This is a genomic window from Paracoccus sp. (in: a-proteobacteria), from assembly GCF_030536915.1.
GTDB lineage: Bacteria > Pseudomonadota > Alphaproteobacteria > Rhodobacterales > Rhodobacteraceae > Paracoccus.
Genome location: NZ_JAUNPC010000005.1, coordinates 1 through 54,823 on the forward strand (window position 1 = coordinate 1; position 54,823 = coordinate 54,823).

General features: G+C 69.0%; 55 protein-coding genes, 3 tRNA genes, 2 pseudogenes and 1 riboswitch (1 of these 61 cut by a window edge). Of the genes and pseudogenes, 31 read left to right on the forward strand and 29 right to left on the reverse strand.

The features are described from left to right. From Q4F04_RS01780 to Q4F04_RS01845, 14 genes are all read left to right on the forward strand, one after another. On the forward strand, positions 1–806 hold an 806-nt coding region (locus Q4F04_RS01780; RefSeq protein WP_303368124.1), incomplete at its 5' end, for a molybdopterin cofactor-binding domain-containing protein. Then, positions 803–1,528: a xanthine dehydrogenase accessory protein XdhC gene (xdhC, locus tag Q4F04_RS01785; RefSeq protein WP_303368125.1), complete on the forward strand. Its 726-nt coding sequence runs from the start codon at positions 803–805 to the stop codon at positions 1,526–1,528. The genes Q4F04_RS01780 and xdhC, both read left to right, overlap by 4 nt. A gap of 14 nt (positions 1,529–1,542) precedes the next feature. Continuing rightward, positions 1,543–2,901: a guanine deaminase gene (gene guaD, locus Q4F04_RS01790; RefSeq protein WP_303368126.1), complete on the forward strand. Its 1,359-nt coding sequence runs from the start codon at positions 1,543–1,545 to the stop codon at positions 2,899–2,901. Positions 2,902–2,956: 55 nt separating this feature from the next. Beyond that, a complete protein-coding gene (locus tag Q4F04_RS01795) occupies positions 2,957–4,390 on the forward strand; it encodes a Glu/Leu/Phe/Val dehydrogenase (protein WP_303368127.1) in 1,434 nt (477 codons plus the stop codon). Positions 4,391–4,663: 273 nt separating this feature from the next. Next, positions 4,664–4,768, forward strand: a riboswitch (TPP riboswitch). Positions 4,769–4,815: 47 nt separating this feature from the next. Further along, positions 4,816–5,610 carry a bifunctional hydroxymethylpyrimidine kinase/phosphomethylpyrimidine kinase gene (gene thiD, locus Q4F04_RS01800; RefSeq protein WP_303368128.1) on the forward strand — a complete coding sequence of 265 codons (795 nt, stop codon included), beginning with the start codon at positions 4,816–4,818 and terminating at the stop codon, positions 5,608–5,610. Then, complete coding sequence (gene thiO / locus Q4F04_RS01805) at positions 5,607–6,596, forward strand: glycine oxidase ThiO (protein WP_303368129.1); 990 nt, start codon at positions 5,607–5,609, stop codon at positions 6,594–6,596. The genes thiD and thiO overlap by 4 nt, the downstream gene beginning before the upstream one ends. After that, positions 6,574–6,771 carry a sulfur carrier protein ThiS gene (gene thiS, locus Q4F04_RS01810; protein ID WP_303368130.1) on the forward strand — a complete coding sequence of 66 codons (198 nt, stop codon included), beginning with the start codon at positions 6,574–6,576 and terminating at the stop codon, positions 6,769–6,771. The genes thiO and thiS overlap by 23 nt, the downstream gene beginning before the upstream one ends. A 1-nt stretch (position 6,772) precedes the next feature. Then, the gene (locus Q4F04_RS01815) at positions 6,773–7,537 is read left to right on the forward strand and encodes a thiazole synthase (protein WP_303368131.1); all 765 of its coding nucleotides are present in this window, start codon (positions 6,773–6,775) and stop codon (positions 7,535–7,537) included. Then, positions 7,534–8,136: a thiamine phosphate synthase gene (locus tag Q4F04_RS01820; RefSeq protein ID WP_303368132.1), complete on the forward strand. Its 603-nt coding sequence runs from the start codon at positions 7,534–7,536 to the stop codon at positions 8,134–8,136. The genes Q4F04_RS01815 and Q4F04_RS01820 overlap by 4 nt, the downstream gene beginning before the upstream one ends. Positions 8,137–8,327: 191 nt before the next feature. After that, positions 8,328–9,257, forward strand: coding sequence for a HesA/MoeB/ThiF family protein (locus Q4F04_RS01825; protein WP_303368133.1), 930 nt, complete (start codon positions 8,328–8,330; stop codon positions 9,255–9,257). Then, the gene (locus tag Q4F04_RS01830; RefSeq protein ID WP_303368134.1) at positions 9,257–10,195 is read left to right on the forward strand and encodes an ABC transporter substrate-binding protein; all 939 of its coding nucleotides are present in this window, start codon (positions 9,257–9,259) and stop codon (positions 10,193–10,195) included. Before Q4F04_RS01825 ends, Q4F04_RS01830 begins: the two co-directional genes overlap by 1 nt. After that, entirely contained in the window at positions 10,192–10,863 is a 672-nt protein-coding gene (gene tenA / locus Q4F04_RS01835) for a thiaminase II (RefSeq protein WP_303368135.1), read from the forward strand. The genes Q4F04_RS01830 and tenA overlap by 4 nt, the downstream gene beginning before the upstream one ends. Further along, positions 10,860–11,543: an ABC transporter ATP-binding protein gene (locus Q4F04_RS01840; RefSeq protein ID WP_303368136.1), complete on the forward strand. Its 684-nt coding sequence runs from the start codon at positions 10,860–10,862 to the stop codon at positions 11,541–11,543. Before tenA ends, Q4F04_RS01840 begins: the two co-directional genes overlap by 4 nt. Beyond that, positions 11,540–12,268, forward strand: a complete 729-nt coding sequence (locus Q4F04_RS01845; protein WP_303368137.1) for an ABC transporter permease — start codon at positions 11,540–11,542, stop codon at positions 12,266–12,268. Before Q4F04_RS01840 ends, Q4F04_RS01845 begins: the two co-directional genes overlap by 4 nt. A gap of 193 nt (positions 12,269–12,461) precedes the next feature. Here Q4F04_RS01845 and Q4F04_RS01850 read toward each other — a convergent pair whose 3' ends face one another. Next, positions 12,462–13,229 carry a cobalamin biosynthesis protein CbiX gene (locus Q4F04_RS01850; protein ID WP_303368138.1) on the reverse strand — a complete coding sequence of 256 codons (768 nt, stop codon included), beginning with the start codon at positions 13,227–13,229 and terminating at the stop codon, positions 12,462–12,464. Next, positions 13,226–13,798, reverse strand: a complete 573-nt coding sequence (locus Q4F04_RS01855) for a DUF4202 domain-containing protein (protein WP_303368139.1) — start codon at positions 13,796–13,798, stop codon at positions 13,226–13,228. Before Q4F04_RS01855 ends, Q4F04_RS01850 begins: the two co-directional genes overlap by 4 nt. A 100-nt stretch (positions 13,799–13,898) precedes the next feature. Here Q4F04_RS01855 and Q4F04_RS01860 point away from each other — a divergent pair, with 100 nt between their 5' ends. After that, positions 13,899–14,504, forward strand: coding sequence for a gamma-glutamyl kinase (locus Q4F04_RS01860; protein ID WP_303368140.1), 606 nt, complete (start codon positions 13,899–13,901; stop codon positions 14,502–14,504). Here Q4F04_RS01860 and Q4F04_RS01865 read toward each other — a convergent pair. Continuing rightward, positions 14,465–14,944 carry a type II toxin-antitoxin system RatA family toxin gene (locus Q4F04_RS01865; protein ID WP_303368141.1) on the reverse strand — a complete coding sequence of 160 codons (480 nt, stop codon included), beginning with the start codon at positions 14,942–14,944 and terminating at the stop codon, positions 14,465–14,467. The genes Q4F04_RS01860 and Q4F04_RS01865 overlap by 40 nt on opposite strands. Before the next feature lie 50 nt (positions 14,945–14,994). Between Q4F04_RS01865 and Q4F04_RS01870 the strand changes: the two genes are divergently transcribed. After that, complete coding sequence (locus tag Q4F04_RS01870; RefSeq protein WP_303368142.1) at positions 14,995–15,189, forward strand: hypothetical protein; 195 nt, start codon at positions 14,995–14,997, stop codon at positions 15,187–15,189. Between the two features lie 347 nt (positions 15,190–15,536). On the opposite strand, the gene Q4F04_RS01875 is transcribed toward Q4F04_RS01870, so the two are convergent. The 3 genes from Q4F04_RS01875 to Q4F04_RS01885 form a co-directional block, all read right to left on the reverse strand. After that, a complete protein-coding gene (locus Q4F04_RS01875) occupies positions 15,537–15,956 on the reverse strand; it encodes a hypothetical protein (protein WP_303368143.1) in 420 nt (139 codons plus the stop codon). Positions 15,957–16,044: 88 nt separating this feature from the next. Further along, positions 16,045–16,119, reverse strand: a tRNA-Asn gene (locus Q4F04_RS01880). 72 nt (positions 16,120–16,191) lie between these two features. Then, positions 16,192–17,052 carry an MBL fold metallo-hydrolase gene (locus Q4F04_RS01885; protein ID WP_303368144.1) on the reverse strand — a complete coding sequence of 287 codons (861 nt, stop codon included), beginning with the start codon at positions 17,050–17,052 and terminating at the stop codon, positions 16,192–16,194. 46 nt (positions 17,053–17,098) lie between these two features. On the opposite strand from Q4F04_RS01885, the gene Q4F04_RS01890 reads away from it, so the two are divergent. From Q4F04_RS01890 to Q4F04_RS01905, 4 genes are all read left to right on the forward strand, one after another. Continuing rightward, positions 17,099–18,436 (forward strand): ATP-binding protein, encoded by a 1,338-nt coding sequence (locus tag Q4F04_RS01890; protein WP_303368189.1) that lies wholly within the window; start codon positions 17,099–17,101, stop codon positions 18,434–18,436. A 171-nt stretch (positions 18,437–18,607) separates the two neighbouring features. Continuing rightward, on the forward strand, positions 18,608–21,025 hold the full coding sequence (gene lon / locus Q4F04_RS01895) for an endopeptidase La (RefSeq protein WP_303368145.1): 2,418 nt from the start codon (positions 18,608–18,610) through the stop codon (positions 21,023–21,025). Positions 21,026–21,602: 577 nt separating this feature from the next. Further along, positions 21,603–21,677 (forward strand) — tRNA-Val (locus Q4F04_RS01900). Between the two features lie 212 nt (positions 21,678–21,889). Further along, positions 21,890–21,964, forward strand: a tRNA-Val gene (locus Q4F04_RS01905). Positions 21,965–22,021: 57 nt separating this feature from the next. Here Q4F04_RS01905 and Q4F04_RS15985 read toward each other — a convergent pair. Continuing rightward, positions 22,022–22,630: pseudogene (locus Q4F04_RS15985) on the reverse strand (benzoate/H(+) symporter BenE family transporter); the annotation flags it as partial. Here Q4F04_RS15985 and Q4F04_RS01910 point away from each other — a divergent pair. The 5 genes and pseudogenes from Q4F04_RS01910 to Q4F04_RS01930 all read left to right on the forward strand — a co-directional run. After that, a pseudogene (locus tag Q4F04_RS01910) lies at positions 22,614–22,765 on the forward strand (IS481 family transposase); the annotation flags it as partial. The pseudogenes Q4F04_RS15985 and Q4F04_RS01910 overlap by 17 nt on opposite strands. Before the next feature lie 260 nt (positions 22,766–23,025). Continuing rightward, a complete protein-coding gene (locus Q4F04_RS01915) occupies positions 23,026–25,404 on the forward strand; it encodes an AI-2E family transporter (RefSeq protein ID WP_303368146.1) in 2,379 nt (792 codons plus the stop codon). Between the two features lie 167 nt (positions 25,405–25,571). Then, positions 25,572–26,279: a type 1 glutamine amidotransferase domain-containing protein gene (locus Q4F04_RS01920; protein WP_303368147.1), complete on the forward strand. Its 708-nt coding sequence runs from the start codon at positions 25,572–25,574 to the stop codon at positions 26,277–26,279. A 401-nt stretch (positions 26,280–26,680) separates the two neighbouring features. Further along, positions 26,681–27,436 carry a sulfite exporter TauE/SafE family protein gene (locus Q4F04_RS01925; protein ID WP_303368148.1) on the forward strand — a complete coding sequence of 252 codons (756 nt, stop codon included), beginning with the start codon at positions 26,681–26,683 and terminating at the stop codon, positions 27,434–27,436. Between the two features lie 2 nt (positions 27,437–27,438). Then, on the forward strand, positions 27,439–27,786 hold the full coding sequence (locus tag Q4F04_RS01930) for a RidA family protein (RefSeq protein WP_303368149.1): 348 nt from the start codon (positions 27,439–27,441) through the stop codon (positions 27,784–27,786). Here the strand turns inward: Q4F04_RS01930 and lpxB are convergent. From lpxB to pyrH, 14 genes are all read right to left on the reverse strand, one after another. Continuing rightward, complete coding sequence (lpxB, locus tag Q4F04_RS01935; RefSeq protein WP_303368150.1) at positions 27,770–28,924, reverse strand: lipid-A-disaccharide synthase; 1,155 nt, start codon at positions 28,922–28,924, stop codon at positions 27,770–27,772. The two genes, Q4F04_RS01930 and lpxB, sit on opposite strands and share 17 nt — an antisense overlap. A 61-nt stretch (positions 28,925–28,985) precedes the next feature. After that, on the reverse strand, positions 28,986–29,786 hold the full coding sequence (locus Q4F04_RS01940) for an LpxI family protein (RefSeq protein ID WP_303368151.1): 801 nt from the start codon (positions 29,784–29,786) through the stop codon (positions 28,986–28,988). After that, on the reverse strand, positions 29,783–30,568 hold the full coding sequence (gene lpxA / locus Q4F04_RS01945; protein ID WP_303368152.1) for an acyl-ACP--UDP-N-acetylglucosamine O-acyltransferase: 786 nt from the start codon (positions 30,566–30,568) through the stop codon (positions 29,783–29,785). The genes Q4F04_RS01940 and lpxA overlap by 4 nt, the downstream gene beginning before the upstream one ends. Continuing rightward, complete coding sequence (fabZ, locus tag Q4F04_RS01950) at positions 30,561–31,037, reverse strand: 3-hydroxyacyl-ACP dehydratase FabZ (RefSeq protein ID WP_303368153.1); 477 nt, start codon at positions 31,035–31,037, stop codon at positions 30,561–30,563. Before fabZ ends, lpxA begins: the two co-directional genes overlap by 8 nt. A gap of 27 nt (positions 31,038–31,064) precedes the next feature. Next, a complete protein-coding gene (locus Q4F04_RS01955; RefSeq protein ID WP_303368154.1) occupies positions 31,065–31,736 on the reverse strand; it encodes a nicotinate-nucleotide adenylyltransferase in 672 nt (223 codons plus the stop codon). A 2-nt stretch (positions 31,737–31,738) separates the two neighbouring features. Beyond that, positions 31,739–32,656, reverse strand: coding sequence for an OmpH family outer membrane protein (locus tag Q4F04_RS01960; RefSeq protein ID WP_303368155.1), 918 nt, complete (start codon positions 32,654–32,656; stop codon positions 31,739–31,741). Further along, positions 32,656–35,046 carry an outer membrane protein assembly factor BamA gene (gene bamA, locus Q4F04_RS01965; RefSeq protein ID WP_303368156.1) on the reverse strand — a complete coding sequence of 797 codons (2,391 nt, stop codon included), beginning with the start codon at positions 35,044–35,046 and terminating at the stop codon, positions 32,656–32,658. The genes Q4F04_RS01960 and bamA overlap by 1 nt, the downstream gene beginning before the upstream one ends. A 100-nt stretch (positions 35,047–35,146) precedes the next feature. Then, a complete protein-coding gene (rseP, locus tag Q4F04_RS01970; protein ID WP_303368157.1) occupies positions 35,147–36,481 on the reverse strand; it encodes an RIP metalloprotease RseP in 1,335 nt (444 codons plus the stop codon). After that, complete coding sequence (gene dxr, locus Q4F04_RS01975) at positions 36,478–37,650, reverse strand: 1-deoxy-D-xylulose-5-phosphate reductoisomerase (RefSeq protein ID WP_303368158.1); 1,173 nt, start codon at positions 37,648–37,650, stop codon at positions 36,478–36,480. The genes rseP and dxr overlap by 4 nt, the downstream gene beginning before the upstream one ends. A 1-nt stretch (position 37,651) precedes the next feature. Further along, positions 37,652–38,467 (reverse strand): phosphatidate cytidylyltransferase, encoded by an 816-nt coding sequence (locus Q4F04_RS01980; RefSeq protein ID WP_303368159.1) that lies wholly within the window; start codon positions 38,465–38,467, stop codon positions 37,652–37,654. Then, on the reverse strand, positions 38,464–39,201 hold the full coding sequence (gene uppS, locus Q4F04_RS01985) for a polyprenyl diphosphate synthase (protein WP_303368160.1): 738 nt from the start codon (positions 39,199–39,201) through the stop codon (positions 38,464–38,466). Before uppS ends, Q4F04_RS01980 begins: the two co-directional genes overlap by 4 nt. Before the next feature lie 4 nt (positions 39,202–39,205). Next, a complete protein-coding gene (frr, locus tag Q4F04_RS01990) occupies positions 39,206–39,769 on the reverse strand; it encodes a ribosome recycling factor (RefSeq protein ID WP_303368161.1) in 564 nt (187 codons plus the stop codon). 87 nt (positions 39,770–39,856) lie between these two features. Further along, positions 39,857–40,756 carry an MBL fold metallo-hydrolase gene (locus Q4F04_RS01995; RefSeq protein WP_303368162.1) on the reverse strand — a complete coding sequence of 300 codons (900 nt, stop codon included), beginning with the start codon at positions 40,754–40,756 and terminating at the stop codon, positions 39,857–39,859. Positions 40,757–40,808: 52 nt separating this feature from the next. After that, positions 40,809–41,498 (reverse strand): UMP kinase, encoded by a 690-nt coding sequence (gene pyrH / locus Q4F04_RS02000; RefSeq protein WP_303368190.1) that lies wholly within the window; start codon positions 41,496–41,498, stop codon positions 40,809–40,811. A 121-nt stretch (positions 41,499–41,619) separates the two neighbouring features. Between pyrH and miaA the strand changes: the two genes are divergently transcribed. Continuing rightward, a complete protein-coding gene (gene miaA / locus Q4F04_RS02005; RefSeq protein ID WP_303368163.1) occupies positions 41,620–42,540 on the forward strand; it encodes a tRNA (adenosine(37)-N6)-dimethylallyltransferase MiaA in 921 nt (306 codons plus the stop codon). Positions 42,541–42,617: 77 nt separating this feature from the next. Then, entirely contained in the window at positions 42,618–43,550 is a 933-nt protein-coding gene (locus Q4F04_RS02010; RefSeq protein WP_303368164.1) for a helix-turn-helix domain-containing protein, read from the forward strand. 289 nt (positions 43,551–43,839) lie between these two features. Here Q4F04_RS02010 and Q4F04_RS02015 read toward each other — a convergent pair whose 3' ends face one another. The 3 genes from Q4F04_RS02015 to Q4F04_RS02025 form a co-directional block, all read right to left on the reverse strand. Beyond that, positions 43,840–44,646 (reverse strand): RlmE family RNA methyltransferase, encoded by an 807-nt coding sequence (locus Q4F04_RS02015; protein ID WP_303368165.1) that lies wholly within the window; start codon positions 44,644–44,646, stop codon positions 43,840–43,842. Continuing rightward, positions 44,646–45,770 (reverse strand): Ppx/GppA phosphatase family protein, encoded by a 1,125-nt coding sequence (locus Q4F04_RS02020; protein WP_303368166.1) that lies wholly within the window; start codon positions 45,768–45,770, stop codon positions 44,646–44,648. The genes Q4F04_RS02015 and Q4F04_RS02020 overlap by 1 nt, the downstream gene beginning before the upstream one ends. Before the next feature lie 155 nt (positions 45,771–45,925). Next, entirely contained in the window at positions 45,926–47,095 is a 1,170-nt protein-coding gene (locus tag Q4F04_RS02025; RefSeq protein WP_303368167.1) for a Hint domain-containing protein, read from the reverse strand. Positions 47,096–47,400: 305 nt separating this feature from the next. Between Q4F04_RS02025 and Q4F04_RS02030 the strand changes: the two genes are divergently transcribed. Genes Q4F04_RS02030 through Q4F04_RS02045 form a run of 4 tightly spaced genes read left to right on the forward strand, consistent with a single transcriptional unit; the run spans position 47,401 to position 49,915 of the window. Then, on the forward strand, positions 47,401–47,571 hold the full coding sequence (locus Q4F04_RS02030; RefSeq protein WP_303368168.1) for a hypothetical protein: 171 nt from the start codon (positions 47,401–47,403) through the stop codon (positions 47,569–47,571). Between the two features lie 5 nt (positions 47,572–47,576). Continuing rightward, on the forward strand, positions 47,577–48,758 hold the full coding sequence (locus Q4F04_RS02035; RefSeq protein WP_303368169.1) for a VWA domain-containing protein: 1,182 nt from the start codon (positions 47,577–47,579) through the stop codon (positions 48,756–48,758). 39 nt (positions 48,759–48,797) lie between these two features. After that, a complete protein-coding gene (locus Q4F04_RS02040) occupies positions 48,798–49,484 on the forward strand; it encodes a M48 family metalloprotease (protein ID WP_303368170.1) in 687 nt (228 codons plus the stop codon). A 38-nt stretch (positions 49,485–49,522) separates the two neighbouring features. Next, entirely contained in the window at positions 49,523–49,915 is a 393-nt protein-coding gene (locus tag Q4F04_RS02045) for a group III truncated hemoglobin (protein ID WP_303368171.1), read from the forward strand. Here the strand turns inward: Q4F04_RS02045 and Q4F04_RS02050 are convergent. From Q4F04_RS02050 to Q4F04_RS02070, 5 genes are all read right to left on the reverse strand, one after another. Beyond that, a complete protein-coding gene (locus Q4F04_RS02050; RefSeq protein ID WP_303368172.1) occupies positions 49,912–51,273 on the reverse strand; it encodes a cytochrome P450 in 1,362 nt (453 codons plus the stop codon). The genes Q4F04_RS02045 and Q4F04_RS02050 overlap by 4 nt on opposite strands. A gap of 61 nt (positions 51,274–51,334) precedes the next feature. Next, entirely contained in the window at positions 51,335–52,540 is a 1,206-nt protein-coding gene (locus Q4F04_RS02055) for a hypothetical protein (protein ID WP_303368173.1), read from the reverse strand. 346 nt (positions 52,541–52,886) lie between these two features. Next, positions 52,887–53,897 (reverse strand): YeiH family protein, encoded by a 1,011-nt coding sequence (locus Q4F04_RS02060; protein ID WP_303368174.1) that lies wholly within the window; start codon positions 53,895–53,897, stop codon positions 52,887–52,889. A 93-nt stretch (positions 53,898–53,990) separates the two neighbouring features. Then, positions 53,991–54,425, reverse strand: a complete 435-nt coding sequence (locus Q4F04_RS02065) for a cytochrome c (protein ID WP_303368175.1) — start codon at positions 54,423–54,425, stop codon at positions 53,991–53,993. Positions 54,426–54,597: 172 nt separating this feature from the next. Then, on the reverse strand, positions 54,598–54,823 hold the end of the coding sequence (locus tag Q4F04_RS02070; RefSeq protein WP_303368176.1) for an SDR family oxidoreductase. Its footprint extends 626 nt past the window's final position; 226 of the gene's 852 nt are visible here — the last part of the coding sequence; its start codon lies off the right edge, out of view; its stop codon occupies positions 54,598–54,600.

Sequence of the window (54,823 nt, forward strand, 5' to 3'; positions counted from 1 at the left end):
AGAAGGTGCCGAACACCTCGGCCACCGCGGCCTCCTCGGGCACCGACCTCAACGGCATGGCCGCGCTCGACGCCTGCAACCAGATCAAGGCGCGGCTCATCGCCTTCCTCTGCACGGCGAGGGACGCCACGCCGGAGGAGATCGCCTTCATCCCCGATCATGTCGTGGTGCGCGGCGAGGCCATCCCGTTCTCGAAGGTGGTCGAGATGGCCTATCTCTCGCGCGTCCAGCTCTGGGCCGCGGGCTTCTACGCCACGCCCAAGATCCACTGGAACCGGGCCGAAGGGCGCGGGCGGCCCTTCTATTACTACGCCTATGGCGCGGCCTGTTCCGAGGTCTCGGTGGACACGCTGACAGGGGAATACGTGATCGAGCGGACGGACGTGCTGCATGACGTGGGCAGGTCCATCAACCCGGCGCTGGACAAGGGCCAGGTGGAAGGCGCCTTCGTGCAGGGCACCGGCTGGCTGACCAGCGAGGAACTGTGGTGGGACAAGGAGGGGCGGCTGCGGACCCACGCGCCCTCGACCTACAAGATCCCGCTGGCGTCCGACCGGCCCAAGATCTTCAACGTGAAGCTGGCCGAGTGGTCGGAAAACAAGGAGCGCACGATCAAGCGGTCCAAGGCCGTGGGCGAGCCGCCCTTCATGCTGGGCATCTCGGTCTTCGAGGCGATCGGCCATGCGGTCGCCTCGGTCGCGGATTATCGCGAATGCCCGAGGCTCGACGCCCCCGCCACGCCGGAACGGGTGCTGATGGCCGTCGAACGGCTGCGGGGCGGGCCGCTGGCCCTGACCGGCGGATGATCCGCGTCCGCATCACCCGCGCCCGAGGCTCCACCCCCCGCGAGGAAGGGGCCGAGATGATGGTGGGCGCCGACGCCGTCACCGGCACCATCGGCGGCGGGCAACTGGAATACCTTGCCATCGACCGGGCGCGGCAGATGCTGGCGCGGGGCGAGTTGCGTGCGGTCATGGACGTGCCCCTCGGCCCCGAGATCGGCCAGTGCTGCGGCGGGCGGGTGGAACTGACGCTGGACCGTGAGCCCGCCAGCCCAGCGCCACTCAAGCCCTCGGTGCTGATCTTCGGCGCAGGCCATGTCGGGCGCGCGCTCGCCCGCGCAATGCTGCCGCTGCCGGTAAAGCTGCGCTTGATCGACCAGCGCCCGGCCGAATTGGCGCTGGCGGATGTGCCGGGCGAACTCACCCCCCTGCCCGAGGCCGAGGTGCGCCGTGCGCCTTCCGGTTCAGCCTATGTGATCCTGACCCACGACCATGCGCTGGATTTCCTGATCGCCGCCGAGGCGCTGGCGCGGGGCGACGCCGCTTATGTCGGCATGATCGGCAGCGCCACCAAGCGGGCGACTTTCGCCCGCTTCGCCCGTCAGCGGGGCATCGACCCCGCGCCGCTGACCTGCCCCATCGGCGGCACCGTCCGCGACAAGCGCCCCGAGGTCATCGCGGCCTTCACGGCGACCGAGATCATGGCTACCCTGCTGGCCCGCCACCCGGCCCACGCAACCGCCTGAAACGAAAGCCTCCCATGACCAAGACCCTCCTGCGCGGCCGCGTGCTGAGCTTCCATGCCGACCCCGCCGAGACCGACGACAGCCATCGCTTCTGGGAAAACGGCGCGATCCTGGTCGAAGACGGCCGCATCCTCGCCGTGGGCGATTACGCCGACACCAAGAATCCCGGGGCGCAGGAAATAGACCACCGCCCCCACATCATCACCGCGGGCTTCGTCGATCCGCATATCCATTTCCCTCAGGTGCAGGTCGTGGCCGCCTGGGCCGCGCAACTGCTCGACTGGCTGAACGACCACACCTTCCCCATCGAGGCGCAATACCGCGACCCCGCCCATGCCGCCCGCATGGCCGAGGCTTTCCTAGACCAGCTGATCCTGAACGGCACCACCACCGCCAGCGCCTTCTGTTCCGTCCACCGCGAGAGCGCCGAGGCGCTGTTCGCGGCGGCCGAGACGCGGGGCATGGCGATGCTGGCGGGCAAGGTCATGATGGACCGCAACGCGCCCGAGGCGGTGCTGGACACGGCGCAGGCCTCTTATGACGACAGCCGCGCGCTGATCGAGAAATGGCACGGACGTGGGCGGCTGGAATATATCATCACGCCCCGCTTCGCGATCACCTCGACGCCCGAACAGCTGCGGGCAGCCGGGACGCTGGCCGCCGAGAACCCCGGCCTCGCGATCCAGACGCACCTCAACGAGAACCGCGCCGAGATCGAGCTGACCATGCAGCTTTATCCCGAGGCGAAGGATTACCTCGACATCTACGACCGCTTCGGCCTGCTGGGGCCGCGCAGCCTGATGGGCCATGCGATCCATATGTCCGACCGCGAAATCGCGCAGATGGCCGAGACGGGGACGCGGGCGGTCCACTGCCCGACCTCGAACCTGTTTCTCGGCTCGGGGCTGTTCGACGACCGGGGGATGCGGGACGCAGGGATCGTCACCGGGGTCGCCACCGACATCGGCGGCGGCACCAGCTGGTCGATGCTCGCGACGCTGTCCGAGGCCTACAAGATCGCCCAGATGCGCGGCCAGCGGATGCACCCTTTCGCGGCCTTCCACTGGGCCACGCGTGGAAATGCCATCGCCTTGGGGATGGAGGACCGGGTCGGCAGCGTCCAGCCGGGCCGATATGCCGACCTGGTGGTGCTGGACCCCCGCGCCACGGAAGCCATGCGGCTGCGGCACGACAAGGTGGATTCGCTGATGCAGGAACTGTTCATCCTTCAGGTCATGGGCGACGACCGCGCGGTGGTGGAAACCTATGTCGCCGGCCGCCCGTTGAAGGGTGCGTTTGCGCCACCGGCGAACTGTCCAGCCGCACCGGCGGAACGTCATTGTTCGTGGACGGACGGCGCTTCGGCTGCCTAAGCTTCGGGCAGCCCAGACCCGGCGCCCGCAGGCGCCCCCAAGAAGGACGCCCGCCATGAATGCTCCCTTCACGCAGCCATCGTTCCGCGACTCGGTCGACCGGATGTTCACCCAGGCTGCGAGCCTCATGGACCTCGCGCCGGGGCTGGAGGAGAAGATCCGCGTCTGCAATTCCACCTACGTCGTCCGCTTCGGCGTCCGGCTGCGGGGGCAGATCCATACCTTCACCGGCTACCGTTCGGTTCATTCCGAACACCACGAGCCGGTCAAGGGCGGCATCCGCTATGCGCTGGGCGTCAACCAGGACGAGGTCGAGGCGCTGGCCGCGCTGATGACCTACAAATGCTCGCTGGTGGAACTGCCCTTCGGCGGGTCCAAGGGCGGGCTGACGCTGGACCCCCGCGCCTGGGAGGAGGACGAGCTTGAGAAGATCACCCGCCGCTTCACCTACGAGCTGTCGCGGCGCAGCCTGATCTCGCCCAGCCAGAACGTGCCGGCGCCCGACATGGGCACGGGCGAGCGCGAGATGGCCTGGATGGCCGATGCCTACAAGCGCCTGCACCCCGAGGACATCAACGCCCGCGCCTGCGTCACCGGCAAGCCGCTGCGGCTGGGCGGCATCGCGGGCCGGGTCGAGGCCACGGGCCGCGGCGTGCAATACGCCCTGCGCGAGGTCTTCCGCACGCCCGAGGTGCTGGCCCGCGCGGGCCTGACCGGCTCGCTGGAAGGCCAGCGTGTCGTCGTGCAGGGCCTGGGCAACGTGGGCTTCCACGCGGCGCAGTTCCTGTCCACCGAGGACGGCGCGAAGATCATCGCCGTGGCCGAACGCGACGGGGCGGTGATGAACCCGGACGGTTTGAACATCGCCGACCTGCAGTCGCACCTGCACGCGACCGGCGGGGTCAGGGGCTTCCCCGGCGCGAGCTTCGAGGCGGACTCGGCGGGTGCGCTGGAACTCGACTGCGACATCCTGATCCCGGCCGCGATGGAGGGCGTGATTCACGCGGGCAATGCCGGTCGCATCCATGCGCGGCTGGTGGTCGAGGCGGCGAACGGTCCCATCACCGCCGAGGGCGACGAGATCCTGCGCCGGCGCGGCACCGTCATCCTGCCCGACCTTTACGCCAACGCGGGCGGCGTCACGGTCAGCTATTTCGAATGGGTCAAGAACCTGCAGCAGATCAGCTTCGGCCGGCTGGAGCGGCGGCAGGAGGAAGCCCGCCACGCCCTGCTGGTCGATGAACTGGAACGCCTGTCAGCCGACACCGGGTCGGGCTGGACACTGTCCGAGGGCTTCAAGCAGAAATACCTGCGCGGCGCGGATGAACTGGAACTGGTGCGCTCGGGACTGGACGACACCATGCGCAGCGCCTTCCAGCAGATGGCGACGGTGCAGGCCGAGGACGGCCGCGTGCCCGACCTGCGGACCGCCGCCTATATCGTCGCGATCCGCCGCATCGCCACCAGCTATGGCGCCTTGGGGCTGTAGGTCGCGCCGGATCGCCACCGCAGCAGGGGGGCCGCCTACCCCCCGTCACCGTTTCGGCGATTCCCCCCCGAGGATATTTGGAACCCTCCGAAGCCCCGATCTTTCGGCGCCCCGCGAAGGGTCCGCGCGGTCGTGAACATCCTCTGGGAGTGAAGAGGGGGCGGGGGTCCATCCCGGGGGTGAAAACCGCCGCTTGCTGCAGTCCCGCCAGAACCCCGGCGCAAGTTGCGCGTGACCCGCTTGCCCCCTGCGATGGGGCTGCTATGATTGATCCAACGCTCGTTGGGGCGCCCCGCGCGGGGCTGAGATGTGCAAGGCACAGCACCCATCGAACCTGATCCGGGTCATGCCGGCGAAGGGAACGGGCCATGCCGTGCAACTGCGGCTGCCATGTCCCCCTTTGCCGGCCATCGTTGGGGGAAGACATGGCGATCGCGCTGACCATCGCGGGGTCCGACAGCGGCGGCGGGGCCGGCATCCAGGCCGATCTCAAGACATTCTCGGCGCTGGGCGTCTATGGCGCCAGCGTCCTGACCGCGATCACCGCGCAGAACACCCACGCCGTGACCCGCGTGGAAAGCGTCTCTCCGCAGATGATCCGCGCCCAGATCGAGGCGGTCTTCGACGACCTGAACGTCAGCGCGGTGAAGATCGGGATGCTGGGGACCGCCGCCGCCACAAGGGCCGTGGCCGAGGCGCTGGAAGGGCACAGGGTGCCGCTGGTCCTTGACCCGGTGATGATCGCCAAGTCGGGCGACCGGCTGATCGAGGATGACGCCATCGCCGCCCTGCGCGATCTGCTGATGCCGCGCGCCACGGTCCTGACCCCCAACCTGCCGGAAGCCGCGCGGCTGCTGGGCCGCACCGTGGCCGGGGACATGACCGAGGCCGAGGCACAGGGCCGGGCGCTGGCCGCGCTGGGCAGCCAATGGGTGCTGATGAAGGGAGGTCATGCCGAGGGCGAGACCTGCACCGACCTGCTTGTCGGTCCCGAGACCCGCAGCTTTTCCGCGCCGCGCATCCGCACGAAGAACAGCCACGGCACCGGCTGCTCGCTGTCCTCGGCCATCGCGGCGGGGCTGGCGCTGGGCCGGCCGGTGCCCGAGGCCGTGGAACGCGCCCATCGCTGGCTGCAGGGGGCAATCGCCGCCGCGGACAGCCTGCGGGTGGGCAGCGGTCACGGCCCGGTGCATCACTTCCATGAATGGTGGACGGCGTGAGCGGGCGCTTCACCATCCTCGGCGCGGGGGTCATGGGGCTGGCAGTGGCCACGGAACTTGCCGCTCGCGGCCACGAAGTCGCGCTGGTGGACCCCGGGGCTGGCCCGGGCGGGCACGGCTGTTCCTGGTGGGCGGGGGGCATGCTCGCGCCCTTCTGCGAGTTCGAGAGCGCCGAGGAACCCGTACTGCGCCACGGCCAGACCGCCATCGACTGGTGGGAAAGCCATGCCGGTGGCGTCACCCGCAACGGCACGCTGGTCGTGGCGCTGGGACGCGACCGGGCGGAACTCGACCGCTTTGCCCGCCGGACCGAGGGCCATGAGATTATCGCCGGCAACCGTATAGGCGAACTGGAACCGGACCTGAGCGACCGCTTCGACCGCGCCCTGTTCTTCGCGGCCGAGGCGCATCTGGACCCCCGCGCCGCGATGGCCGCGCTGCAATCGGGGCTGGCGGCGCGGGGGATCGACGTCCTGGCCGAGCCGCCCGGGGATGCGGGCGAGGTCATCGACTGCCGCGGCCTTGCCGCCCGCGACATCCTGCCCGACCTGCGCGGGGTCCGGGGCGAGATGCTGGTGCTGCGCTGCCCCGAGGTGAAACTGTCGCGGCCCGTCCGGCTTTTGCATCCCCGCGTTCCCATCTATCTTGTTCCCCGCGGCGACGGAGTCTTCATGCTGGGGGCGACGATGATCGAAAGCGACCGGCGGGGCGTCGTGACCGCGCGCTCGGTGCTGGAACTGCTCAGCGCGGCCTATGCGCTGAACCCGGCCTTCGGCGAGGCCGAGATCCTCGAACTGGGCGCGGATGCGCGCCCGGCCTTCCCCGACAACCTTCCGCGGATCGGCCGCGTGGATGGCCGGCTTTGCGCCAACGGCCTTTACCGCCACGGCTATCTGCTGGCGCCCGCCGTCGCCCGGCAGCTTGCCGACCATATCGACACGGATGCGAAACCGGAGTTCTGGCATGAAACTGACGATCAACGGTGAGATGAAAGAGATCAAGGCGGCCACCGTGGCGGATGCGCTGGCGGCACTCGACCTTGGCCATGCGCGGGTCGCGACGGCGCTGAACGGGCAGTTCGTCCCGCAGGAGGCGCGGCCGGACACGGAACTCTCGCCGGGCGACACGCTTGAAATCCTGTCCCCCATGCAGGGAGGCTGAAATGCCGGTTTTCTACGGCAAGTCCATATCCTCGCCGATGATGCTGGGGACTGCGCAATATCCCAGCCCGGCGATCCTTGCCGCGGCCTTCAGCGCCTCGGGCGCGGGCGTCGCCACCGTCTCGCTGCGGCGGGAATCGGGCGGCGGGCAGGCTTTCCTGCGGCTGATCGAGGAACTGGGCGTGGCGCTTCTGCCCAACACGGCCGGCTGCCACACGGTCAAGGAAGCCGTGACCACCGCCCAGATGGCGCGCGAGCTGCTGCGGACCAACTGGATCAAGCTGGAGGTCATCGGCCATGACGACCTGCTGGCCCCCGATGTCTTTGCGCTGGTCGAGGCGGCGCGGGAACTGTCGCGGCAGGGCTTCAAGGTCTTTCCCTACTGCACCGAGGACCTGTCGGTCTGCGACCAGTTGCTGCGGGCCGGGTGCGAGGTGCTGATGCCTTGGGGCGCGCCCATCGGTTCGGGGCTGGGGCTGAACAACCCGCTGGGGCTTCGGGCCTTGCGGGCGGCCTTCCCGGATGTGCCGCTGGTGATCGACGCGGGCATCGGGCGGCCCAGCCACGCCGCGGCGGCGATGGAACTGGGCTTTGACGCAGTTCTGCTGAACACCGCCGTCGCCAAGGCGGGCGATCCGGTGACGATGGCCCGCGCGATGGCGCAGGCGCTGGATGCGGGACGCGCGGCCTTCCTTGCCGACCCGATCGACGAACGCGAGATGGCGACGCCATCGACGCCCCTGATCGGCAAGGCCTTCCTGCAATGACGCAAAGGCTGCCGCGCTTTTATCCGATCTTCGATTCCGCCGACTGGGTGGCGCGGGCGCTGGCGGTGGGCACCCGCATGGTCCAGCTTCGCGTCAAGGATGCCCCCGAGGACGCGCTGCGGACCGAGATCGCGGCGGCGCGCGGCCATGCCCGCGCGGCGGGTGCGATCCTTGTCGTCAACGACCACTGGCGGCTTGCGATCGAGCTTGGCTGCGACTGGCTGCATCTGGGACAGGAGGATCTGGACGGCGCGGACATCCCGGCCATCCGAGCCGCCGGGCTGCGGTTGGGGATTTCGACCCATGACGATGCCGAGCTTGATCGCGCCCTGTCGCTGCGGCCCGATTATGTCGCGCTCGGTCCCGTCTGGCCGACAATCCTGAAGAAGATGCCCTGGGCGCCGCAGGGACTGGACCGCGTGGCGGAATGGAAGCGGAGGGTCGGCGAGGTGCCGCTGGTCGCCATCGGCGGGCTGACGCCCGAGCGGGGCCGCGCGGCGCTGAAGGCCGGGGCAGATGTCGCGTCGGCGGTGACGGACATCACGCGGAACCCCGACCCCGACGCGAGGATGCGCGAATGGCTGAGGGCGGTGGGATGAGCAAGGACGCCCCCCAAGGCGGGGGTTACACACACCCCCTCGGGCCTGCCGGCCCGTTTGCCGCCGAGAACAATCCACCGGACTCAACCGGCGGGGAAACAGCTTCGGAGGCTGTTTCCCTTTCCGCTTCCTGTCCGAGCCTCCAAAATCCCCGTGGGGCATTTCTCAAGGAAGAACGGCATCTGCGCCAGATGATCCTGCCCGAAGTCGGCGAAAGGGGACAGGCGCAGCTGCGAGGCGCGCGGCTGCTGGTGGTCGGTGCGGGCGGGCTGGGCTCGCCCGCGATCATGTATCTGGCGGGCGCAGGGGTGGGGACGCTGACCATCGTCGATCCCGACGTGGTGGAAACCACCAACCTGCACCGCCAGCCGATCCACGCGGGGCGCGTCGGGTGGAACAAGGCGGACTCGGCGCGGGCCTTTGTCGCGGCGCTCGATCCCGGCATTTCCGTCGTCCCCGTCCACCATCCCCTGACACCCGCGAATGCGGCGGAACTGGTCGAGGGGATGGATGTCGTGCTGGACTGCGGCGACAGCTTCGCGATGAGCTACATCCTGTCGGATGCCTGCCTGGCGGCGGGGGTGCCGCTGATCTCGGCCTCGGCGCTGGGGCTGACGGGCTATTGCGGGGGCTTCTGCGGCGGGGCGCCGGGCCTGCGGGCGGTGTTCCCCGACCTGCCCGAACGCGCCGCGACCTGCGCGACCGCGGGCGTCCTTGGCCCTGTTGTCGGGATGCTCGGCACCATGCAGGCGCAGATGGCGCTGGCGGTGCTGCTGGGGCTGAAGCCATCGCCCCTGGGCCAACTGGTCACGCTGGGGACTGGCCTGCGCTGGGGCGGCTTCCGCTTCGACAACGCGGCGGAACCCGAGGGCGGCTTCCGCTTCATCGACGCGGGCGACATCCGCGAGGGCGACTTCGTGCTGGAACTGCGCCCCGAGGACGAGGCCCCGACCCCCGTCCACCCCGCCGCCCTGCGCGCCGATCCCGCGGTCCCGCCGCAGCCGCCACGGGGCGCCCGCGCGGTCATCGCCTGCCGGTCCGGCCTGCGGGCATGGCGCGCGGCGCGCATCCTTGCGCCCACCCATGCCGACATTGTCCTGATCGCCACCGGAGACCGCTGATGAAGCACCTGCTGACCGCCGCGCTGATGGCGCTGGCTTCCCCTGCGCTGGCGCAGGACAGGCTGACGCTGATACTCGACTGGTTCGTGAACCCCGGCCATGCCCCCATCGTGATCGCCGAGGAACGGGGCTTCTTCACCGATGCCGGCCTGGAGGTCGAGATCGTGTCCCCCGCCGACCCCGCCGACCCGCCCAAGCTGGTGGCAGCGGGCCGCGCCGACCTGGGGATCAGCTACCAGCCGCAACTGCACCTGCAGGTGCATGAGGGGCTGCCCCTGCGCCGCGTGGGCACCCTGGTCGCGATGCCGCTGAACTGCCTGATGGTGCGGGCGGACGGGCCGGTGCAGGAGGTGGCCGACCTGAAAGGCCGCAGGATCGGCTATTCGGTCGCGGGGGTGGAACAGGCGCTGGTCTCGGCCCTGCTGGCGACCGCGGACATGACGCTGGACGATGTCGAGATGGTCAACGTCAACTGGGCGCTGACCTCGGCGCTTCTGTCGGGGCAGGTGGACGCCACCATCGGCGGTTTCCGCAATTTCGAGGTCACGCAGATGCGGCTGGCTGGCGGCGAGGGCCGCTGCCTGTTCCTCGAGGAAGAGGGCCTGCCCGCCTATGACGAGCTGATCTTCGTCGCCAACCCCGAACGGATGGACCGCGACCGGGTGAACCGCTTTCTTTCGGCGGTCGAACGCGGCACCCAGTTCATGCTGAACCATCCCGAGGAGGCGCGCGGGATCTTCGCCGCCCACGCCCCCGACCTGTCGGATGCCCTGAACACGCAGGCGTGGGAAGACACCTTCGGCCGCTTCGCCCTGTCCCCCGCCGCGCTGGACCACGGACGCTATCGGCGGTTCGAGCAGTTCCTGCTGGACGCCGGGCTGATCGACGAGGCCTGGCCGGTGGCCCGCTTCGCGCTTGATCCGGGGGCGGCGGAATGACGGACTACGGCCGCAGCTTCGCCGCATGGCGCGACACCGCCGAAGGCTGGGACGCCTATGTGCGCCATTCCTTCGTGCAGGGCCTGGGCGACGGCAGCCTGCCGCGCGGGGCGTTCCTGAACTATCTGGCGCAGGACTACCGCTTCCTGATCCATTTCAGCCGGGCTTGGGCCTTGGGCGCGGTCAAGGCGGGTACGACGGCCGAGATGCGGGCCTGCATCGCCACCGTGGATGCGCTTGTGAACCACGAGATGCCGCTGCACATCCGCCTCTGCGCCGGGGCGGGGATTTCGGCCGAGGAGCTTGAGCGCACCCCCGAGGCGCCCGAGAACCTCGCCTATACGCGCTATGTGCTGGAAGCGGGCTACTCGGGCGATTTCCTCGATCTGCTGGCGGCTCTGGCCCCTTGCGTGCTGGGCTATGGCGAGATCGGCCTGCGGCTTGCCCGCGAAGGGGCAGCGGATACCCCCTACCGCGACTGGATCGGAACCTATGCGGGCGAGGATTACCAGCGGGCCTGCCGCGAGGTCGGCGCGCTGATCGACGGCGCCGTCTCCGCGCGTCTGGGCGGGGCGCCGGAAACCCTGCCGCGCTGGCGCGAACTGGCGGACCGCTTCGCCACGGCGACGCGGCTCGAAGCCGCATTCTGGGGCCTGGGGCGGACATGACCCCCGCCGCCCCGCGCGTCTCGGGCGAGGTGCCGGGTCTGTTCGGGCCGCTGGCGTTGGCGCTGGAACCGGGGCGGCTGACCTGCCTGCTGGGGGCCTCGGGCGTCGGCAAATCGACGCTGCTGCGGCTGCTGGCCGGGCTGCCGACGGGGGTCGAGTTCCGGGGCGAGGTCTCGACCCTGCCCTGCGCGCTGATGGGGCAGGACGCGGGGCTGTTTTCCTGGCTGACCGTCGCGCAGAACATCGGCCTCGGGGCGCGGCTGCGGCACGAGCGTGCCGACCCCGCCCGTATCGCGGCGCTGATCGATGCGGTGGGGCTGGAGGGGCTGGAGGACCGCCTGCCCGCACAGCTTTCGGGCGGGCAGCGGCAGCGGGTGGCGCTGGCCCGCACACTGGCCGAGGACCGGCCGCTGGTGCTGCTGGACGAGCCCTTCTCGGCGCTGGATGCGCGCCTGCGGCTTGAAACCGGCGACATGGCGGCGGCGCTGCTGCGGGACAGGACCGTGCTGATGGTCACGCATGACCCGGCCGAGGCCGCGCGCCTCGGCGACCGCATCGTGGTGATGACGCCCGGGGGGCTGCACGACCATCCCGCCCCGCCCGGACCCGCCCCGCGCCGCCACGACGCGTCCGAGGTGCTGGCCGCGCAGGCCGCCCTGACGGACAGGCTGCTCGCATGAGGGCGCTGCTGGCCATCGCGGCGGCCCTGCTGCTGTGGGAAGGCTTCGTGCGGGTCACGGCCCTGCCCCCCTACCTGCTGCCCGGCCCGCTGTCGGTCGGAACCGCGCTGTGGCAATCCCGCGCCGAGCTTGCCCCCGCGGCCCTGCTGACGGCCTGGGAAACCGTGCTCGGCCTGTTCCTGGGCGCGACGCTGGGCATCGTCACCGCCGCCACGATGGCCGCCTTGCCGCGGATCGGCCGCGCGCTGTCCCCGGTGCTGGTGGTCAGCCAGACCATCCCGGTCTTCGCGCTCGCCCCGATCCTGACGCTGTGGCTGGGCTTCGGCATGGCGCCGAAGGTGGCGATGGTGGTGCTGATCGTCTTCGTGCCGGTGGCGCAGGCGCTTTACGACGGGCTGATGTCGCCGCCCGCGGCGCAGATGGACGTGGCGCGGACCATGGGCGCTGGGGCTTGGGCGGAACTGCGGCACCTGCGCTTTCCGGCGGCGCTGCCGAGGCTTGCCTCGGGGCTGCGGCTGGGGGCGATCTATGCGCCGGTGGGCGCGGTCATCGGCGAATGGGTCGGCGGCGCGCGGGGCCTCGGCGCCCTGATGATCCAGGCGAACGGGCGGATGAAGACCGACCTGATGTTCGCCGCGCTGATCGTCGTGGTGGCGCTGTCGCTGACGATCTACACCGCCGTGGACCGGATGCTCGCCAGAATGCTGGCAAGACGCGGCTTCTGATGATCCGGCCACCTGAAGGCCTTGCCCCGGCACCCCGGCCCTGCCCGACAGAAACTTTCCGCCGGGCACCCCGAAGCCCCGCCGCCATTCGCCCCCTGACAATGCTTCGGACAGTTTCGCATATCCTCGGGTGAAGAGGCCGAAGGCCTCTCGGGGGCAGGCAGCCCCCGAGAGGCAGCGGCAAAAGAGAACGTCAGCCGCCCGCAACCTCGGCTGTGGCGGCGGCCTTCTGCAGGGCGGCGGCGATCAGGCGGGGGATGTCGCCGGTCGTGCCGATGGGCGGCGCGATGGGGCCATGGCCGTGCCAGCCTTGGGGGATGTCCTCGATCGTATGGCCGCCGTTGGTGGCGAAGAAGGGCAGGCAGACGGCGGGGCCTTGGGGCACGACATCGGAGAGGAAGGGCGCTTCCTCGATGAAGGCGGTGGTGACATGGGCAAAGCCCGCCCCGTCCGGCAGAGCCTCGGCAAAGGCGCGGGTGCTGTTGGCGGATGCACGCGACCCCTTCGAGCCGTGGCCCACGACCACCAGCGTCGCCCGCGCCGGGTCGATCCCGGCCGCTTGCGCCGCATCCCGCGCGACACGCGCGCCGATGGCAGGCATCTCGGGATCAAGCCCGAGGGGCGCGACCATCCGCGCGCCCTCGACCCCCGCCTCGGCCAGCCGGCGCGGCGTCTCGCTGCGGACGAACCAGCCGTCGGCCATGAACTGGGGATAGATCAGTTGCACGCCCGCCAGCGCCGACAGGCTGCGGCGGCAGGCGAGCGTCGCCCCCCGCACGTTCCAGCCCGGCATCAGCGCCTGCACCGCGGCGGCCAGCGCCTCAAGCTCGGGCTGCAGGGCGCCGGGATCGCCGGGCTGGCCATGGGCGACAACCGCGGCGAAAGGCGGGCGGGCAGGCTCGACCGGACCCGCGCCGATCGCGCAGCGGCAGCCTTCGCAGGGGGGCGCAAGGTCGATCATCTTGCGTCCTCAAGCTCGAAGGCGGCGGCAAAGGCAGCAGGCATCGGGAACTCGGCCAGCGCGCGGCTGCGGGCCTCGGGTGACATCTTGCGGGCGGTCTTCTGGACGATCACCAGCAGCGCATCGGGTTCCTGCGTGGTCGCGAAATCGCCAAGGTAGTGGCGGATGAAGGTGAAGCAGGCGACGTCCTCCAGCGCCTGCACGGCGGGGTCGCGCTTGATGCCTTCCTTCCGCAGCATCCGGCCCGCGTGGTCCACCTGATCCTCGGGGTAGCCCGCGTCGCGCATCAGGCCCATGACGCGCTCGGCATGGCGGCGGCCCTGTTCGCGCCGCCAGGTCAGGTAGCCCTCGCGCCCTTCGGGGAAGTCCTGGCGCGGCAGAAGCCAGCGCTCGATATGCTGGCCGCGGCAGGCGATCGCCAGCGTGTCCGGGGCGTCGGAATACAGCCGTTCCTGTTCGGCGGTCATGCGCTGGCCGTAGAGCAGTTCGACCGGCTGGCCATCCTCCAGCCTCGGGTCGGCGGCGTTGGCGGCGTCGATGGCGGCGAAGACCTGCTGGCGTGGCGTCATGCTGCGTTCCCTCAATCTGTGGGCAAGACCTGCCACGGCCGGACGCACTTGCCAAGCGGCCCGGCCGCAAGGATACCGCGGGCAACAGGAAAGGTCCGCCATGCTGGGTTTCGTCGCCCCCCGCCTCGTGCTGCTGTCGATCCCGAAGACCGGGACCACCGCGCTGGAAGCCGCGCTGGCGCCGAAGGCAGAAATCGTCCTGCGATCCCGCCCCGAGATCAAGCACCTGACCATGAGCCAGTACAACCTGCGGATCGAGCCGCTGCTGCGCAACATTCCCGGCGAGCGGTTCAGGGTCGCCGCCATCCTGCGCGAGCCGACCGACTGGTTGGGCAGCTGGTATCGCTATCGCCAGCGGCCGCAGGTGGTGGGGCAGCCCAACAGCACCTTCGGCATCAGCTTCGAAGGCTTCGTGCAGGACTACCTGTCGGACGACCGTCCCCCCTATGCGGCGCTTGGGCGGCAGTCGGGATTCCTGTCGCCCGCGCCCGGCAAGCGCGGCCCCGACCTGCTGTTCCAGTACGAGCAGATGGACGCGGTGCTGCGATTCTTCGAGGAGGCGCTGCAGACCACGCTGAAGCTGAACCGCGTCAACGTCTCGCCCCCCGCCGACATGGCGCTGAGCGAGGAGACCGCCGCCCGGCTGCGCGCGGCGCTGGCCGAGGATTACGCCCTGTGGGAATCCGCCGCCCGACCCGCGCCGTAGAGCTTCTTCGCCCGTTCCTCGAAGGCGCGGACGATGCGGTGCATGGCCTCGCCGAAGACGACGCCGATCACCTTTCCCAGAAGCGCGTTGCGGAACTCGAAATCCACGAAGAACTTGACCTCGCAGCCGCCCTGGGGACGGTCGGCGAAGTCCCATTCGCTGTGCAGGTGGGTGAAGGGGCCGTCGAGATAGCGGGTGTCGATGCGCTTTTCGTCGGGAAACAGCGTGACCCGGCTGCCGAAGCGTTCGCGGAAGACCTTGAAGCTGATGACCAGGTCGGCCTCGATCACCTCGGACCCGTCGGGCTGCTGCTGGCGCGAGCGGATGCGGGCCGCGGTGTTCCACGGCAGGAAGTTCGGATAGCTTTCAACATCCGCGACGAGGTCATACATCTGCTGCGCGGTATAGGGCAGCACTTTCGTTTCGGCGTGGCGGGGCACAAGCGGTCCTTCGGCGTCAGGCGGGGCTTGTCTAACAGAGGTCGAGCAGGATGAACAACATGATCTGGCTGATGCGGGCGGCGCGGTGGGTCCGCAACCCGCCTTCGGCGCGTCAGGCGGCCATGGTCGCGGCGATCGTGGCGGCCGTGATGGCGATCGGGATGATCGAGTGGATGGGCTGGGTGCCCGAATGGGCGCAGATGGACCGCCCCGGCCACGGCGGCCCGCGCGTGCCGATGCCCTGAGGCGCCCCTTTCAGCCTTCGTGGGACCGAAGGCAAGTGGCCGGACATCGGAGATGGCATGGGCGGGGGCCGAAGTTTCCAGAACTGCGAAGACCCATGCCGCAATTGCAGGTGCCACCCAGTAAAGCCCGACCAGCGGGCACCGCGTTATCGAGTGAAAGGCCGCTGTCCTGGCGTTCCTCAAGACGCGGCTATGATCGGATAGGGTGGCGCGCCTTGGGAAACAGACCCGACGCGCCGGACATGACGGTTAGTGCCCTGTAACACCGTCAGGATGCGGCCTGCCTTCGTCATGGCGGCAAGCGCGGCGTTCAGGATTCGGGGACAATGGCGCTGCCCTTGGTTTTGCTATTGATACGCCATCGCGACGCGCCAAGCGAACACTAAGGCGGCACCTAACACCAATAAGAAAGTCTGGACGCCGGACCACCAATCCAGCCTGCGCTGCCTCGGGACAAACTCTGTGCTGCCGATGAAATCTTTGAGGTCCGGGTGCAATTCGGGTGGCACCTGTTCCCCCATATCGACGAAGTTGTAATTTGTCTGGATAATCCCTTCCAATGCTTTGAGCGCCCTGTGACCTGTCAGAAACGAGCCACCCCATGAGATCAGGGCCATGAGGATCAAGATGTGCGGGAAGCGCAACGGTATGGCGTCGGTGAGGGACATTGCATACGCGATGCAGGCGCCCGAGGCACCAAGCTTGAAGTAGATGAGCTTTTCAACGTGCGTGCGAACCGCGCTGGCAAGCTCATTCTTGACCGTCATCCGTTACCCCGAGGATTACCCAAGCGCAAAATCGAGAAGGGCGACCTTAGGCCGCCCGCTTCGACACAGGTGATATCATTGGATTTTTTGGCTCCGGCGGTAGGGATCGAACCTACGACCAATTGATTAACAGTCAACTGCTCTACCGCTGAGCTACGCCGGAACACGGGAGGGCATCTAGCACTCGGCTACCGGGGCGTCCAGAGGCTTCTGGAAGAATTTTGTCCGTTGGTCATCAGGCGATGCACCAGACCGCACCGGCGGCGGGCGGGCCTTCGCAGAGGACCGCGCCCAGATCCCACAAGGCCAGCAGATGGGCCAGCACGTTGCGCTCGGCGGCGGGCATCAGGGCGGGCGGAATGTCGTAGATGCGGGCGGCAAGGTCGTGCGCGGTGCGGGGGGCGGGACCCAGCGCGGCCATGATCTGGGCGCTGCGGGCGCGGCGGTGGGCGGCAAGCTCGGCAAGCCGGGCCAAAGGCTCGGTGATCGGGTCGCCATGGGCGGGATAAAGGATGCGGGGGGCAAGCCGCCCCAGCAGGTCCAGCGAGCGCAGGAAATCCACCAGATCCCCGTCGGGGGGAGAGATCAGCGTCGTGCTCCATCCCATCACCAGATCGCCGCAGAAGATGGCGTCGCCAAGGCGGAAGCTCAGGTGGCTGCCGATGTGGCCGGGGGTGTGCAGGGCCTCGATGCGCCAGTCCGAGGATTGCAGGACCTCGCCATGGCGCAGGACGATGTCGGGCTGGAAGGCGGCGTCGATGCCCTCGCCGCCTGCGACCAGCCCGGACGCGGCCAGCCGCTCCATCGTGGGAGAGCGGCCGGCGTCAGCGGGACCGAAGGCGAAGACCGGGGCGCCCGTGGCCTGCGCCAGCCGCGCGACGCCGGCCGAGTGGTCCAGATGCGCGTGGGTCAGCAGGATGTGCGAGATCCGCCCCTCGGCGGTGTCGAGGATCGCCTGGATATGGCCGGGATCGTCCGGGCCGGGGTCGATCACCGCGACCTCGTCCTCGCCGATCAGGAAGCTGTTGGTCCCCGGCCCGGTCATGGCCGAGGGGTTCGGGGCGCACAGCACCCGCACTTTCGCTGTCTCGCTCATCCCCCTAGGCTGGACCGGCGCCGGGCCGGACGCAAGCGAGGTGAGCATGGTTTCCAGTTGGCTCAAGCATCTTCTGCCGCGCGGCCTTTACGGGCGGGCGGCGCTGATCCTGTTCCTGCCGGTGGTGGTGATCACGCTGGTCGTCACGGTCATGTTCCTGCAGCGGCATTTCGAGGATGTGACCCAGCAGATGGTGGAAACAGCCGCGGCCGAGGTCGCGCTGGTCACCGACCGCGTGCTGTCGGCTCCCGACGGCCCGCAGGCCCTGATCGCGGGACAGGAGATCGCGGTGCCGCTGGGCCTGACTCTGGAACTGCCTCCGTCCAGGACGGTCGAGGAGCGGCGCCGGTTCTACGATTTTTCGGGCCGGGTGGTCATCGCCGACATGCACCGGCGCCTGCCCGCGGTCGAGGCGGTGGACCTGTGGGACCTGCGGCGGGTCAGGGTGCTGGTGGGCGGCCCCCGCCCCTTCCTGCTGGAATTGCCGCGCCGGCGGCTGACGCCCTCGAACCCGCATCAGTTGCTGGTCCTGATGGTGGCGACGTCGCTGCTGATGACGGCCATCGCGTCGGTTTTCCTGCGCAACCAGTTGCGCCCGATCCGGCGGCTGGCCGATGCGGCGGACGCCTACGGCCGCGGGCAGGTCAAGCCCTATCGTCCCGCGGGGGCGTCCGAGGTCCGCAGCGCCGGCCGCGCCTTTGTCGAGATGCGGGCCCGGATCGAGCGGCAGAACGAACAGCGCAGGATGATGCTGTCGGGGATCAGCCATGACCTGCGGACGCCGCTGACGCGCCTGCGGCTGGGACTGTCCATGCTCGGCCCCGACCTGCCCCCCGAACGCGACGAGATCGCCGACATGGAACGCGACGTGGCCGAGATGGGGACGATGATCGACGCCTTCCTGGACCACGCACGGACCGAGGCGCAGGATGGCGGACCCGAGACGGTGGCCATGCGCGAGTTCATGGACGGGATCGTGGGCGACGCGCAGCGTGGCGGCCAGCCCGTCAGGCTGGCCCGCTTCCATTCGGACAGTCCTGACGCCACCGCCGTCATCCGCCCCCAAGCGCTGCGCCGCGCGATCGAGAACCTGGTCGGCAACGCCGTCCGCTACGGCTCGCGCGCCGAACTCGAGGCCGTCCTGACCTCGCGCAGCCTGCGCATCGCGGTCGAGGATGACGGCCCCGGCATCCCCCCCGGGCGGCGCGAGGAAGCGGTCCGGCCCTTCGTGCGGCTGGATGCGGCCCGCAACCAGGACCGAGGACAGGGGGCGGGCCTGGGGCTCGCCATCGCCGCCGACATCGCCCGCGCCCATGGGGGCGAATTGCGCCTCAGCGATGCCCGGCTGGGCGGCCTCAGGGCCGAGATCGTGATCCCCCGCTGAGCCATGTGCTCGGCACCATCCTCATCGATAAAATGCCCCGAAGGTCGGAACGCGGCGTCCCCGGATGGGCCATTGCAGCACAAGCCTGCGGTTCCTAGATATGTCCCAAGCAGGCCCGGCGCGCTGCCTGTTCTTTTGGGGGCCGCCGGTCCGGGCACGAAAGGATGTTTCATGAACGACACGACCCAGGCTACCTATCCGGTGCTTCCGCTGCGCGACATCGTGGTCTTCCCCCACATGATCGTGCCGCTGTTCGTGGGCCGCGAAAAGTCGGTCCGCGCGCTGGAGGCCGTGATGGAGGCCGATCGTCCCATCCTTCTGGCCGCCCAGAAGGATGCCTCGGTGGACGAGCCCGAGACGGACGGCATCTTCACCACCGGCGTGCTGGCCAATGTCCTGCAGTTGCTCAAGCTGCCCGATGGCACTGTGAAGGTGCTTGTCGAGGGGCAGAAGCGCGTGCGGATCACCGGCTTCACCGAAAACGAGGATTACTTCCAGGCCTCTGCGGAACCGCTGGCCGAGACCGAGGGTGACGCCGAAAGCGTCACCGCCCTGATCCGCACCGTTGCGGAAGAGTTCGAGCGCTACGTCAAGGTCCGCAAGAATATCCCCGAGGAAGCCGTGACCTCGGTCGCCGAGGCGCGCGACGCGCACCGGCTGGCCGACCTCGTGTCGGGGCACCTGGGGATCGACGTGGCCCGCAAGCAGGAACTGCTGGAAACGCTGAACGTCGCCGAGCGGCTTGAGAAGGTCTATGGCCTGATGCAGGGCGAGATGTCGGTCCTGCAGGTCGAGAAGAAGATCAAGTCCCGCGTCAAGACCCAGATGGAGAAGACGCAGCGCGAGTATTACCTCAACGAGCAGATGAAGGCGATCCAGCGCGAGCTGGGCGATGGCGATGAAGGCCAGAACGAACTCGCCGAGCTGGAAGAGAAGATCGAGAAGACCAAGTTCAGCAAAGAGGCGCGCGAAAAGGCGCAGGCCGAGCTGAAGAAGCTGAAGTCGATGTCGCCGATGTCGGCCGAGGCTACGGTCAGCCGCAACTATCTCGACTGGCTGCTGTCGCTGCCTTGGGGCGTGAAGTCGCGCACCAAGCGTGACCTTGCGGCCGCCGAACGGGTGCTGGACGCCGACCACTACGGCCTTGAAAAGGTCAAGGAACGGATCGTCGAGTATCTTGCCGTGCAGAACCGCTCGGACAAGCTGAAAGGCCCGATCCTCTGCCTCGTCGGCCCGCCCGGCGTCGGCAAGACCTCGCTCGGCCGTTCGGTGGCGAAAGCCACGGGGCGCGAGTTCATCCGCATCTCGCTTGGCGGCGTGCGTGACGAATCCGAGATCCGCGGTCACCGCCGGACCTATATCGGCTCGATGCCCGGCAAGATCATCCAGGCGCTGAAGAAGGCCAAGACCACGAATCCGCTCATCCTGCTGGATGAGATCGACAAGATGGGTCAGGACTTCCGTGGCGATCCGGCGTCGGCGATGCTCGAGGTACTGGACCCGGAACAGAACGCGACCTTCGTGGACCACTATCTTGAGGTGGAATACGACCTGTCGAACGTGATGTTCATCACCACGGCCAACAGCTACAACATGCCAGGGCCACTGCTGGACCGGATGGAGATCATCCCGCTGGCCGGCTACACCGAGGACGAGAAGCGCGAGATCGCGCGCCAGCACCTGCTGCCCAAGCAGATCAAGGCGAACGGTCTGAGGAAGGGCGAGTTCTCGGTTTCGGACGAGGCGCTGACCCATGTCATCCGCTACTACACGCGGGAGGCCGGGGTTCGGAGCCTTGAGCGCGAGATCGCCAAGCTGGCCCGTAAGGCCGTGACCGAGATCCTCAAGGGCAAGGTCACGTCGGTCGAGGTCACGCCCGAGAAGGCCGAGGAATATCTCGGCGTCCGCCGCTTCCGCTATGGCTTGGCCGAGAAAGAGGATCAGGTCGGCGTGGTGACGGGCCTTGCCTATACCCAGGCGGGCGGCGACCTGCTGCAGATCGAGGCGCTGAAGCTGCCCGGCAAGGGCGTCATGAAGACGACCGGGAAACTGGGCGACGTGATGAAGGAATCGATCGATGCGGCGGCAAGCTTCGTCCGCTCGGTTGCGCCCGAACTGGGCATCAGCCCGCCCGAGTTCTCCAAGCGCGACATCCACGTCCACGTGCCCGAGGGGGCGACCCCGAAGGACGGCCCCTCGGCGGGTCTGGCGATGGTGACGTCGGTCGTGTCGGTGATGACCGGCATCCCGGTCCGCAAGGACATCGCCATGACCGGCGAGGTCACGCTGCGCGGCAACGCGCTGGCCATCGGCGGGCTGAAGGAAAAGCTTCTCGCGGCGCTTCGGGGCGGCATCAAGACGGTGCTGATCCCCGAGGAGAATGAGAAGGACTTGGCCGACATCCCGGCGAACGTAAAGGAGGGGCTGACCATCATCCCCGTCTCGAACGTCCGCGAGGTGCTGCGCCACGCGCTGGTGCGGATGCCCGAGCCGGTGGAATGGGACGAGGCTGCCTACGAGGCCGCCGAGGTCAAGCGCCTTGCCGCCCTGCGCGCCGATCTTCCTCTGAGCGGCCCGACCGCCCACTGACTCGCTGGGAAAGCGGTGACGAAAATGCAGACACGCGCCCCCAATGGGGCGCGTGTTTCCGTTTGCACGCAGCGGGCGAAAGCCTGTTCCATGCGGCGCGGCTGCTGCCAACGCTTAGTGAAACCCGGATCGGAAAACGATCTGTTCCGATCCGTGATGGTTTGCCGCCTTGCCATGGGTTCCAAGGCTGCCCTCTTTGGAGAATGATGGAAGGACAGCTTCTGTCGTGGTCGCCGCGAGGTGTCTTGCGATAAAGTTCTAGTCCATATCCCGCGCCGCATGATCTTGCTGTCCAAGCCAAGGTCCTGCACAAGCGCAGCGGCCTCGCCCATGTGGCGGTCCGGGAGGACCGCCTCTCGCGCACGGATCTGCGATGTCCATCAAGATGCGACCGAACCATGCGCGATGCACAGTCATGAAAGGCAAGCCACTGGACCGCCCTCTTTCCACCAAGCGCGGTCGAGTTGCGGGAAAACGGCAGGCTTATCGGGGGTCCAGATCTGCGCCCCGCACAGGTCGTGACTCTCGCAGAAAGGGCTTGCCGTTGGTATTCGAGGGCGCTATCTAGCGCGGCACCGGGCGATTAGCTCAGCGGTAGAGCGCTTCGTTCACATCGAAGATGTCAGCGGTTCAAATCCGTTATCGCCCACCATCATTCAGGACCGTCCGCACCAGCGCAGGCGGTCCTTTTCTTTTACCTGCCTGACTTGGCCCTGCCCCTGCCATCCGAGCCGGGGAAGAACGGTCAGGACATGCGGTTCGGATGGGGCAGAAATTCCGCAGGTCCGCCTTGGCGTTCCCCCTGCGTTCATCAGGCGCAGGCCCTTTACACCATCATGCCGACGGTCCATTGAACCGGGCAGCGGGGCGGTAGCTCAGCGGTAGAGCGACGGCTTTACACGCCGTTGGCCGGGGGTTCGATCCCCTCCCGCCCCACCAACTTTTCCCTCTGCTGAACACGGCCAAGGGCCAGCCCATGGCCCACAAGCCGCAGCCAGACAGGACGTCCGCGATCATGCCGATGGCGACTGGCTTCGGGATCGCCGCCACGATCCGGCCGAACAGTCCCGTGACCCCCAAGGTCAGGATGACCAGCGCCGCCACGACATTGGCGCCGACGACGTCCGAGAAGGGCATCCCCGACCCGGTCGAGATCAGCAGCACCGTCCCCGGTGCGGACCAGGCCGTGACGATGGGCGCGCGGGTCAGCAGGCCCAACGCGATGCCGGTGACGCCCGCCGGGACAGAGATGGCCATCACCCAAGGCGAGAATGCCGCATCGTCAAACCCCATCGCTCGCGCCGCCTGCAGATGGATCAGCAGAGCGCCGGCACAGGATACCAGCACCGGCAGAAATCCTGCCGTCACTGTCGAGGACGTCATGCCCGCGGCGGGGTGCCGACAGCCGGCGGCGTCGAGCCTGTCGGCACCGGCTACCCCCGCAGCCGAGGGGCCGGCCATGAACCGGGCATGCGCGTCCGGCCCCCTGGCCTGCAGCGACGGTCCATGCGCCATCCATTCTCGCCCTCCCCTTCCCCGTTCCGGCTTCCGCAGGGATCGGCGCCTGCGGCCGGGGCCGGGGCCGGCGCACCTCGCCGACTTCATGGCCGACTGCAACTTTGCGCGTCGGCTCAAGACGCTGAACTCCTTATGCCCTGCGAATACATCTGCAAGGTCTGGACCTCAGAGCCGGAGGGATTCATCCTCAACCCGGTTCACCAGATGCGGGGGCTGAACACCCGGTTTCTGTCGATAACGCCGCCGGTCTTGTCTGATAGCCTGAAAGGCATTGACCGCCGCCCCGGCGCGTGCCCTCCGCAGCCGGGCAGCCTCACTGGGAATGGTGACCGCCCGGGCCGGAACCGTTTGCCCAAGCGGAACCTCGGGTGGCCTGAGGCGGGGCTGCGCCCTTCAAGCGTCTTTCCTGCAATGTGGCGCGTGAACCACTTGCTTCAACATTGCGTTGCGGCTGCACAAACCCTCAGCCCTGCGGTGCCCATGTGATCCTGCCCCTTCCAACACCCGGCACCGAGCCGTCATCCCAGCCCCAGCAGACCGATGTCCTGCGCCTTGCCGCGGGACTGGTGATCGCGGCCATCCTGATCGCCGCGCTTTATTTCGGGCAGGTGGTGCTGATCCCGCTGGCTGTCGCCTTTCTCATCAGCTTCGTGCTGGGACCGCTGGTGCAGTGGCTGGTCCGCCATGGGCTGTCGCGCATCCTTGCTGTCGCGCTGGCCATGGGGCTGGTGCTGTCGGTTCTGGGCGCGCTGGGCACCGTGGTCGCCGTGCAGGTGCGCTCGCTCAGCGCCGAACTGCCAACCTACCAATCCACCATCCGCGCCAAGATCAAGGACCTCGGCGCGCAGATGGAAGGGCCGGGTTTCCTGGAAGGCGCGCTGCAGACCGTGGACACCGTCCAGCAGGAAGTGGCCGAGGTCGTCGGCGATGGCGACGAGAACGACATTGCCCCCCAGCGCGTCCGCGTCATCGCCGAGCCGGTCTCGCCCTTCGCGACCGCGATGCTGTGGCTGTCGCCGCTGCTTGCGCCGGTGGCCACGGCGGGCATCGTGCTGGTCTTCGTGGTGCTGATCCTGCTCGACCAGGGCGACCTGCGCGACCGGCTGCTGAGGATGCTGGGCGGCAACATCTACCGCTCCACCGACGCGCTGGAGGAAGCCAGCAAGCGCATCTCGAAATACCTGCTGATGCAGCTTGTGGTGAACGTCACCTACGCGATCCCGATGGCGCTGGGATTGTGGGCCATCGGGGTGCCGGGCTGGATCCTGTGGGGGACGCTGGCCGCCGTGATGCGCTTCATCCCCTATGTCGGGCCGATCCTGTCGGCGGTCTTCCCGCTCAGCCTCGCCTTTGCGGTCGATCCGGGCTGGAACATGGTGCTGATGACGGCCGGGCTGATCCTTGTGTTGGAACTGGTGTCGAACAACATCATCGAGCCGCTGCTTTACGGCACCAGCACGGGGCTGTCGGTCCTGTCGCTGATCGCGGCCGCGACCTTCTGGACCGCGATCTGGGGACCGATCGGGCTGGTCCTGTCCACGCCCCTGACCGTCTGCCTGCTGGTCGTGGGCCGCTATATCCCGCAGTTGTCCATCCTCGAAACGCTGCTCGGGTCCAGTCCCGCGCTCAGTCGCGAGACGCGCATCTACCAGCGACTCATCGCCAACGACCCCGATGACGCCATCGACATCGCCGAGGACGTGATCGAGGAGGAATCCGTGACCGAGTTCTACAACGACGAGGGGATGGAGGTGCTGCGGCAGGCCAGCATCGACTATATCAACAACGCCCGCGCCGAGCACCGGCTGCGGATCGCCAATGGCATGGACGAGCTGCTGGAACATATCCGCGGCGAATATCCCGCCGACCTGCCGGAAGGCGCGGCCCCCCGCGTCGCCTGCATCGCCGGCAAGTGGGAGATCGACCGCCAGGCCTGCGAGATGCTGGCCCACAGCCTGCAGCTTGACGGGCTGCCCGCGGTGGTGCGGGCCGCGGGCAGCGTCACCTCGCGCTATGTCGCGGGGCTTGAACTCGAAGGGGTGCAGGTCGTCCTGCTGAGCTTCTTCAGCCGCGAGCCGGACGCCGCCGCCCGGAACCTCACCCGCCGCATCCGCGCCCGCTGGCCGGATGTCAAGGTCGTGCTCGGCCTCTGGGGCGTGCCGGCCGACGCCCTTGACAAGCGGCGGCGCGAGGCCTTGGGCGCCGATGCGGTGGTGGCCTCGATCAAGGAAACCGTGGGGCGCATTGCCCTCTTGGCGAAGGACGCGGCGGGTGCCGGGGTCGAGCTCGTGCAGGACCCGCAGGCGGCCACGCTGCGGAACGAGACCCTGCGGGGCGTGAAGCTCGAGGACCCCGATCTGCGCGAGGACCTGAACGACTACGCGCTCCGGGCCGCCGATGTGTTCGACATGAAGACCGCCGTGATCGTCGCCCTCGAGGGCGACCATGAACTGGTGATCGGCGCCAGCCGCGACCTGCCCGGCGCGCGGACGACCGACGGGCGGGACCTGATCCTGCTGCCCGCGGGCGCGCCCCTGTCGGCGGGGCTTCTGGCCGATGCCGGGCCGCTGATGGTGCCCGACATCGAGCGCGACCCCCGGCTGTCGGAAAACCAGATCCTGCACCGCTGGTCCGCGCGGGCGCTGGCCGCCGCGCCGGTGCGGCAGGCCGACGGCGTCGTTCTGGGCGCCTTGTGCCTGATCCACGACGAGGTGCGCGAACTGGACGACGAGGAACTGCGGCTGCTGGAAACGCTTGCGGCCGAGGTGGCCGAGCGGCTGACCGGCGAGGAAGCCGCGCCCATCAGCGAGCCGCAGAAGCCCGCCGTCTCCGCCACCATCGGCCAGAAGGTGCCGGAATGACGGCGCAGACCTGACCATGGCCGGGCCGCTGCGCCGCCCTGCGATAGACGCCTTGTCCGCGCCCGCCGATCCGCCCTGACCGCCAGGCAGCTGGACTTCGGTCCGGTGCCGGATGATGCAGGCACAAACCCCGCTTTCAAGCGATCCGTTGAAAAAGGCACCCCACCATGCAGACCAGACCGCGCATCCTCATCATCGCCACTTCTGCCGCCACCATGACCGGCAGCGACAAGCCCACGGGCCTCTGGCTCGAGGAACTGACGACGCCCTTCTACGCCTTTATCGATGCGGGTGCCGAGGTGACGCTTGCCTCGATCGCGGGCGGCAAGGTGCCGGTAGACCCCAGCAGCATGAAGCCCGCGGGCGAGAATGACGCCTCGGTGGAACGCGCCCTGAATGACTCCGCGTTCCAGTCCCGCATCGCCGACACGCCGCAGTTCGATACGCTGGATACCTCTGGCTTCGACGCCATCGTCCTGCCGGGTGGTCACGGGACGATGTTCGACTATCCCGACAGCGAGGCGCTGGCAAAGCTGGTGGCCGACTTTGATGCCGCCGGCAAGGTCGTCGCTGCCGTCTGCCACGGTCCTGCCGGGCTGGTGGGCGCCCGTCGCGCGGATGGCACGCCGGTCGTCGCCGGCCGCCGCGTCGCCGCCTTCACCGACAGCGAAGAGCGCGCCGTGGGTCTTGAGGATGCCGTCCCGTTCCTGCTGACGACGCGGCTGAAGGAACTGGGCGCCAGGATCGAGGCCGGCCCGGATTTCGAGCCCTTCGCCATCCGCGATGGCAACCTGGTCACCGGCCAGAACCCCGCCTCGGCCGAGCCGATCGCAAGGCTGGTCCTCGATGCGATCGACGAGGCGCAGCGGGGCTGACGCTCAGGGAAGGTGGTCCGGTGAAGAAGTCACTGTTGATCCGGGCGTCTGTCGCCATCGACGTGACGCAGTGCAGGTCCCCGATCTGGGTGAGGGCATTTCCGGCATTGATGATGTGACCGCCCCCCCTTTGTGGATCGCCGCAGTTCCAGGGTGGGCAGCGATGCCATTTGAGGGGACGGCCACATTGTCAACGCCCCTCGCCGTATTGGCTCTCGCCTCCGGCGACCCGCAGGACCCGCCGAGTGCATGGCAGAACCCGTGATGCAGCAGCGTGCCCCATCCCACCCCGGCATCATCACTGCGCCCCAAGTTTCGCCCTTCGGAAACACCGGCACAGCCCGCTTGCCGTTTCCGGGCAGGTTAGCCACCCTGCGCCGACTTCAGGGCAAGGACGCGACGTGACCGATTTTCTTCTGCTGCTTGTCGCCGGGTTCCTCGGCGGAATGCTGAACGCGGTGGCGGGGGGCGGCACCTTCATCGTCTTTCCCGCGCTGGTCTTCACCGGCGTTCCGGTCGTTTCCGCCAATGCCACCAGCACCGTGGCCGCCCTGCCCGGCTATCTCGCCGCCGCGCTCGGCTTCCGGCACGAGATCGCACGGATTCCGCGCGACATCATGATGCGGCTGACGCTGTGGACGCTTTTGGGCGGGGGCCTGGGCTCGGCGCTGCTGCTGGTGTCCTCGAACGAGGCCTTCGCGGTCATCGTGCCCTTCCTGCTGCTCGCCGCGACGCTGATCTTCCTGGCAGGGCCGCAACTGCGGGCCTTCGCCTCGCGCCACCGCAGCGGGGTCACGGCCTTCGGCGCGGGCACCATGGTGCCGGTCGCGCTTTACGGGGGCTATTTCAACGGAGGTCTCGGGATCGTGCTTCTGGCGCTGTTCTCGTTGTGGGGGATGACGGATATCCACACGATGAACGGCCTCAAGACCTGGCTGTCCTTTGCGCTGTCCACCATCAGCCTGGGGATCTTCGCCTGGGGCGGGCAGATCGCCTGGCTGCCCTGCCTGATCCTTGCCATCGGCGCCATCATCGGGGGCCTCGCCGGGGCGCCTGTCGCGCGTCTCATGCCGGTGAGCGCGCTGCGCGGGTTGATCGCGGTGGTGGGCTTCGGCATGACGGCACTATTCTTCTGGCGCCTTATCAACGGAGCGTGAACATGGCGGAAATCAAGCGGATCGAATGCGGCCCCCGGATGAGCATGGCGGTCGTCCACAACGGCATCGTCCATCTGGCCGGGCAGGTGGGCAACCCCGGCAACAGCGTGACCGAGCAGACACGCGAGGTGCTGGCGCAGGTCGACCGGCTGCTGGCCGAGGCGGGGACCGACAAGACGCGCATCCTGACCGCCCAGATCTGGCTGGCCGACATGGCCGACTTTGCCGAGATGAACGCCGTCTGGGATACCTGGGTGCCGCAGGGCCACTGCCCCGCCCGAGCAACCGGAGAGGCGAAGCTGGCGACGCCCGACTACAGGGTCGAGGCGATCATCACCGCCGCGCTGTAACCGCCGCCATCACCGACCGCGCCGCCCGCAGGCCGGGCGGCTCTCCTCCGCGGCCCAGCCGCTGCATCGTCAGGTCCATCGCGGCCAGTTGCTCGGCGCGGGCGTCGGGATCGTCCAGCAGGCGCAGCAGCGCGCTGGCCATGGGGCCGGGTTGGCAGTGATTGCCAAGAAATTCGGGCACCGCGCGGGTCCCGCTGACGAGGTTCACCAGCGTCACCGTATCGGTCTTCAGCAGCATCCCCATCAGCGCGCGGCTGACCGGCGCCATGTCATAGCCGATCACCATCGGGACCCTGTTCGCCGCAAGTTCCAGGCTGACCGTGCCCGAGGCGGCCAGCGCCAGATCGGCGGCGGCGAATGCCGCGCGCTTGTCGGCTTGGTCCTGCACGATCACCGGCGCGGTCGGCCAGCGCCTTGCCATCCCGCCCAGCATGTCGGCGACGCCCGGCACGGTCGGCAGCACGACACGGATCTCGGGCACCCGGTCGCGCAGCCGGATCAGCGCCTCGTCGAAGCGGGGGCCGAGCCGTCCGACCTCGCCGCGCCGCGATCCGGGCAGGCACAGCACAAGCGGCGCCTCGGCGGCAATGCCATGGGCGGTGCGGAAAGCCGCGGCCTCGTCAGCTGTCGCAACAGGCTCTGCCACGACGGGGTGGCCGACGAAATCGCAGGTCATCCCGGCGGCCTGCATCAACGGCGGCTCGAAGGGAAGAATGGCCAGCACATGGTCGATGACCTGCGCCATCTTCGCCGCTCGCCCCGGCCGCCATGCCCAGACCGAGGGCGCGACGTAATGCACGGTGCGGACCTGCGGCGCCGCGGCCCGCACGATCCGCGCCACCCGCAACCCGAAATCGGGACTGTCGATCGTGACCAGCACATCCGGCGGCGCCGCGATCACCGCCCGCGCCGTTTCCGCGATCCGACGCTTGAGCGCGCGGTATTTCGGCAGGATCTCCCAGATGCCCATGAGGCTGAGCTCAGCTATGGGAAACAGGCTGCTCAGCCCCTGCGCGGCCATCGCCTCGCCGCCAACTCCCTTAAGCTCAAGTGAGGGGTCCAATTGGCGCAACCCGTCGATCAGCGCCCCGCCCAGACGGTCGCCCGAAGGCTCGCCCGCGATCAGGAACGCCTTCATCGACCGTTGCCCGCCGCCTTGCAGCAGGCGGCAGGGGCTTCTTTCTGGTCCAAATACCAAGTCACTCCCGCGCCCACAGGAACAGCCCCGCAGCCTTGGCGGCGCCGATTGCCGCATCGCGCTCCAGCAGCATCACGCCCCGCGCTTCCCAGGCGATCCCCGCCAGCCCGGCACGGGCAGCCTGCGCGACGGTATCCGGGCCGATTGCCGGCAGGTCGATGCGGCGGTCCTGCATCGGCTTCGGGGCCTTGTAAAGCACCCCGCGCCCGCCTGCCGCCACGGGACGCAGCCCCTGATGGGCGGCGGCGAAATCCAGCATCGCCTCGGTCCCCGGCAGCGTTTCAAACGCAAGGCACAGGCCTTGGACCACCACGCAGCCCTGCCCGATATCCAGCGGCCCCGTCACCGCCAGGATCTGCGCCGCGCGTTCGGCATCGGCCCTGTCGGCGGCCGAGGGCTCTCCGGCCAGCAGGCCGGGGCCGGGGACAAGATCAGGGCGGATCGCATCGACGCCCGCGATCTCGAATCCCCATTCCTCGAAGATCGCGATCAACTCGCGCAGGGCGCCATCGTCGCCCCCCTGCATGGCCGACAGGAAGCGCGGCACCAGCGTGGCGGTGCGAGGATCGAATGCCTCGGGGTCCAGCCGCGGACGGCGCACCGCGCCGGCAAAGACGACGCGGGTGACGCCTTGGTCCACCAGGCCGTCAAGGAACGGCACCAGCCGCTCCAGCCGGAAGGGCCGGGCGGGAATCGCGGGCTCGAACCCGTCCAGCGCATGGACCAGCGGCGCCTCCAGCGCCTCGGCCACAAGCGCGGGCAGCGCGCCCTCCCCCGCGATGATCGCGGTCCTGCCCGTCATGCGAGGGGCTTCAGGAAGCTGCGCTCGCTGGGACCGAGGATGAAGTCCAGCACCTCGCGTTCCATCGGCGTGACCTCGCCTTCGGCACGCACGCGCGCGGCATCCCGGAGCGACCCCGCCCCCAGCGCCGCCAGCAACTCGCGCAGCGCCGCAATCTCGGCCCGCCCGGCTCCGCGCCGCTTGAGGCCCACGAGGTTCAGCCCCTCCATCTGCCCCCGCGGCCCCGACACCAGCGCATGCGGCAGCACGTCCGCCGTCACCATCGTCAAGGCCCCGATCATGGCCCCGCGGCCGATGCGGACGAACTGGTGGATGCCGGACAACCCGCCGACGATCACCTCGTCCTCAAGCACGCAATGGCCGGCGACAGCGACGCTGTTGACCAGGATCACGCGGTCGCCGATCCGGCAGTCGTGGGCGACGTGGCAGCTTGCCATGAACAGCCCGTCATTGCCGACCTGCGTCAGCCCGCCGCCGCCGGCCGTGCCGGGGTTCATCGTGACATATTCGCGGATGCGGTTGCGGGCGCCGATGACAAGGCGGGTCCGCTCTCCCTGAAACTTCAGGTCCTGAGGGATGCCGCCGATGCAGGCAAAGGGGAAGATGACCGTTTCGGCCCCGATCTCGGTGTCGCCCGCGACGACGACATGGGATTTCAGCTCGACCCCGTCAGCCAGCCGCACCTCGGGCCCGACATGGCAGAAGGGGCCGATGCGGACGCCTTGCCCCAGTTCCGCACCCGTCTCGACGATGGCCGAAGGGTGGATGGCGGTGTCAGCCATCCGCGGGCGCCATCATCGCGGTGAACTCGGCCTCGGCGCAGATCTGGCCATCGACCTTGGCCTGCCCGGTGAACTTCCAGATCTTGCCGCCGGGGCGCTTGACGCGGACATGCAGTTCCAGCACGTCGCCGGGCTGGACCATGCGGCGGAACTTGCAGCCGTCGATGCCCATGAAATAGGTCAGCATGGTCTTGTCGATCATGTCCATGCTGATGCCGACGACAATGGCGGCCGTCTGCGCCATCGCCTCGACGATCAGCACGCCGGGCATCACCGGCTGGTCGGGGAAATGGCCGGGGAAATGCGGCTCGTTCGAGGTGACGCACTTGATCCCGACCGCGCCTTCATGGGCCACGATGTCCCGGACCCTGTCGATCATCAGGAAGGGATAGCGGTGCGGGATGATCCGCTTGATCAGGGCAAGGTCTGCATGGCCGTAAGGGGCTGGGCTGCGCTCGGTCTCGGCCATCTTGTGCTCCGAATGTTTCCGTCGTGCCTAGCAAATCGGCGAAAGCATTGGCAAGGCGCGCCCGGTCCCGTCGCCCCCGGACCCATCCCCGGTGGCGGCAACCCGCCCGCGCCGGATGGCGCTGGAGGACAGGCCCGACATCGGCACGTTGACCAGCACCCAGGCGGGCGGGTCCATGTCGGCCAGACGCCCGGCCCGCTCTTCGGGCAGGCGATGCGGCCAGAGGATACGGGCGGCGCGGGCGCTGCGGGCAGGCATGCGGGACCCGGGACGCGCGATCACCCCGATCGGGACCTGCGCCGCGATCCCGCGCCAGCGGTCCCACCGGCTGAACTGGACGAGGTTGTCCGACCCCATCAGCCAGACGAACCGCACGCCCGGATAGCGCGCCCGCAGCGCCGCGATGGTGTCGGCGGTCCAGCGCGTGCCCAGCCGCGCCTCGATCCCCGTGACAAGGATGCGCGGGTCGCGGGCAAGTTGGCGGGCCGCGTCGATCCGCCGGGCCAGGGGCGCCGGACCATGCGGCTTCAGCGGATTGCCGGGGCTGACCAGCCACCAGACGCGGTCAAGCCGGAACCGCTGCAGCGCCATGCGGGTGATATGCAGGTGCCCCTGGTGGGCCGGGTCGAACGAGCCGCCGAGCAGGCCGATCCTCTGCCCGGCAAAGGCAAGGGGGCGGTCGCGCGGTCCCTCCGCCACGCCTAGCGCGGGTCCTGCGGGGCGGCGGGGGCGCCTTCGGGCAGGTCCAGCGCCGTTCCGGCGGGCGCCGCGGCAGAGCCGCCGGACGCGTTCCCGGGCGCGTCCCCTGCGGTTTCTTCCCCGGCAGCCTCGTCGCGCGCGCGGGCCTGCGCCAGCGCGGCGGCCACGATCTCGCGCCCGTCGCCCAGTTCGGCATCCAGCGCCGCGATGGTGGCGGCAGTGACGTCGATGCGTTCATCGGCGATCAGCACGGTGCGCTGGTCCAGCACCACCAGCGCACCGCGCGCGGTCATCAGCCGGCCCAGCACCGGCGCGGCAGCCTGGGCAAAAAGGGCGCGGTCGAGATCGGACATCTCTGCCAGCGCATTGCGCGCGGCCTCGCGCTCCGCGCGGACAGCCATCACCCGCTCGTCGAAGCGGGCGGCGCGCTGGCGGAATTCTTCGGGCGACAGGGTGGCGCGGGCGGCCGTCAGGGCGTCCTCGTCGGCGACCAGATCGGCAAAGGCGCGGTCGTTGTCGGCAGCCACCTGCCGCGACTGCGCCGCGAGTTCGGCCTGGACGCGCATGCCCCAACGCGACTGGCGGTACATGGCCTCCTGGTCCACGGTCAGCACCGCCCGGCCAAGCGCGGCGGTGGCGCCCCCGGCCGGCAGGGCGGGCGGCACCACCCGCAGGGGCGCGCCACCCTCGGCAGCCGGTCCCGCAGGCTGGGGTCCAGGCGCGGCGGGCCGGGACAGTTCCGGCCCCGCAAGATCGCCCGCGTCATCGAGCGGCGCAGGAACCGGGGATTGCGGAGGACGGGCAGAGCCGAAGGGCGAGGGCCGCGCGGGCGGAGGCTCCTGCCCTGCCACGGGCGCCGCCGCTAGCAGCGCTCCCAGCAGCGCCGCCGCCAGACCCGCCTGCCCCAGCGCGCGGCGCATCAGAACCGGGTCGAGATCGACAGGTCGAAGGGCTGCGTGTTGTCGTAATCCTCTTTCTTGATCGCCTTCGACAGGTTGAAGCGCAGCGGCCCGATGGGCGTCGTCCAGAACAGCGACACCCCGACCGAGGCGCGGATGTTCATGCTGTCGTCCACGCTGCCGTCGATGGCTTCGGTCACGTTTCCGTCACCGTCGCGGTCGTTGGTGTCGCGGCCGTATCCAGCGACATTGTCCAGCCCCCAGACGGAACCCGCATCGGCGAAGATGCCGCCGCTGATGCCGTATTCCTCGGGCAGGCCCAGCGGGAACTGCGCCTCGGCCCGGGCCGCCCAGAAATAATTGCCGCCCAGCGCGTCCTCGTAGGGCGCGTTCAGGTCGCGGGGACCGTAGCCGTTCGATTCAAAGCCGCGGATGCGGCCGGTCCCGCGGAAACGGTCGGTGATGCGGCTTTCGCTGTCGTTCAGCATGACCAGCGCGCCCGCCTCGAACTCGGCCCGAAGCGCGACCTCCTCGCGCCAGGCGCGGCTTTCGACACCCGCCAGCATCGTCGTGGTGACCGCATCCACATCGCCGCCGAGGCCGGCGAAATCCTGGCTGAAGCGCAGCTTCCAGGCGGTCAGCGGGTCCAGCCCCGTGCCGCGCGTGTCGTAATTGTAGCTGTAGCCAAGCGCCGAGCTGACGCGCTCGCCCTGCTCGCCCACCAGGATCGGGGAGGAGCCGATCCATTCGCCGGTCTCGGGATCGAAGCCGACGGGATCGACATCATACAGCTTGTCCTTGCTCAGCCGGTAGCTGAGTTCGACGCGCCCATTTTCGCTGACCGGGAACTCGATCCCGGTCGAGATCCCGACGCTGCGCGTGTTGAAGCGGGCGTTGTCGTAGTCCGAGGTCCGGTACCAGGCCGACAGGCGGGCACGCAGGTCGCGGGACAGGAAGGACGGCTCGATGAAGCTGAAATCGAACCCCTGCGAGCCGCTGGCGGTCGAGAAGGACAGCGCAACGGTCTGGCCGCGGCCAAGGAAGTTCTGCTCGGTCAGCGAGGCGTTGAAGCCGACGCCTTGGCTGGCCCCGTAGCTGGCGCCAAAGCCGAGGCTGCCGGTCGGCTGCTCCTCGACGTTGACATCGACGATCACCTGCTGCGGGCTGGATCCTTCGCGGGTTTCCACCTGCGCGTCGGCGAAATAGCCCAAGGCCCGGATACGCTCGGCCGAGTTGCGGATCTCGCGCGGGTTCAGGGGGTCTCCCTCGACGGTGCGGAACTGGCGGCGGATCACCTCGTCCAGCGTCGTCGTGTTGCCCTCGATGTCGATGCGCTCGACAAAGACACGCGGTCCGCGGGTCAGCGCGAAGGTCAGGTCCAGCGTCTGGTTGCGCGGGTTGCGCGTCACCCGGGGTTCGATGGCAAGGAAGTTGACACCCTGCTGCAGGGCCACCGCCTCAAGCCGCTGGATCGAGTTCTCGACCGCCTGCGGGCTGTAGACCTGTCCCGGCCGTACCCGGTTCTGCGCCACGTAAGCATCCGCCGAGATGCCCGGCACCTCGCTGACCACATTCACCCGGCCGAAGGTGTAACGCGGGCCTTCGTAGATGTTGTAGGTGACGAAGAAGGCGTCGCGTTCGCGGGCGATCTCGGGGGCCACGGCCTGCACCCGGAAGTCGGCGTAACCGCGCGAGCGGTAGAAGTCGGTCAGAAGCTGCTCGTCCAGTTGCGTCCGTTCGGGGGCGAAGACGTCGCGGCGGATGAAGGTCCGCAGGATGCCCGCCTGCTTGGTCGCCAGCACGTTCCGCAGCCGGCGGTCGGAAAAGGCGCGGTTGCCGGTGAAGCCGATGCGCTCGATCTCGGTCAGGGCGCCCTCGCGGATCTCGAAGACCAGGTCCACGCGGTTCCCGGGGCGGCGGATCACGCGGGGATCGACGCGGGCGGCATAGCGCCCCTCGCTGGCATAGGCGGCGGCAATGGTCTGGGCGTCCCGTTCCGCCTGCGCGGGCGAGAACACTCGGCGCGACCGGGACTGCACGATCTCGCCCAACCGTTCGTCGTTCAGGCGGCGGTTGCCTTCAAAGCTGATGACGTCGATGACCGGGTATTCGCTGACGCGGATGACCAGCGTGCTGCCCTGCGGGACGATCTCGACCGTCTCGAACAGGCCCGACTGCTGCAGCCGCTGCTGCGCGTCATTCAGGTCGCCCAGCGACAGGTCGGCGCCGCGGCGGATGTCGGCCAGCGACAGGATGGTTTCCGCATCGACCCCCTGCGCGCCTTCCAGCCGCACCTCGGAATAGACGGCGGCAGCCGCCGGCATCCCCAGCATGACCGTCAGCGCCAGTCCCGAGACGAGCGCCCGCGTGCCCCTGATAGCCGGGCTTGCGCCCATCCTGCGATCCCACATGACCTGTCCCTTGCGCCTGGCGTATCGCGCCGGTTTTCCCGGTCGCATTTGCGGCAGGATTAAACCCCTGCCGCCTGTCCTGTCAAAGCAAACCCCCGCCTCAGCGGCAAAGGATGTCGTTGGAGAGGCCGAAGAACATCAGCGCCAGCACCAGCGCCACGCCGATACGGGTCAGCACGTCCATGACGCGGGGTGACGGCGGTCGGCCCGCCACGGCCTCCCATGTGTAGAAGGCTAGGTGTCCGCCATCCAGCACCGGGATCGGCAGCAGGTTCAGGAAACCGATGCCCGCCGACAGCACCGCGACCAGCCAGAAGAAGTTGCCCGCCCCCGAGCTTGCCGCGTCGCCCGCCACCTCGGCGATGGAAATCGCACCGGACAGGTTGCAGCGGCCGATCTGCCCGGTGACCATCGCGACCAGCCCGGTCAGTGAGCCCCAGATCACGTCCCATGTCTGCTGCGCGCCCATCCACAGCGCCTCGAACGGGTCGGGGGTGCGGGTGGCGGGGCGGATATAGCCCTCTCCCCCGGTCACGCCGATCAGCCAGCGTTTCTCGAAGCCGCCATCGGCGCGGGGCAGGTCCTGTTCACGCGGGACAAGGACGAAGTCAGCCTCTCCGGCATCCTCGCGCCAGACCCGCAGGGTGACGGGGCGGCCCTGCGCGGCCTCGACGGTCGGGCGCAGGTCGGTGAAGCGGGTGATCGGCCGGCCCTCGACCGCCAGGATCACGTCGCCGGGCCGCAGGTCCACCGCCGAGGCGGCGCTGCGCGGCCCCACGCCCGAGACGCGCGGCGGCGCGACATCGGGGGCGGTGACGGTGATCTCGTCGCCCCCACGGCGGACGGTCCACGGCTGCTGCGGCGCGGGCGGCAGCGCCTCGGCCAGACGGAACAGCGAGGCCCAGTCGGTAACGGGCTGGCCCCCGACCGCCAGCACCTCGTCGCCGGGCCGCAACTCGTTGACGATACCGGGGGGCGCGGGCGCGATCTCGCCCACCACCACGCGGTCGGTGGCAAGCCCCTGCCACATGACCACGCCCGCAAAGACGGCAGCGGCCAGGATGAAGTTGAAGAACGGCCCTGCCGCCACGGTGGCGAACCGCGCCCAGAGCGGCGCGCCGCCCAGCGTCTGCCGCGCAACCCCGGGATCGACCGAGCCGTCGCGGGTGGCGCTGGCCACATCCGCATCCCCGAGGAAGCGGACATATCCGCCAAGCGGGATCGCCGCGACCTGCCAGAGGGTGCCGCGCCGGTCGCGGCGGGAAAACAGCCGCGGCCCGAAGCCCAGCGAGAAGACCTCGGCCCGGATGCCCGACCAGCGGCCGACGATGTAATGGCCGTATTCGTGGACGCCCACGATGATCGACAGCGCGATGATGAAGGCGGCGACCGTCCAGGCGAGGCCGCCCATCTGCCCGGCGATTTCCCCGATCATGCCGCCGCCTGCCACGCCGCGGCATCGCGCCGCGCCTGCGCGTCCCATTCCAGAACGGTCTGCAGGCTGTCGGGACTGTTCCCGAAGCCCGCCCGCCCCGCCGCGAGATCAAGCGCATGCGCGACCGCCCCCGCCATGTCGGTGAAGCGGATGCGGCCGGCGATGAAATCGTCCAGCGCCTGTTCCTTGGCCGCGTTCAGCACCGCCCCGGCGGCCCCGCCCTGCGCGATCACCTGCCGCGCCAGCGCCAGAGCGGGCCAGCGCGTCTCGCACGGCGCGCGGAAGGTCAGGCTGCCCAGGGCGGCAAGGTCCAGCCGCGGCAACGGCAGCTTCTCGCGCCGTGGCCAGTGCAGCGCATGGCCGATGGCATGGCGCATGTCCGGCGGTCCCAGATGCGCCAGCGTGCCGCCGTCGATATAGGCGACAAGCGCATGGACGATGGATTCGGGATGGATCAGGACGGCGATGCGGTCTTCCGGCAGGCCGAAGAACTCATGCGCCTCGATGACTTCCAGCGCCTTGTTAAACATCGAGGCGCTGTCGATGGTGATGCGCTGGCCCATGTCCCAGTTCGGATGGCTGGACGCCTCGGCCACCGTGGCCTGGGCCAGCCGCTCAAGCGGCCAGTCGCGGAAGGCGCCGCCCGAGGCGGTCAGGGTGACAAGCTCGACCCGGTCGAGACTGTCATTCTCAAGGCACTGGAAAACGGCGGAATGTTCCGAATCCACAGGCAGGATCGTGGCGCCACTGCGCTTTGCGGTGCCCATCAGAAGACGGCCCGCGGCAACAAGGCTTTCCTTGTTCGCCAGGGCCAGCGTGCCGCCGCGCTGGACCACCCGCAGGCCGGGGGCAAGTCCGGCCGCGCCCACGATCGCCGACAATGCCCAGTCGGCAGGCCGGTCGGCGGCCTCGGCGATGGCGGTGGTGCCGGCTGCGGCCTCGACCCCCGAGCCCGCCAGAGCCTCGCGCAGATCAGGCAGCAGCGCCTCGTCGGCGATCACGGCAATCTTGGCCCGCAGGGCGCGCGCCATCTCGGCCAGCCGCGCGACGTTGCGCCCGCCGGTCAGGGCGACCGTCCGCCATGCCGCGGGGCCGCCCGACCGCATCAGCAGGTCGAAGGCGCTTTCCCCGACCGAGCCGGTCGCGCCGAAGATGGAAACGCTGCGCATCTCAGCCCACGATCGGCAGCCAGTTGCCCAATCCCAGCACCGTCGCTGCGGCGAGCGATCCGGCCATCGCGTCGAAACGGTCCATCAGCCCTCCGTGTCCGGGGATCAGGCGCGAGCTGTCCTTTACACCGACCCGCCGCTTGATCCAGCTTTCGGCGATATCGCCCATCTGGCCGGCAAAGGCGAGAAGCGGGCCGATCACGATCACGCCGGGATCGGCCCGGCCGAGGATCACGAGGACGATCCCCAGCAGGGCGGCGCCGACCCAGCCGGCGGCAGTCCCGCTCCATGTCTTCTTGGGGCTGATGGCGGGCCAGAACTTGGGGCCGCCGACGCTGCGGCCCACGAAATAGCCCAGCACGTCCGACAGCACGACCAGCGCCACGATCCAGACCGCCTCGCCCAGGCCGAAGGTGATGCGGATCCACAAGAGCCCCCAGGCGGCCATGACCATCAGGAGGCTGAAGCCGACATAGGCAAGCCGCATCTCGCGCCGGGCAATGCGGGTGCCGAGGCCAAGGGGCAGGATGAAGGCCAGCGCCCCCCAAGATCCCCAAAGCAGCGTCAGGGCCATCGCCACGCCCGACAGCAGGCCGACGCCGATCACCCGGCCGCGTTGCGGCGCCGGGACCACGAGGCGGGTCAGTTCCCACATCAGGGCCGCGAACAGGACCGAGATGCCGATGCTGGCCAGCAACACCGGCAGCACCAGCAGCGCGGTGCCGGCAACAAGGATGATCAGGGCCGAGCCGACCCGCTCGGCCAGGTCGGGCCAGCGGCCCTGTGGCGCGACGCGCGGTGGGGGCAGGCCCCTCATGCCGCTCCGAAACGGCGCTGGCGCAGGCTGGTGCGGTCGAGGATCTCGGCCAGATGCGCCGGCGAGAAATCCGGCCACAGCACCGGCGTGAACTCGTATTCCGCATAGGCGGCCTGGAACGGCAGGAAGTTCGAGGTCCGCGCCTCGCCCGAGGTGCGGATCACCAGATCCGGGTCGGGATGGCCGGCAGTGTCGAGGCAGGCGGCAAGGTCGGCCTCGCCGGGCTTCGCGATCTCGCCGGTCGCGATCCTGCCGGCCAGCCGGGCCGCCGCCCGCGCAAGCTCGTCACGGCCGCCGTAGTTGATGGCGACGGTCAGGTTCAGGCGGCAGTTGCCCGCCGTCCGCGTCTCGATCCCCGCCATCAGCGCCTGCAGCTTGGGGTCCAGCCGTTCGCGCCCGCCGATAAAGCGCATCCGCACCCCTTCCGCGGCCATGGCGTCGGCCTCGCGCCGGATGTAGCGGGCGAAGATGCCCATGAGGCCCAGCACTTCCTCGGTCGAGCGCTTCCAGTTCTCGGTCGAGAAGGCGTAAAGCGTCAGCCAGTTCACGCCCAGGTCGGGCGCTGCCCGGACGATCTGCTTGACCCGCTCGGCCCCGCGCCGGTGGCCGACGAGGCGCGGCCAGCCGCGTTCGGTGGCCCAGCGCCCGTTGCCGTCCATGATGATGGCGACATGGCGGGGGCGGGCCGCGCCATGGACGAAGGCGGGCGTGATGACCGGCGCTGCTTCGGCCATGATGTCAGACCTGCATGATTTCGGCTTGTTTCGATTCCAGTGCCTTGTCCACCTCGGCGATCATCTTGTCGGTCAGTTCCTGCACCGAGGATTCCCAGAACTTCTGGTCGTCCTCGGCCATGCCCTTGGCCTTGGCCTTCTTGATCTGGTCCATGCCGTCGCGGCGGACGTTACGCACCGCGACACGGGCGCTTTCGGCATATTGGGCGGCGACCTTGGTCAGCTCGCGCCGGCGTTCCTCGTTCAGTTCGGGGATCGGCAGCATGATGATGGTGCCGTTGGTCTGCGGGTTGATGCCGAGGCCGCTTTCGCGGATCGCCTTTTCCACCTTGCCGACCATGCCCTTGTCCCAGACGTTGATCGTGACCATGCGCGGTTCCGGCACGTTCACGGTCCCCAACTGGTTGATCGGCGTGGGCGAGCCATAGGCGTCCACGGTGATCGGGTCGATCATGCTGGCCGAGGCGCGGCCCGTCCGCAGCGAGGAAAACTCGTGCCGCAGGCTGTCCATCGCGCCTTTCATGCGGCGCTCAAGGTCATCCGTATCGATCTCGATCTCGTCGGCCATAATCCTGCTCGCAGATGGTTTTTGGGGTGTATAGCCGCTTGCGGACAGGTTTGTATAGGTGCGCCGCCGCCGCAGTTGCCGACAGCTTTACGGTTTCTCATAGGCGCTGCCGTCCCCGGCCCTGCGGGAACGGGCGACATATTCGCCCTTTTCCGGCACCGCCACCGCCCGGAACTCGCGCGCGAGCCGGTGCAGCGCCGTGCGCATCTCGGGGCCGCGCATGGGCTGGCCGTGAAAGGTCACGGCAAGTTCGGGTTCCAGCGCGGCGAGCTTCTTCACCGCCTCCTCGGCGGCTTCCCAGTCGATGGTGAAATACATCGGCGGGCCGTGCATCTGCGGCTCTTGCAGGGCGACGTCATAGGCGGACTCCTGCCCTGTCGTGCAGAAGGCATCGCCCACGATCAGGGCGCGATCCCCGTCCCGCCAGAGCGAGACATGACCAACCGAGTGGCCGGGCGTGTGGACCCAGCGCCAGCCCGGCATGAACGGCACGCTGCCATCCTCGGGCAGCGGGCGCAGGCGCGCGCCGACATCCACGGGCGACCGGGGGTAAAGGCGCGAGAGGCGCGCCATCAGCCCGCCGCCGACGCTCGGATCCCCGGGCGGATAGGCGGCGCTGCCGTTCAGGTAGGGGTGTTCCAGCGGATGCGCGTAGACGGGGGCGTCCCATTCCTCGGCCAACTGCTCCAGCGCGCCGACATGGTCGAAATGACCATGCGTCATGACAATGGCGGCGGGGCGCGATCCTTCCCCGAAGCGCGCCTGCGCGGCACTGCGGATCAGGCTCGCCGTCCCGGTCAGCCCCGCGTCGATCAGCACCCATTCGCGGTCCCCTGCGCCCGAGGGGCCCACGAAGATCACGTTGACGATGCCCAGGCGCCGATAGGCAAGATCGGGCGCGAGCTCATGCGTGTGGTCGCGCCGCGCGGCATCCAGCTCGGGCTCGACCGCGCTTGCCTCGTCGGAAAGGGGGATCTGTTCGGACATGGCCGCCTCTCGTCTGGCTTCAAGGCAGAACGAACGCGGCCGTCCGGAGTTCCTATTCGTGGACCCGCGTATAGGTGCCGTTCCCCGCAAGGATGCCGCAGAAGCCGCCCGGCTCGTCCAGCGAGAAGACGATGATCGGCAGGTTGTTGTCCCGCGCCAGCGCGATGGCCGAGGCGTCCATGACGTTCAGGTGCTTCTGCAGCACCTCGTCATAGCTCACGTTGTCGTAGCGCACGGCATCGGCATGCTTCTTGGGGTCCTTGTCATAGACCCCGTCCACCTTGGTGCCCTTGAAGATCGCCTGGCAGTTCATCTCGTTGGCGCGCAGGGTCGCGGCGGTGTCGGTGGTGAAATACGGGTTCCCGGTGCCAGCGGCGAAGATGATGACGCGCTTCTTTTCCAGGTGGCGGATGGCGCGGCGGCGAATGTAGGGCTCGGCCACCTCGTCCATGCGGATGGCGCTGATGACGCGGGTGTGGATGCCCAGCGCCTCGAGCGCGGCCTGCATGGCCAGCGCGTTCATGACCGTCGCCAGCATCCCCATGTAGTCGGCGGTCGCCCGCTCCATCCCCTGGGCGCTGCCCTGCAGGCCGCGGAAGATGTTGCCGCCGCCGATCACCATGCAGATCTCGGTGCCGAGGTCGTGGACGGATTTCACCTCATTGGCGATGCGGGCGACGGTCGGGGGATGCAGCCCGTAGCCCTGGTCGCCCATCAGCGCCTCGCCCGAGATCTTCAGCATGACCCGGTCGTAGCCGGCACCCTGCTGAGGGGAAGGCGCCGCGGGGTTGGTCAGATCGGTTTCGGTCATGCTGTGGCCCCCGCGGATTTCATCGGCCGGCAAAATGGCGCAGATAGGGCGCATGATCAACACCGCCTCTGCCGCGTCAGGCGCCACCGAAGCGCAGATCGCGCGGCTCGTCGCCGCCATCGATCCGGGCCGCCCGGTCCTGATCGCGGGACCGACCGCATCCGGCAAGTCGGCGCTGGCGCTGCGGATCGCGCGGGCGACCGGAGGGGCGGTCGTCAACGCCGATGCGCTCCAGGTCTGGTCCTGCTGGCGGGTGCTGACGGCGCGTCCCTCGATCAAGGATGAAGCCGCGGCTCCGCACCTGCTTTACGGCCACATCGTGCCGGGGCGCAGCTATTCGGTCGGAGACTGGCTGGCCGAGGTCGCGGCATTGCTGGATCAGGCGCGCCCGCTGGTGATCGCGGGGGGGACCGGGCTCTATCTGTCGGCGCTGACCTCGGGGCTGGCCGTCATTCCCCCGGTTCCCCCGGCGATTCGGGCCGAGGGTGACGCATGGCTGGCCCGCGGCGGGCTGAAGGAGATGGTCGAGGCGCTGGACGCGCGCACCCGCGCGGGCCTGGACCTGCGGAACCCGGCCCGCGTCCAGCGCGCGTGGGAGGTTCTGAGCGCGACCGGCCGGGGGCTGGCTGAGTGGCAGATGGAAACGCCGCCGCCGCTGATTCCGCCCGAGGGAGCGCAGCGCTTCGTGCTGCAGATGGACCGCGAGCGGCTTGCCCGGTGCATCGCCGCGCGCTTTGAGGCGATGCTGCAGCAGGGTGCGCTGGACGAGGTGCGGCAGATGCTGCCCCATTGGAAGGCGGGCGCACAATGGACCCGCGCGATCGGCGCGGCCGAGCTGAAGGACCACCTGGAAGGACGCGCCACACTGGCCGAGGCCAGAGAGCGCGCGGTCATCGCGACGCGTCAATATGCGAAAAGCCAGAGGATTTGGTTCCGCAACCGGATGCGCAACTGGACCATCGTTCACGTTTGAAGAATTTTCGGGAACGTTGATGGTTTATCAACGTTTTATGTGCGATATTTTCACATGACGAATCTGGGGGCAGGCCGATGTCCGCTGACCCGAATCTATTTAACGACAGCCTTTATCCCGCCGGTTGCCCCCTCAATGCGCCGGACGCGTTCACGCCATTGCCGCCGGCGAACTCGCCGCAGCCCGCAGCCCCGATCACGCCCTATGCCGGGCGGCCGCGTCCGCCCGAAACCGGGCTGCGGCTGCTGCCGCTGGGCAGCTTCGTCTGGGGGGGACCGGCCCGGCCCGATGGCGTCCGCAGCGGGCGGACCCGCGGGGATCACTGCCTGATGCGCGTCACGGCGGGGGTGATGCGGATCATCCTGCCCAGCGGCGCGGTGGACCACAGCGCCGGAAGCGTGATCTTCCTGCCTGCCGGCACCGCCTTTGCCGCCGATCCCCAGCCCGGCGTGGCAGGTCAGGCCTTGCTGATGCAGCGCGACATGGGCCGGCGGCTGGCGCTGCCCAACCGCATTCTGGTCGGCACAGGGGCCAGCGACGCCTTTTCGGCCGATATCGCCGCGCTGGCGATGCGCAGCCACGATCCCATTGCCAGCGCCACCGCCGCCTGCCGGCTGGAACTGATCGCGGCCACGCTGCACCGCCTGTCCGCCCGGCCGGAACCCGCAGGCCCTGCCCTGCCGGGTCAGGACAGCCATGCGCTGGTCGAGGCCTATTGCGAACTCGCGGGCCGAGAGATGGGGCGCGGACGGACCATCGCCGATCTGGCCGAGACGCTGGGCATGACGGCAGGGGGGCTGGACATGGCCTGCCGCCGGCAGCGGGGCTGCTCGGCGCTGGACCTGATCTACAAGCTCAGGGTCGAACGCGCGGTCGCCCTGCTGCCGGATCGCACCCGCAGCCTTGCCCAGATCGCCGAGGATCTCGGCTTCACCGGAACCGCGCATCTGAACCGCGTCCTGATGGCATTCACGGGACGACCGGCAGAAGCGTTCCGGGCGCAGGCGTGACGCAACGGCGCGCCGGAAAGGGCGGTGGAAGTTCCAAGGCAGGGAGAGGACCGCTGGCGATCAGGGTGGCGGAAGGCAGATGTCTTCAGGAATGGCCCTTCCGTCGAAAGTGACAAGATCCCTGGCCAGAACGCGCCTGTCACTCAATCCGGTGACATTCCGCACCTCTCGATGCTCGGACAGGCGGGGCCTTTGCAGAGGAATCCATTGTCAAATACGGAACTGCCTGCGAAGCCTGCCGGCTTCGGCCATTCCCCGGCTGCCTGCGTGATCGACCGGCACCCTGCCCTCAGGCGCCCTCACCCGAGGCATTCACGGCAGGCTCCTGGCCAATAGATTCCCGGCGTCCGCGGAAGCCCATTGCGACAACGAATTTCTCGGATGAATCCGATCGGCTCGCCGGGGGCTTCACATTCGCGACCGTGGCGAAGTTCTGCTTGAGGGTCGCCTGCAGCCCCTGCTCGGCCCCGCCCGCCAGCACCTTGGCAACGAAGGTGCCGCCCGGTTCCAGCACGTCGAAGGCGAACTCGGCGGCGGCCTCGACCAGCGCCACGATCCGCAGGTGGTCCGTGCCCTTGTGCCCCGAGGAAGCCGCCGCCATGTCCGACATCACCACGTCCGCACGGCCACCGAGCCAGGCCTTGATCTGATCGTCCGCGCCATCGGACAAGAAGTCGAGTTGATGGATCTCGGCCCCGGCAATGGGATCGACCGTCTGCAGGTCCACGCCCAGCACCCGGCCCTGCGGCTTGCCCTTGGCCTCGCCCAGCGCGTTCACCCGGCCGACGGCAACCTGGCACCAGCCGCCCGGCGCGCAGCCGAGATCCACCACCCGCGCCCCCGGCTTGAGGAAGCCGTATCTGTCGTCCAGCTCGATGATCTTGTAGGCGGCTCGGCCGCGGAAACCCTCGCGTTTCGCCCGGGCGACATAGGGGTCGTTCAACTGCCGTTCCAGCCACAGGGTCGAGGAGAGCTTGCGCCCCTTGGCCGTCTTGACCCGCACCCGCAGGTCGCGCTGGCCGCGCCCCGAAGTGCCCTTGCCCGCCCGGCTGCCCGGCACAGGTCCGCGACCCTTGCCACCCGATCCCGTCGCCATCACGCCACCCCCATCAGACCGTCCGAGGCAAGCACCCCGTCGCGCACCATCTGCGCGTAAAGAAGCCCCTCGCGCAGCCCCCGGTCGGCGACCGACAGGCGGCTGGTCGGCCAGACCCGCATCAGCGTCTGCAGGATTGCCGCGCCCGACATGATCAGCGCGTGCCGTTCCCGGCCGATGCGGGGATCGGCGCGGCGGCCCTCGGGGCCGAGCGACAGGTAGTTCTGGATCACCCGGTCGATCTGCGCCGTGGTCATCGTCAGCCCGTCCACCTTGGTCCGGTCGTAACGCTTGAGCCCGAGGTGGCTCGCCGCCACCGTCGTGACCGTGCCCGAGGTGCCGATCACCTGGAACTTGTCGTCGGCCTTCGATCCGGTCGCATAGGGCGCGAAGCCTTCCAGCATCTGCTCGAACTGCCAGCTCATCAGGGCGAAACGGGCGGGGTCGTCGTTCACGTCGTCGAACTGGTCGCGCAGGGTTGCCACGCCCAAGGGGACGCTGATCCAGTCCACCACCCGCGCCGAACCCGGCGAGCGGTCGTCGAAGCCATCCGCCAGCCGCATGATCGCGCGGGGCCGCTCGGCCGGTTCCACATCGCCGAGGTCGATCCAGACCAGTTCCGTCGAGCCGCCGCCAATGTCCACCACCAGCAACTGTTCCGTCCGCAGGCTGACCAGCGGCGCGCAGGAGATCACGGCAAGCCGCGCCTCCTCCTCAGGGGCGATGATTTCCAGCGGCAAGCCGGTCTCGCGCCGGATCAGCCGCAGAAAATCGCGGCTGTTGCGGGCGCGGCGGCAGGCCTCGGTCGCGACCAGCCGCATCCGGCGGACGCCGTGTTGGTCGAGCTTGCGCCGGCAGACCTGCAGCGCATGAACCGTCCGGGTCATGGATTGACCCGAAAGACGGCCAGATGCCTCAAGGCCGTATCCCAACTGGACCGGCTTCGAGAAGCTGTCGATCACCTGGAACTGACTGCCCGTCGGACGGGCGATCAGCATCCGGCAACTATTCGTGCCCAGATCGAGGGCCGCGTAAAGCGACCCCTCGTCAGGGTTGCGGGTGACGGCAGGCGTGGCCAGCAGGGCCGGGGACGCGTCCGCACCCGCGGGACGCCTGGGCGTCATCTGCAACGCCCTCCGAAATCGTGTTGCATCAAAGGTAATCGCCGCGTCGAGGCTGTTCAACCCTGCTGGCTCGGCCGAAGCTGAAATCCCGAACGCCGCGCAACAGAAAAGGGCCCGCGAGGGGGCCCTTTCCATTCAACGCACATTGCTGCGTGTCACTGCAGCGGGACGCCGGCGTGCCCGGCGGCCAGATCGCGGCCCTGCCGCCCGTTCAGGAACATCCGCGCGCCGGGTGCGGTCCGTTCCGCCAGTTCGGGGAACAGCGCGAGGATCTCGGCCCGCGCGCCCTCGCCCACCGCGCGCAGCGCCTGTTCGCCGGTATACAGCGATTCGGACTGCGCGCCCTCGGCATAGACGACCTCGTGGCGATCGAAGAGCAGATGGACATAGGTGATCTCGGTGACATCCTCGGCCACCTCGACCCCGTCCAGCGCCAGCAGGTGCCTGGCCGCGACCAGCACCTCGCCCGTGCCGAACAGCTTCTGCGCAATGGCCGAGCGGACCATCATCCGGTGCTGCGGCGAGACCAGCAGGTCGCGCTTGGGCAGCCGGTCGCCCAGCGCGCCCTTGCGGATGCGGATCGGCCGCAGCCGCGGCATGGCCGCGAGATCCACGGCATCCAGCGTCCGGTTGCCGATCCAGCGGATCGGCTGCAGCCCGTTGTCGGCCGTCTCGACCAGATCGCCGACCGACAGCTTTTCGACCGGGCGCTGGCCCTTGGCCGTGGCCAGCCGCACCCCGGCGGTGAAGCAGGGGACGGGATGGAGATTGTCGGGCGGGCAGTAGTTGTAGTCGCCGTCCTTGTCCGGGATCGCCTTGCCCAGTTCGATCGAGGCGATGGGCTTTGCATTGATCGCCTCGACCCCCTTGCCGTTTTCCGGCGGGACAAGGAAGGTGCGGCCCAGGTCGTCCTGGATCACGGTGACCAATGCGTCGGCGCAGGTGCCATCCGTATAGGTGATGACCGCCTTGTATTGCGAAACGCCGTCGAACCTGAAGCTGTCGACCTGCTTGACGATGTCCGTCCCCCGCTGCGGCACATCGACCGCGGGCGAAGTGCTGAAGGTGTCGTAAAGGCCCAGGAAGTTGTTGCCTTCCAGCTTGCCGTCCCCGTTCCAGTCACGGGTGACGGTGATGTCGACGATGTTGCCCGCAAGCGGGTCGTCGCCAGAGCCGAAGGTCGTGCCGCTCAGGCAGCCGGCGGATTCAGCGCCGGGGATGAGCTCCCATTGGTCGATATACTGGTCCTTGTGAACATCGCCGAGGTAGATGGCTTTGAACGTCGTATCGCAGCCGCCCGGCGCGGGGCAGGAACAGAAGGTCATGCTGGTAACTCCGACAACCGGAAAACTGGTAAACACAGGGCCAGACAGGCTTGGCTCGGTTATGCCTCAAGCCTGCGGCAAACAGAACAATAATGTTGTATAAATTGACGCATGTTCAGGTAGTTAGCATGCACCTATTACACCCGTGAGGAGAGAAATTCCGACGACTGGTCAACTTTCTTTCGCCCAGATTGCACCAATGAAACCATGACCATTCACGGTTGCGCCCCGGCGGGTTGTCACCCCGTCTTGATTCGCCTACAGCACCCGCTGATCGTCTTTCCTTTGCACGCCGGGGGCGGCTCATGATCGTCATCATCGCCATCGTCCTCGGCGCGCTTCTGGGCGACCTGCGCGCCCGGCAGGCGCGGGGGAACGTCAAGGACCGGCTGCAATATGCCGCGGCCCATGCGCTGGCCTTCGCCATCCTCGGACTGTTCGCGACGATCTTCATCGACCGCGCCATGAGGGGCTGAGGGCCATGTTCCGCCCCTTCCTCGACGCGCTGCGCCGCCACGGGGTTCCGGTTTCCCTGCGGGAATGGCTGGACCTGATGGCGGCGATGCAGGCGGGCGTTGCGGGCTGGTCGGTGGACGATTTCTACACCGTCGGCCGCGCGATCCTGGTCAAGGATGAACGCCATATCGACCGCTATGACCGCGCCTTTGCGGAAAGCTTCGCCGGACTGGAAACCGTTCCCGTCGAGGCGCTGGTCAGCGAGGCCGCCCTGCCCCGTGAATGGCTGGAAAAGCTGGCCGAGAAGCTGCTGACCCCCGAGGAAAAGGCCGCCGTCGAGGGCGCGGGCAGCTTCGAGGCGCTGATGGAAAAGCTGCGCGAGCGTCTGGCCGAGCAGAAGGGCCGCCACCAGGGCGGCAACAAGTGGATCGGGACGGCGGGCACCTCGCCCTTCGGAGCTTACGGCTACAACCCCGAGGGCGTGCGGATCGGACAGGACGAAAGCCGCCACCGCCGCGCCGTCAAGGTCTGGGACAAGCGCGAGTTCCGCGATTTCGACGACACGGTGGAACTGGGCACCCGCAACATCAAGGTGGCACTGAAGCGCCTGCGGCAGTGGGCACGGCACGGTGCGGCCGAGGAACTGGACCTGCCCGGCACCATCCGGGCCACCGCCGAACACGGCTATATCGACGTCCAGACCCGGCCCGAACGCCGCAACGCCGTCAAGGTGCTGCTGCTTCTGGATGTCGGCGGCAGCATGGACGACCATATCCGCGTCATGGACGAACTGTTCTCGGCCGCCCGGGCCGAGTTCCGGAACCTCGAACATTTCTACTTTCACAACTGCCTTTACGAATCCGTCTGGCGCGACAACCGCCGCCGCTGGGACCAGACCATCCCGACTTGGGACCTGCTGCACCGCTATGGCCGCGACTGGAAGGTGATCGTAGTGGGCGACGCCTCGATGTCGCCCTACGAGATCGTGGCGCCCGGCGGGGCCAACGAGCATTGGAACCCCGAACCGGGCGAGCTGTGGCTGCGCCGGCTCTGCGAGACATGGCCGGATCACGTCTGGCTGAACCCGGTCCCCGAACGCCACTGGGGCCATACCCAGTCCATCGGCATGATCGCCCGCATCTTCGAGAACCGGATGATGCCGCTGACGCTGGAAGGGCTGACACGGGCGATGCGCGTTCTCGGCTAGGCCGTTGATCGTCCCCCCTGCAGCGCCCAGATTGGCGGCATGAGGCTGCTGCCGATCCTGCTCATCATCCTTTACGCCATCGCCATGTGGCTGCTGTCCGCCTGGCGCCTGCGCCAGCAGTTGACCCAGAACTCGACCCCGCTGGACGACCCGCGCCTTGCGGCGGCGCTGGACCGGCTGGGCCGCGCCATGGGGATCGGGCGGGTCAAGGCGCATGTCTACGAGATCAAGCCGGTCAACGGCCTTGCCGCGCCGGACGGGCGGGTGTTCCTGACCCGCGGCTTCCTCGACCAGCTCGACGCCGGGCGGGTGACGGAAGCCGAGCTTGCCTCGGTCATCGCGCATGAGCTGGGCCATGTCACCCACGGCCATGCGCGGCGGCGGATGATGGATTTCGCCGGGCAGAACCTCGTCCGCATGGTGCTGGCGACCACTTTCGGCCGCTTCATCCCCTTCATCGGTCCCTGGATCGCCCATCTGGCTGCCTCGGCCCTGGCGGCAAGCCTTTCGCGCAAGGATGAATACGAGGCCGACGCCTTTGCCGCCGCGCTGATGGTCAAGGCGGGATTCGGCACCGGCCCGCAAAAGACGCTGCTGGCGCGGCTGGACCGGCTGACCGGCATGACCGGGCGACCGGTCGCCTGGCTGGCGTCTCACCCGCCGATCCCGCGCCGGATCGAGGCGATCGAGGCGCTGGAACGCCGCTGGAACCTGCCGGCGGCCTGACCCTTGCCGCGCCCGCCCTTCGGGGCCACATGGGGCCCATGACCATCCCGCCGCGCTTTGACGTCAGCCCCGAACAGATCGCCCGCGTCGTCCGGACCTTCTACGCCGGCATCCGCCGGCACGAGGTGCTGGGCCCCGTCTTCGCCCGCCATGTCACCGACTGGCCCGCGCATGAGGACAGGATCGCCGCCTTCTGGCGCAATGCGATCCTCTATGACCGGGGTTATGACGGCAATCCGATGCAGGTCCACCGGGACGCGGGCGACGTGCGCCCCGCGCATTTCGACGACTGGCTGATGCTGTTCGACGCGACGCTGCTGCGGGTGCTGCCGCGGGACACGGCGCGGGCGTGGTCCGCGCTGGCGCACCGCATCGGCGCGGGGCTGCGAATGGGTCTGCGCCAGCCCGAAGGGGTGCCGATCCTGCGCTAGCGCCGCCCGATCCGCAACCGGATGCCGTCCCGCCCGCGCACCGTCAGCCGTGCGACCGGCACCGGGTCCACCGCGCCACGCTCCAGCCGCAGATCGCGGCAGATCGCCGCCAGCATCAGCGGCCCCTCGATCATGGCAAAGCCCGCGCCGGGACAGACACGCTGCCCGGTGCTGAAGGGGATATAGGCCGAGCGCGCGCAGGTCCGGCCGTTCGCGGTATCCCACCGCGCGGGGTCGAAATCGTCCGGGTTGTCCCAAAGCCGCTGATGCCGGTGCAGGTGCCAGGGCGACAGCACAACCTGCGTGCCCCGCGGCAAGTCGCGGTCGCGGAAGCACTCGGGCTGCACCGTTTCCCGCACCATCATCGGCACCGGAGGGTAAAGCCGCATCGTTTCGCGGAACACCGCGCGGGCGACCTTCAGGCGTGACACCGCCGAAAGGTCCGGCGTTCCCCTATCCAGCACCTCCCGCGCCTCGGCGGCCACCCGGTCCTGCCACTCGGGTGTGGCGGCCAGCAGCCACAGCGCCCAGCCAAGCGCGCTGGCCGAGGTCTCGTGCCCGGCCAGGAAGAAGATCGCCACCTGATCCACCATCTCGGCGGGGGTGAAGCCCTGCCCCGTTTCCGGGTCGGGCGTCGTCATGATCTTCGTCGCAAGGTCGTCGGGCGCGGTGCCCGCTGCGATCTCGGCCGCCCGGCGCGCGACCATCCCGGCGATGAGGCCCCGGATCGTGGCCGCCGTCCGCCGGGTGCGCCTCCCGTGCCAGCGCGGCACCCAAGGGGGCAGCGGCACCAGCGCCGCGAGATTCACGATCGGCTGGGCGTCCTGGTGGGCACGGAAGGCGGCGAAGACCCGCGCCGCCGTCTCGTCCTCGATGGGAACGGAAAACAGGGTGCAGAAGATCACGTCGGCGGCGGCATGGCCGGTTTCCGGCTCGATGTCGATCTCGGCGCCCGCGCGGGCCTCAAGCCGCCGCGTCGCCGCCAGCGCGGCATCCCACATCGCCGGCAGCGTCTCGCCCAGCCGCCCGCCCTGGAAGGCCGGGTCGATGATGCGGCGCTGGCGTTCCCACAAGGCGCCGTTCGTCACGAAGACCGACTGCCCCAGCAACGGCGCCAGTCCCTCGCGCAGCCGGTCCGACTTGGGGAAATCAAGCGGCCGGGCCTGCAGCACCAGCCGGACCAGCGCCGGGTCGTTGCAGACGACACTGCGCAGCAGCGGGCTGCGGAAATCCGCCATCCATGCCCGGTAAAGCCGCGCCGGCAGCGCCGACAACAGGTCGCGGCGAAAGCGGAGCGCGTAACGCAGCACGCCGCCCCGCCTCTCGGTGCTGCCGGGCTTGGGGGCGATCACCGCCATCCCTCCTGCCTGCAGGAGACTTCTTTCTGGAAAAATACCCCACGGGGGCGCCGCGCCGCAATCATGGCGCGCCCGCGCTGCGGCCGGGCCAGTCGTTGACCGCCCGCGCGATGCGGCCGGGGGAATGGCTGCGGCCCGCATAGCGCCCGCCCAGCCGCAACGGCCCGGCCGTCATGGCGAAGTAGTCATAGTCCCCCGGCCGGTCGAAGGCATGAAGATACTGGAAATGCAGCCTGAACCACCGTCCCCGCAACGCCCGCCGCCTCTCGGGCGAAAGCGTCCGCGTGAAGGCCGCCGACAGCACCAGCGGCCCGCGCCGGCCGGGCGGTTCGACCCCCGAAACGGCAACCGGATCGCAGAGGCCGAAGCAGCAGGCATCCCCCGGCGCGGTCACGTCCACCCAGTCCACCTCGGGCCGGGCCGAGAGGTAGCGCAGGTCCGCCCGCAGACGCCCCGCACGCGGCAGGAAGGACATCATCGGCACGACATGGCCCAGCGTCAGCAACGCCAGCCGCCCGTCCGCCCGTGCCCGGCCGGACCGGATCACGTCCGCCAGCACCGACACCGCCAGACAGGCGCCCGAGGAATGGCCGACGACCAGCACCTCGTCCCAGTCCTCCTCCAGCACCTCGGCGATGCGGCGGGCGAAGGCCGCGATGCGGTCCTCCAGCGCCGCCGGATAGGCGCCGCCATCCTGCGCGGTGAAGGCATAGTCGTGCATCAGGTAATAGGCGAAGAGGCGGCCATCGATCCGCCGGAAGACCCACAGGACCGCCCCCGCCGCGACCAGCCCCAGCGCCAGCCCCGGCACCCAGTGGACCAGCCGCGCGCCCGTCCACCACAGGAGGCCGCCCAGCGCCAGCGCCAGCGCAAGCTGCGCCAGAAGCAGGACGATGGGATAAAGCGCGGCGATCACCGGGCCGCGCCGCAGCCGCATCAGCCGGAACAACGCGCCCGAGCCCAGATAGACCCAGACCGTCCGCAGAAGCTGGGCATAGGTCGCCGGGATCGACCGGCCCATCGAGCCCTGCACCACATCGGCCCAGACCAGCACCTCGACATCCGCCTGCCCGGTCCCGGCCGGGAAATGCCCGGTCACGCCCCAGCCGAAGCCGGTGGGGTCGCGGCGCGGCCCGAACTCCAGCCGGTAGCCCGAGATGCGCGCCTGCGCCCTGCCCTCGCTGCGATAAAGCTCGCGGTAGCGGCGGGGCGGGACGGGGTCGTAGCCGGGAATGTAAAGCACCCGGCGGCGGAACGGAGAGGTCATCGGGCGCCCCGGTTGATGCGCCTGCAGCATATCGCCTTGAAGGCGAGCGGCAAGCCGCCAAGGCCCTGCCGGAAGCCGGCCATGGCATGACCGCCACCTCCCGGCCCGCCGATCCATAGAAGGTGCCGCCCGGCATCCGGGGGCTGGCCGCCATCTCTTCCCAATCGTTGCATTGGCGGAAGCGCCGGGTGCAGCCTTTCCGGCAGGATGGATGCCACGACCCGCATCACCCCTCCCGAACCTTCGCTTGAAAGTCACAACTACCGGGAACGCGGCGGCAGTGATCGGGGCGGATGGTTTGGCGCCATCGTCGCAGCGGACTGTCCCAGCGCAGCGCCTCGCCGCATCACCTCAGCAGATGCAGGCCGGTCATCACCCAGCCACCCAGGAACAGGGTTTCAAGGACAAGAAGCGCAACGGCGCTTGGCCCCACCTCGCGTATCCGGCCCAGCGAGGTGCCGATCCCGACCGCCGCGATCGCGGTCAGCAGGCACCAGCGCGACAGGCCGGTGGCGATGTCGGACAAGGGGGCGGGGATCAGCCCCAGTGAATTCAGCGCGGCCAGCGCCAGGAACCCGGCCACGAAGCCGGGCAGAAGCGGCGGGCGCGCATCCGTCCCTTGGCGCGCGGATTGCCGGGACCGGATCGCCACCGACAGGAACAGCACCACGGGTGCCAGCATCGACACCCGGATCAGCTTGACCAGCGTGGCGGTCTCTCCGGCCTCGGGTCCCACGGTGAAGCCGGCGCCGACGACCTGGGCCACATCATGGATGGTGCCACCCAGGAACACGCCGGCAGTCTGCTGGTCATGGCCGAGCCAGCCCGACAGCATCGGGTAAAGGACCATCGCCACGGCGGAAAGCACTGTCACCGACAGCACGGTGAAGACGAGGTCGCGTTCCGACCGCTCGTGCCGCGGCAGCACCGCCGCGATTGCCATCGCGGCCGAGGCGCCGCAGATCGCGACCGCGCCCCCCGTCAGCAGGGCAAAGCGCCACTTGCGCCCGAAAAGCCGTGCCGCGCCCAGCGCGAACAGGATCGTCGCGATGACCCCCGTGACGATCAGCAGCACCAGCGGCCAGCCCAGCCGGGCCAGCATCTCGACCGAGATCCGCGCGCCCAGCAGCGCCACGCCCAGCCGCAGCACCGTGCGCCCGGCCAGCGCCACCCCATGCGCCGTGCGCGTACCTTCTTCGCCCAGGAAGTTCAGCGCCAGTCCCAGCAGCAGGGCCATCAGCATCGCCGGCACGCCGTAATGTTCCGACAGGAACTGCGCCGTCGCAGCCACCAGCGCCGAGACCGCGAGGCCCGGGAAAGCCTGTGAAAGACCCTGCGCCCAAGGGAATTGCGGCATTGCCACCACGTCCTTTCGTCAACTCTCCTGCAGTCGTCGGACCCGAGGCCGCCTGCAAGCCGGAAAGGGGCGATTTCCGCGATCGGATGCCCCTCAGGGCAGAGGACCTTCCCCGCGGCCGGGCCCGGAAAGCGCGTCGGTGAGGCCCGGACGGTCGTTCCGTCCGGCCTGGATCGCCCGCATCCTTTCAGGCCAGCGCGACTTGATGAAGGCAAGGATGGCGGCGATGTCATCCTCTGCCAGCACCTCGCCGAAGGCGGGCATGCCCGATGTCATGGGCACCCCCATGTCATCCAGAACCGCCTGACCGCCGCGCCGGATGTAATCCGTCAGCATGGCGTCGTCATGATGCCAGGTATGCCCGGTCTCGTCATGCGGCGGCGCGGGCAGGACACCGTCCGCATCGGGGATCTGCCAGTCAGGTTGCCCCTCAAGCCCGGCTCCGTGGCAGGATGCACAATGCGCGGCGTAAAGCGCCGCTCCGCGCTGCAGGTCGGGAGAGCGGGTGAAGAACCACGTCGCCGCCATCGCCAGGGCAGCGGCGATTACGAAAATCCACCACCTCCGGACCGGGCGGGGCACGAGTGAACGGGCAGAGGCCATGCCCGGCAGATTGCCGCCGCCGGTTCGCGGGTCAAGTTCGTATCGTCCCATGTGCCCCGCGCGCCGTGACAGGCCGCGCCTTGCCGGAAACCGCCGCCTAGGTCTTTGTTCCGGCGGTCGGCAGGCCGAAGGTTTCGATGATGCGCTGCTCGAACTCCTTGTCCGGCAGGCTGCGGCGCAGGGGCACGAAGCTTTCCGCCTCGGCGCCGACGGGCACGGCGATGTCGCTGCCCTCGTTCTCGATGATCGCCTTCACGGCCTCGGCGATTGGCTGGGGCGACGGCCCTTCGTTGATGGCGGCGGCCACAACGGGAACGAAATGC

What these genes read in the sequence shown, in the direction of transcription:
- rseP (WP_303368157.1), bottom strand. Translation starts at nt 36,481, where the DNA reads ATGATCGGGGAAATCGCCGGGCAGATGGGCGGCCTCGCCTGGACGGTC.
- Q4F04_RS01795 (WP_303368127.1), top strand. Translation starts at nt 2,957, where the DNA reads ATGAATGCTCCCTTCACGCAGCCATCGTTCCGCGACTCGGTCGACCGG.
- Q4F04_RS01850 (WP_303368138.1), bottom strand. Translation starts at nt 13,229, where the DNA reads ATGATCGACCTTGCGCCCCCCTGCGAAGGCTGCCGCTGCGCGATCGGC.
- Q4F04_RS02050 (WP_303368172.1), bottom strand. Translation starts at nt 51,273, where the DNA reads ATGGCGGTGATCGCCCCCAAGCCCGGCAGCACCGAGAGGCGGGGCGGC.
- Q4F04_RS02025 (WP_303368167.1), bottom strand. Translation starts at nt 47,095, where the DNA reads ATGACCTTCTGTTCCTGCCCCGCGCCGGGCGGCTGCGATACGACGTTC.
- Q4F04_RS02020 (WP_303368166.1), bottom strand. Translation starts at nt 45,770, where the DNA reads ATGACGCCCAGGCGTCCCGCGGGTGCGGACGCGTCCCCGGCCCTGCTG.
- lon (WP_303368145.1), top strand. Translation starts at nt 18,608, where the DNA reads ATGAACGACACGACCCAGGCTACCTATCCGGTGCTTCCGCTGCGCGAC.
- Q4F04_RS02055 (WP_303368173.1), bottom strand. Translation starts at nt 52,540, where the DNA reads ATGACCTCTCCGTTCCGCCGCCGGGTGCTTTACATTCCCGGCTACGAC.
- xdhC (WP_303368125.1), top strand. Translation starts at nt 803, where the DNA reads ATGATCCGCGTCCGCATCACCCGCGCCCGAGGCTCCACCCCCCGCGAG.
- Q4F04_RS02060 (WP_303368174.1), bottom strand. Translation starts at nt 53,897, where the DNA reads ATGCCGCAATTCCCTTGGGCGCAGGGTCTTTCACAGGCTTTCCCGGGC.
- Q4F04_RS01855 (WP_303368139.1), bottom strand. Translation starts at nt 13,798, where the DNA reads ATGACGCCACGCCAGCAGGTCTTCGCCGCCATCGACGCCGCCAACGCC.
- Q4F04_RS01860 (WP_303368140.1), top strand. Translation starts at nt 13,899, where the DNA reads ATGCTGGGTTTCGTCGCCCCCCGCCTCGTGCTGCTGTCGATCCCGAAG.
- pyrH (WP_303368190.1), bottom strand. Translation starts at nt 41,498, where the DNA reads ATGCTGAAGATCTCGGGCGAGGCGCTGATGGGCGACCAGGGCTACGGG.
- Q4F04_RS01830 (WP_303368134.1), top strand. Translation starts at nt 9,257, where the DNA reads ATGAAGCACCTGCTGACCGCCGCGCTGATGGCGCTGGCTTCCCCTGCG.
- guaD (WP_303368126.1), top strand. Translation starts at nt 1,543, where the DNA reads ATGACCAAGACCCTCCTGCGCGGCCGCGTGCTGAGCTTCCATGCCGAC.
- Q4F04_RS01885 (WP_303368144.1), bottom strand. Translation starts at nt 17,052, where the DNA reads ATGAGCGAGACAGCGAAAGTGCGGGTGCTGTGCGCCCCGAACCCCTCG.
- Q4F04_RS01840 (WP_303368136.1), top strand. Translation starts at nt 10,860, where the DNA reads ATGACCCCCGCCGCCCCGCGCGTCTCGGGCGAGGTGCCGGGTCTGTTC.
- Q4F04_RS02040 (WP_303368170.1), top strand. Translation starts at nt 48,798, where the DNA reads ATGAGGCTGCTGCCGATCCTGCTCATCATCCTTTACGCCATCGCCATG.
- Q4F04_RS01920 (WP_303368147.1), top strand. Translation starts at nt 25,572, where the DNA reads ATGCAGACCAGACCGCGCATCCTCATCATCGCCACTTCTGCCGCCACC.
- Q4F04_RS01890 (WP_303368189.1), top strand. Translation starts at nt 17,099, where the DNA reads ATGGTTTCCAGTTGGCTCAAGCATCTTCTGCCGCGCGGCCTTTACGGG.
- Q4F04_RS01870 (WP_303368142.1), top strand. Translation starts at nt 14,995, where the DNA reads ATGAACAACATGATCTGGCTGATGCGGGCGGCGCGGTGGGTCCGCAAC.
- Q4F04_RS02035 (WP_303368169.1), top strand. Translation starts at nt 47,577, where the DNA reads ATGTTCCGCCCCTTCCTCGACGCGCTGCGCCGCCACGGGGTTCCGGTT.
- Q4F04_RS01875 (WP_303368143.1), bottom strand. Translation starts at nt 15,956, where the DNA reads ATGACGGTCAAGAATGAGCTTGCCAGCGCGGTTCGCACGCACGTTGAA.
- uppS (WP_303368160.1), bottom strand. Translation starts at nt 39,201, where the DNA reads ATGGCCGAAGCAGCGCCGGTCATCACGCCCGCCTTCGTCCATGGCGCG.
- thiS (WP_303368130.1), top strand. Translation starts at nt 6,574, where the DNA reads ATGAAACTGACGATCAACGGTGAGATGAAAGAGATCAAGGCGGCCACC.
- lpxA (WP_303368152.1), bottom strand. Translation starts at nt 30,568, where the DNA reads ATGGCTGACACCGCCATCCACCCTTCGGCCATCGTCGAGACGGGTGCG.
- Q4F04_RS02010 (WP_303368164.1), top strand. Translation starts at nt 42,618, where the DNA reads ATGTCCGCTGACCCGAATCTATTTAACGACAGCCTTTATCCCGCCGGT.
- Q4F04_RS02015 (WP_303368165.1), bottom strand. Translation starts at nt 44,646, where the DNA reads ATGGCGACGGGATCGGGTGGCAAGGGTCGCGGACCTGTGCCGGGCAGC.
- Q4F04_RS02045 (WP_303368171.1), top strand. Translation starts at nt 49,523, where the DNA reads ATGACCATCCCGCCGCGCTTTGACGTCAGCCCCGAACAGATCGCCCGC.
- Q4F04_RS01960 (WP_303368155.1), bottom strand. Translation starts at nt 32,656, where the DNA reads ATGCGCCGCGCGCTGGGGCAGGCGGGTCTGGCGGCGGCGCTGCTGGGA.
- frr (WP_303368161.1), bottom strand. Translation starts at nt 39,769, where the DNA reads ATGGCCGACGAGATCGAGATCGATACGGATGACCTTGAGCGCCGCATG.
- tenA (WP_303368135.1), top strand. Translation starts at nt 10,192, where the DNA reads ATGACGGACTACGGCCGCAGCTTCGCCGCATGGCGCGACACCGCCGAA.
- Q4F04_RS01930 (WP_303368149.1), top strand. Translation starts at nt 27,439, where the DNA reads ATGGCGGAAATCAAGCGGATCGAATGCGGCCCCCGGATGAGCATGGCG.
- Q4F04_RS01995 (WP_303368162.1), bottom strand. Translation starts at nt 40,756, where the DNA reads ATGTCCGAACAGATCCCCCTTTCCGACGAGGCAAGCGCGGTCGAGCCC.
- Q4F04_RS02030 (WP_303368168.1), top strand. Translation starts at nt 47,401, where the DNA reads ATGATCGTCATCATCGCCATCGTCCTCGGCGCGCTTCTGGGCGACCTG.
- bamA (WP_303368156.1), bottom strand. Translation starts at nt 35,046, where the DNA reads ATGTGGGATCGCAGGATGGGCGCAAGCCCGGCTATCAGGGGCACGCGG.
- Q4F04_RS01940 (WP_303368151.1), bottom strand. Translation starts at nt 29,786, where the DNA reads ATGACGGGCAGGACCGCGATCATCGCGGGGGAGGGCGCGCTGCCCGCG.
- dxr (WP_303368158.1), bottom strand. Translation starts at nt 37,650, where the DNA reads ATGCGCAGCGTTTCCATCTTCGGCGCGACCGGCTCGGTCGGGGAAAGC.
- fabZ (WP_303368153.1), bottom strand. Translation starts at nt 31,037, where the DNA reads ATGGCCGAGACCGAGCGCAGCCCAGCCCCTTACGGCCATGCAGACCTT.
- miaA (WP_303368163.1), top strand. Translation starts at nt 41,620, where the DNA reads ATGATCAACACCGCCTCTGCCGCGTCAGGCGCCACCGAAGCGCAGATC.
- Q4F04_RS01825 (WP_303368133.1), top strand. Translation starts at nt 8,328, where the DNA reads ATGATCCTGCCCGAAGTCGGCGAAAGGGGACAGGCGCAGCTGCGAGGC.
- lpxB (WP_303368150.1), bottom strand. Translation starts at nt 28,924, where the DNA reads ATGAAGGCGTTCCTGATCGCGGGCGAGCCTTCGGGCGACCGTCTGGGC.
- Q4F04_RS02065 (WP_303368175.1), bottom strand. Translation starts at nt 54,425, where the DNA reads ATGGCGGCGACGTGGTTCTTCACCCGCTCTCCCGACCTGCAGCGCGGA.
- Q4F04_RS01845 (WP_303368137.1), top strand. Translation starts at nt 11,540, where the DNA reads ATGAGGGCGCTGCTGGCCATCGCGGCGGCCCTGCTGCTGTGGGAAGGC.
- Q4F04_RS01815 (WP_303368131.1), top strand. Translation starts at nt 6,773, where the DNA reads ATGCCGGTTTTCTACGGCAAGTCCATATCCTCGCCGATGATGCTGGGG.
- thiD (WP_303368128.1), top strand. Translation starts at nt 4,816, where the DNA reads ATGGCGATCGCGCTGACCATCGCGGGGTCCGACAGCGGCGGCGGGGCC.
- Q4F04_RS01820 (WP_303368132.1), top strand. Translation starts at nt 7,534, where the DNA reads ATGACGCAAAGGCTGCCGCGCTTTTATCCGATCTTCGATTCCGCCGAC.
- Q4F04_RS01980 (WP_303368159.1), bottom strand. Translation starts at nt 38,467, where the DNA reads ATGAGGGGCCTGCCCCCACCGCGCGTCGCGCCACAGGGCCGCTGGCCC.